The organism is Streptomyces sp. NPDC090106 (assembly GCF_044747265.1).
Lineage (GTDB): Bacteria > Actinomycetota > Actinomycetes > Streptomycetales > Streptomycetaceae > Streptomyces.
Window position 1 is genome coordinate 1 of record NZ_JBIVDS010000014.1, and the last position, 54622, is coordinate 54622.

General features: G+C 71.3%; 56 protein-coding genes, 1 rRNA gene and 1 pseudogene (1 of these 58 cut by a window edge). 28 read left to right on the forward strand and 30 right to left on the reverse strand.

All coding sequences use genetic code 11. The features are described 5' to 3' along the window. Together rrf and ACIPSE_RS36060 are read left to right on the forward strand one after the other, a co-directional pair. Positions 1-82 (forward strand): 5S ribosomal RNA (rrf, locus tag ACIPSE_RS36055); the annotation flags it as partial. A gap of 70 nt (positions 83-152) precedes the next feature. Beyond that, positions 153-707, forward strand: coding sequence for a GNAT family N-acetyltransferase (locus tag ACIPSE_RS36060; protein WP_401671323.1), 555 nt, complete (start codon positions 153-155; stop codon positions 705-707). On the opposite strand, the gene ACIPSE_RS36065 is transcribed toward ACIPSE_RS36060, so the two are convergent. The 7 genes from ACIPSE_RS36065 to ACIPSE_RS36095 form a co-directional block, all read right to left on the reverse strand. Then, positions 696-2165, reverse strand: a complete 1470-nt coding sequence (locus ACIPSE_RS36065) for a TraM recognition domain-containing protein (RefSeq protein ID WP_401671960.1) — start codon at positions 2163-2165, stop codon at positions 696-698. The two genes, ACIPSE_RS36060 and ACIPSE_RS36065, sit on opposite strands and share 12 nt — an antisense overlap. A 20-nt stretch (positions 2166-2185) precedes the next feature. After that, a complete protein-coding gene (locus ACIPSE_RS36070; protein ID WP_401671326.1) occupies positions 2186-3613 on the reverse strand; it encodes an ATP-binding protein in 1428 nt (475 codons plus the stop codon). A gap of 14 nt (positions 3614-3627) precedes the next feature. Next, positions 3628-5187: an SCO6880 family protein gene (locus tag ACIPSE_RS36075; RefSeq protein ID WP_401671328.1), complete on the reverse strand. Its 1560-nt coding sequence runs from the start codon at positions 5185-5187 to the stop codon at positions 3628-3630. Continuing rightward, entirely contained in the window at positions 5184-6509 is a 1326-nt protein-coding gene (locus tag ACIPSE_RS36080; protein WP_401671331.1) for a hypothetical protein, read from the reverse strand. The genes ACIPSE_RS36075 and ACIPSE_RS36080 overlap by 4 nt, the downstream gene beginning before the upstream one ends. Next, positions 6499-7311 carry a hypothetical protein gene (locus tag ACIPSE_RS36085; protein WP_401671333.1) on the reverse strand — a complete coding sequence of 271 codons (813 nt, stop codon included), beginning with the start codon at positions 7309-7311 and terminating at the stop codon, positions 6499-6501. The genes ACIPSE_RS36080 and ACIPSE_RS36085 overlap by 11 nt, the downstream gene beginning before the upstream one ends. 182 nt (positions 7312-7493) lie before the next feature. Continuing rightward, complete coding sequence (locus ACIPSE_RS36090) at positions 7494-7802, reverse strand: hypothetical protein (protein ID WP_003991275.1); 309 nt, start codon at positions 7800-7802, stop codon at positions 7494-7496. 441 nt (positions 7803-8243) lie between these two features. Then, positions 8244-8879 carry a TetR/AcrR family transcriptional regulator gene (locus tag ACIPSE_RS36095; RefSeq protein WP_401671335.1) on the reverse strand — a complete coding sequence of 212 codons (636 nt, stop codon included), beginning with the start codon at positions 8877-8879 and terminating at the stop codon, positions 8244-8246. A 97-nt stretch (positions 8880-8976) separates the two neighbouring features. Here ACIPSE_RS36095 and ACIPSE_RS36100 point away from each other — a divergent pair, with 97 nt between their 5' ends. From ACIPSE_RS36100 to ACIPSE_RS36115, 4 genes are all read left to right on the forward strand, one after another. Continuing rightward, positions 8977-9894 carry an oxidoreductase gene (locus ACIPSE_RS36100; protein ID WP_401671338.1) on the forward strand — a complete coding sequence of 306 codons (918 nt, stop codon included), beginning with the start codon at positions 8977-8979 and terminating at the stop codon, positions 9892-9894. Between the two features lie 119 nt (positions 9895-10013). Beyond that, positions 10014-10724: a trypsin-like serine peptidase gene (locus tag ACIPSE_RS36105; protein ID WP_401671340.1), complete on the forward strand. Its 711-nt coding sequence runs from the start codon at positions 10014-10016 to the stop codon at positions 10722-10724. A gap of 166 nt (positions 10725-10890) precedes the next feature. Continuing rightward, positions 10891-11835 (forward strand): NlpC/P60 family protein, encoded by a 945-nt coding sequence (locus ACIPSE_RS36110; protein WP_401671963.1) that lies wholly within the window; start codon positions 10891-10893, stop codon positions 11833-11835. A gap of 165 nt (positions 11836-12000) precedes the next feature. After that, positions 12001-12714, forward strand: coding sequence for a phosphatase PAP2 family protein (locus ACIPSE_RS36115; RefSeq protein ID WP_401671343.1), 714 nt, complete (start codon positions 12001-12003; stop codon positions 12712-12714). Between the two features lie 53 nt (positions 12715-12767). On the opposite strand, the gene ACIPSE_RS36120 is transcribed toward ACIPSE_RS36115, so the two are convergent. Continuing rightward, positions 12768-14336, reverse strand: a complete 1569-nt coding sequence (locus ACIPSE_RS36120; protein ID WP_401671345.1) for an FAD-binding oxidoreductase — start codon at positions 14334-14336, stop codon at positions 12768-12770. An 817-nt stretch (positions 14337-15153) separates the two neighbouring features. On the opposite strand from ACIPSE_RS36120, the gene ACIPSE_RS36125 reads away from it, so the two are divergent. Further along, complete coding sequence (locus tag ACIPSE_RS36125) at positions 15154-15990, forward strand: hypothetical protein (RefSeq protein ID WP_401671347.1); 837 nt, start codon at positions 15154-15156, stop codon at positions 15988-15990. Between the two features lie 151 nt (positions 15991-16141). After that, a complete protein-coding gene (locus ACIPSE_RS36130; protein ID WP_401671995.1) occupies positions 16142-16309 on the forward strand; it encodes a hypothetical protein in 168 nt (55 codons plus the stop codon). Positions 16310-16336: 27 nt separating this feature from the next. On the opposite strand, the gene ACIPSE_RS36135 is transcribed toward ACIPSE_RS36130, so the two are convergent. Continuing rightward, positions 16337-16687 (reverse strand): metal-sensitive transcriptional regulator, encoded by a 351-nt coding sequence (locus ACIPSE_RS36135; RefSeq protein ID WP_401671350.1) that lies wholly within the window; start codon positions 16685-16687, stop codon positions 16337-16339. 200 nt (positions 16688-16887) lie between these two features. Here ACIPSE_RS36135 and ACIPSE_RS36140 point away from each other — a divergent pair, with 200 nt between their 5' ends. Next, a complete protein-coding gene (locus ACIPSE_RS36140) occupies positions 16888-17508 on the forward strand; it encodes a DUF47 domain-containing protein (RefSeq protein WP_062711072.1) in 621 nt (206 codons plus the stop codon). Between the two features lie 5 nt (positions 17509-17513). Next, positions 17514-18512 carry an anion permease gene (locus ACIPSE_RS36145; protein WP_401671352.1) on the forward strand — a complete coding sequence of 333 codons (999 nt, stop codon included), beginning with the start codon at positions 17514-17516 and terminating at the stop codon, positions 18510-18512. A 441-nt stretch (positions 18513-18953) separates the two neighbouring features. On the opposite strand, the gene pstB is transcribed toward ACIPSE_RS36145, so the two are convergent. The 11 genes from pstB to ACIPSE_RS36200 form a co-directional block, all read right to left on the reverse strand. Beyond that, a complete protein-coding gene (gene pstB, locus ACIPSE_RS36150) occupies positions 18954-19730 on the reverse strand; it encodes a phosphate ABC transporter ATP-binding protein PstB (RefSeq protein ID WP_401671355.1) in 777 nt (258 codons plus the stop codon). 46 nt (positions 19731-19776) lie between these two features. Continuing rightward, positions 19777-20823: a phosphate ABC transporter permease PstA gene (gene pstA, locus ACIPSE_RS36155; protein WP_401671358.1), complete on the reverse strand. Its 1047-nt coding sequence runs from the start codon at positions 20821-20823 to the stop codon at positions 19777-19779. Beyond that, entirely contained in the window at positions 20820-21821 is a 1002-nt protein-coding gene (gene pstC / locus ACIPSE_RS36160; RefSeq protein WP_401671361.1) for a phosphate ABC transporter permease subunit PstC, read from the reverse strand. Before pstC ends, pstA begins: the two co-directional genes overlap by 4 nt. A gap of 72 nt (positions 21822-21893) precedes the next feature. Next, complete coding sequence (gene pstS / locus ACIPSE_RS36165; protein ID WP_401671363.1) at positions 21894-23021, reverse strand: phosphate ABC transporter substrate-binding protein PstS; 1128 nt, start codon at positions 23019-23021, stop codon at positions 21894-21896. Positions 23022-23356: 335 nt separating this feature from the next. Then, on the reverse strand, positions 23357-23779 hold the full coding sequence (locus ACIPSE_RS36170; protein WP_401671366.1) for an NUDIX hydrolase: 423 nt from the start codon (positions 23777-23779) through the stop codon (positions 23357-23359). Between the two features lie 50 nt (positions 23780-23829). Next, positions 23830-24867: a CHAD domain-containing protein gene (locus tag ACIPSE_RS36175; RefSeq protein WP_401671368.1), complete on the reverse strand. Its 1038-nt coding sequence runs from the start codon at positions 24865-24867 to the stop codon at positions 23830-23832. Continuing rightward, positions 24848-27220 (reverse strand): RNA degradosome polyphosphate kinase, encoded by a 2373-nt coding sequence (locus tag ACIPSE_RS36180; RefSeq protein ID WP_401671371.1) that lies wholly within the window; start codon positions 27218-27220, stop codon positions 24848-24850. The genes ACIPSE_RS36175 and ACIPSE_RS36180 overlap by 20 nt, the downstream gene beginning before the upstream one ends. Positions 27221-27370: 150 nt before the next feature. Continuing rightward, entirely contained in the window at positions 27371-28324 is a 954-nt protein-coding gene (locus tag ACIPSE_RS36185) for a hypothetical protein (protein WP_401671373.1), read from the reverse strand. Then, positions 28321-29262, reverse strand: coding sequence for a hypothetical protein (locus ACIPSE_RS36190; protein ID WP_401671375.1), 942 nt, complete (start codon positions 29260-29262; stop codon positions 28321-28323). Before ACIPSE_RS36190 ends, ACIPSE_RS36185 begins: the two co-directional genes overlap by 4 nt. Beyond that, positions 29259-30182, reverse strand: a complete 924-nt coding sequence (locus tag ACIPSE_RS36195; RefSeq protein WP_401671378.1) for an ABC transporter ATP-binding protein — start codon at positions 30180-30182, stop codon at positions 29259-29261. The genes ACIPSE_RS36190 and ACIPSE_RS36195 overlap by 4 nt, the downstream gene beginning before the upstream one ends. Further along, positions 30179-30589: a GntR family transcriptional regulator gene (locus tag ACIPSE_RS36200; protein ID WP_401671965.1), complete on the reverse strand. Its 411-nt coding sequence runs from the start codon at positions 30587-30589 to the stop codon at positions 30179-30181. Before ACIPSE_RS36200 ends, ACIPSE_RS36195 begins: the two co-directional genes overlap by 4 nt. Positions 30590-30700: 111 nt before the next feature. Between ACIPSE_RS36200 and ACIPSE_RS36205 the strand changes: the two genes are divergently transcribed. From ACIPSE_RS36205 to ACIPSE_RS36225, 5 genes are read left to right on the forward strand one after another with little or no spacing between them, the layout of a single operon-like run. After that, entirely contained in the window at positions 30701-31240 is a 540-nt protein-coding gene (locus ACIPSE_RS36205; RefSeq protein WP_401671380.1) for an RNA polymerase sigma factor, read from the forward strand. After that, on the forward strand, positions 31237-32058 hold the full coding sequence (locus ACIPSE_RS36210; RefSeq protein ID WP_401671382.1) for a zf-HC2 domain-containing protein: 822 nt from the start codon (positions 31237-31239) through the stop codon (positions 32056-32058). The genes ACIPSE_RS36205 and ACIPSE_RS36210 overlap by 4 nt, the downstream gene beginning before the upstream one ends. Then, positions 32055-32933 (forward strand): ABC transporter ATP-binding protein, encoded by an 879-nt coding sequence (locus ACIPSE_RS36215; RefSeq protein ID WP_401671384.1) that lies wholly within the window; start codon positions 32055-32057, stop codon positions 32931-32933. The genes ACIPSE_RS36210 and ACIPSE_RS36215 overlap by 4 nt, the downstream gene beginning before the upstream one ends. Beyond that, complete coding sequence (locus tag ACIPSE_RS36220; RefSeq protein ID WP_401671387.1) at positions 32930-34453, forward strand: ABC transporter permease; 1524 nt, start codon at positions 32930-32932, stop codon at positions 34451-34453. Before ACIPSE_RS36215 ends, ACIPSE_RS36220 begins: the two co-directional genes overlap by 4 nt. After that, positions 34444-35058 (forward strand): ABC transporter, encoded by a 615-nt coding sequence (locus tag ACIPSE_RS36225; RefSeq protein ID WP_401671389.1) that lies wholly within the window; start codon positions 34444-34446, stop codon positions 35056-35058. The genes ACIPSE_RS36220 and ACIPSE_RS36225 overlap by 10 nt, the downstream gene beginning before the upstream one ends. Positions 35059-35227: 169 nt before the next feature. Here the strand turns inward: ACIPSE_RS36225 and mshD are convergent, their stop codons facing one another. After that, the gene (mshD, locus tag ACIPSE_RS36230) at positions 35228-36157 is read right to left on the reverse strand and encodes a mycothiol synthase (protein WP_401671392.1); all 930 of its coding nucleotides are present in this window, start codon (positions 36155-36157) and stop codon (positions 35228-35230) included. A 261-nt stretch (positions 36158-36418) separates the two neighbouring features. Between mshD and ACIPSE_RS36235 the strand changes: the two genes are divergently transcribed. From ACIPSE_RS36235 to ACIPSE_RS36250, 4 genes are all read left to right on the forward strand, one after another. Continuing rightward, positions 36419-38224 (forward strand): bifunctional metallophosphatase/5'-nucleotidase, encoded by a 1806-nt coding sequence (locus ACIPSE_RS36235; RefSeq protein WP_401671394.1) that lies wholly within the window; start codon positions 36419-36421, stop codon positions 38222-38224. A 230-nt stretch (positions 38225-38454) separates the two neighbouring features. Beyond that, entirely contained in the window at positions 38455-38595 is a 141-nt protein-coding gene (locus ACIPSE_RS36240; RefSeq protein ID WP_401671396.1) for a hypothetical protein, read from the forward strand. Positions 38596-38642: 47 nt separating this feature from the next. Further along, the gene (locus ACIPSE_RS36245; RefSeq protein ID WP_401671398.1) at positions 38643-38780 is read left to right on the forward strand and encodes a hypothetical protein; all 138 of its coding nucleotides are present in this window, start codon (positions 38643-38645) and stop codon (positions 38778-38780) included. Between the two features lie 89 nt (positions 38781-38869). Next, entirely contained in the window at positions 38870-40645 is a 1776-nt protein-coding gene (locus ACIPSE_RS36250) for an ABC transporter ATP-binding protein (protein ID WP_401671400.1), read from the forward strand. Here the strand turns inward: ACIPSE_RS36250 and ACIPSE_RS36255 are convergent. From ACIPSE_RS36255 to ACIPSE_RS36290, 8 genes and pseudogenes are all read right to left on the reverse strand, one after another. Beyond that, positions 40591-41331, reverse strand: coding sequence for a response regulator transcription factor (locus ACIPSE_RS36255; protein ID WP_401671402.1), 741 nt, complete (start codon positions 41329-41331; stop codon positions 40591-40593). The genes ACIPSE_RS36250 and ACIPSE_RS36255 overlap by 55 nt on opposite strands. 99 nt (positions 41332-41430) lie before the next feature. Then, positions 41431-42396 (reverse strand): annotated as a pseudogene (locus ACIPSE_RS36260) (pectinesterase family protein); the annotation flags it as partial. Between the two features lie 237 nt (positions 42397-42633). Next, the gene (locus ACIPSE_RS36265; protein WP_401671405.1) at positions 42634-44082 is read right to left on the reverse strand and encodes a sensor histidine kinase; all 1449 of its coding nucleotides are present in this window, start codon (positions 44080-44082) and stop codon (positions 42634-42636) included. Continuing rightward, positions 44079-44816, reverse strand: coding sequence for a response regulator transcription factor (locus ACIPSE_RS36270; RefSeq protein WP_401671407.1), 738 nt, complete (start codon positions 44814-44816; stop codon positions 44079-44081). Before ACIPSE_RS36270 ends, ACIPSE_RS36265 begins: the two co-directional genes overlap by 4 nt. 94 nt (positions 44817-44910) lie before the next feature. Further along, the gene (locus ACIPSE_RS36275) at positions 44911-45084 is read right to left on the reverse strand and encodes a hypothetical protein (protein WP_401671409.1); all 174 of its coding nucleotides are present in this window, start codon (positions 45082-45084) and stop codon (positions 44911-44913) included. Positions 45085-45117: 33 nt separating this feature from the next. Further along, positions 45118-46233, reverse strand: a complete 1116-nt coding sequence (locus ACIPSE_RS36280; protein ID WP_401671411.1) for a S1C family serine protease — start codon at positions 46231-46233, stop codon at positions 45118-45120. A gap of 175 nt (positions 46234-46408) precedes the next feature. Beyond that, positions 46409-47431, reverse strand: a complete 1023-nt coding sequence (locus tag ACIPSE_RS36285; protein ID WP_401671413.1) for a LacI family DNA-binding transcriptional regulator — start codon at positions 47429-47431, stop codon at positions 46409-46411. Positions 47432-47506: 75 nt separating this feature from the next. Then, positions 47507-48286, reverse strand: coding sequence for a winged-helix domain-containing protein (locus tag ACIPSE_RS36290; RefSeq protein WP_401671416.1), 780 nt, complete (start codon positions 48284-48286; stop codon positions 47507-47509). Between the two features lie 181 nt (positions 48287-48467). On the opposite strand from ACIPSE_RS36290, the gene ACIPSE_RS36295 reads away from it, so the two are divergent. The 8 genes from ACIPSE_RS36295 (at position 48468) to ACIPSE_RS36330 (ending at position 53566) form a co-directional block, all read left to right on the forward strand. Further along, positions 48468-49370 carry an alpha/beta hydrolase gene (locus ACIPSE_RS36295; protein ID WP_401671418.1) on the forward strand — a complete coding sequence of 301 codons (903 nt, stop codon included), beginning with the start codon at positions 48468-48470 and terminating at the stop codon, positions 49368-49370. Between the two features lie 42 nt (positions 49371-49412). Next, positions 49413-49667 (forward strand): MoaD/ThiS family protein, encoded by a 255-nt coding sequence (locus ACIPSE_RS36300; protein WP_401671420.1) that lies wholly within the window; start codon positions 49413-49415, stop codon positions 49665-49667. Between the two features lie 2 nt (positions 49668-49669). After that, the gene (locus ACIPSE_RS36305; RefSeq protein WP_401671423.1) at positions 49670-50752 is read left to right on the forward strand and encodes a hypothetical protein; all 1083 of its coding nucleotides are present in this window, start codon (positions 49670-49672) and stop codon (positions 50750-50752) included. 124 nt (positions 50753-50876) lie between these two features. Beyond that, positions 50877-51572 carry a DUF2993 domain-containing protein gene (locus ACIPSE_RS36310; RefSeq protein WP_401671426.1) on the forward strand — a complete coding sequence of 232 codons (696 nt, stop codon included), beginning with the start codon at positions 50877-50879 and terminating at the stop codon, positions 51570-51572. Between the two features lie 198 nt (positions 51573-51770). Beyond that, the gene (locus ACIPSE_RS36315; protein ID WP_401671428.1) at positions 51771-51878 is read left to right on the forward strand and encodes a putative leader peptide; all 108 of its coding nucleotides are present in this window, start codon (positions 51771-51773) and stop codon (positions 51876-51878) included. 135 nt (positions 51879-52013) lie between these two features. After that, on the forward strand, positions 52014-52853 hold the full coding sequence (locus ACIPSE_RS36320) for a sulfurtransferase (protein WP_401671431.1): 840 nt from the start codon (positions 52014-52016) through the stop codon (positions 52851-52853). Positions 52854-52919: 66 nt separating this feature from the next. Next, the gene (locus ACIPSE_RS36325) at positions 52920-53210 is read left to right on the forward strand and encodes a DUF1416 domain-containing protein (protein ID WP_401671434.1); all 291 of its coding nucleotides are present in this window, start codon (positions 52920-52922) and stop codon (positions 53208-53210) included. Positions 53211-53305: 95 nt separating this feature from the next. Further along, positions 53306-53566, forward strand: coding sequence for a DUF3099 domain-containing protein (locus ACIPSE_RS36330; protein ID WP_401671437.1), 261 nt, complete (start codon positions 53306-53308; stop codon positions 53564-53566). A gap of 21 nt (positions 53567-53587) precedes the next feature. Here the strand turns inward: ACIPSE_RS36330 and ACIPSE_RS36335 are convergent, their stop codons facing one another. Beyond that, positions 53588-53950 carry a DsrE family protein gene (locus tag ACIPSE_RS36335; protein ID WP_401671440.1) on the reverse strand — a complete coding sequence of 121 codons (363 nt, stop codon included), beginning with the start codon at positions 53948-53950 and terminating at the stop codon, positions 53588-53590. Positions 53951-54101: 151 nt separating this feature from the next. Here ACIPSE_RS36335 and ACIPSE_RS36340 point away from each other — a divergent pair, with 151 nt between their 5' ends. Then, a protein-coding gene (locus ACIPSE_RS36340) for a hypothetical protein (RefSeq protein WP_401671442.1) crosses the window boundary here: on the forward strand, positions 54102-54622 show its 5' portion. The gene runs 196 nt beyond the window's last position; only the first 521 of its 717 coding nucleotides appear in the window; the start codon lies at positions 54102-54104; the stop codon falls past the right edge of the window.

Genomic DNA, 54622 nt, shown 5'->3' on the forward strand with positions numbered 1-54622 from the left:
CATTCCGAACCCGGAAGCTAAGCCTCACAGCGCCGATGGTACTGCAGGGGGGACCCTGTGGGAGAGTAGGACACCGCCGAACAAATTTTGAGAAAACCCCCGTACCGTTAATTCGGTACGGGGGTTTTCTGCGTTCGGCTACCGTGGCTCGCATGAATTACAAGGTGCGTCCCGTTCATGCCGACGAGTGGCCCGAGGCGAAGGCGATCAGGCTCCTCTCCCTTCAGGATCCCGTCGCTCATCTCGCCTTTCTGGACACCTACGAGGCAGCCGTGGCCCGCCCGGACTCCTTCTGGCAGGAGCGGGTCGCCGGCGCGGCCGAGGGTGCCGTCGCTGCGCAGCAGATCATCGCCGAGGGTCCTGACGGGGAGTGGGTCGGGACGTTGACCGTGCTGATGGAGGAGGCCGGTACCTCCGACTGGGCCGGCTTCCCCGTCGAGCGGCGTCAGGGGCATGTCGTAGGCGTGTTCGTGCGTGCTGATCATCGGGGGATCGGGCTCACCGAGGTGCTCTTCGACGCCGGGATCGATTGGGCGTGGGCGCAGGGCGCCGAGCGGGTGCGGCTCATCGTGCACGAGGACAACGGGCGGGCTCAGCGGCTGTATCGCAAGGTGGGTTTCGAGCCGACCGGTGTCACGGTGCCGTTGTCGCAGGCCCCCGGGGAGAGTGAGCTGGAGTTCGCGATGGAGCGGCGGTCAGACCGGTAGGTCAGCGTGGGGCCAGCGTGCTCTCGCCTGTTCCCGGGAGCGGAGCAGGGCCAGCGTCGGCAGGCCCCGGTCCGCTCCGGTGGCGAGCAGCTCGGGGAGTTGGGGCAGCGGGGCCACGGCGGCGACGTCGTCGAGGACGAGCGTCAGTGGTGGGTCGAGGCGACCGGAGGATGACCGTTCGGCCATGCGCCGGCCACGCTCGACCACGCTGGAGACGAGGGCCGTCAGGAGTGGCATCGCACCTGGGTTGGTCCTGGGGTCCTCGATGGATTCCCCCACGACGTAAAGCGTGCCCCCCTCGTCCACGAAGGAATCCAAGGCGAGTGCATCAGTTCGGTTGGGGGTGCAGGCCTCGCGGATGTTGATCGTGAAGAGGGCCGCGAGGGCTCGGCCGGTCAACTCCTGGGCGATGTCACGGCGTTCGGGATGCGCGGTGAGCGCTGCCTCCAGCTCGCCCGCGGAGCCCGGGGCCGCCTTCGGATTGGTGCGGAGGATACGGACCGCGTCCTGGATCTGGGTGCCCTGGGACCAGCGGTGGACGTGGCGGATGGTGCGGCCGTCGATGGCGGCTGCGTGGAGGGTGCTTCGCAGGAGCGTTTCCGCTACGTCGGCGACCGCTTGGTCCAGCTTGGCGGTGGGGCGGACGGGGGTGAGGAGCGCTGCCGCTCGCTGGGCCGCGGTCTCCCTGGTCTCGCAGCCTGCGGTGGGTGACCAGTGGAGGCGGGCGGGGGTGTCGCAGAGGTGGGTGGGGTCGTAGAGGTGGACCGGGCCCAGTTTGGCTCTGGCGTCCTTGGTGGCCGACCAGGTGGCGGGGTCGGAGGTGACGATCAGGGTGGCGCCCTCCGCGTCCTGGATCGCCTGGGTCGCGGTGGTGTGGCGGATCGCGGGGGTGCCGTAGCGCACGGCGCCCTCGGAGCGGTCCTTCTCCCAGGTGTTCACCGGCGCCACCGTTATGGTCGGCTGCGGCTCGGCCTCCACCGCCTCGACCGGTGTGGGCGGTTGGGCCTCGACCGGGGGAGCCTGTGGCGCCGGCCGTTGTCCCGGCACCTCGTGCCGGGCGGGTGGTGCGGCTTCCGGTACCGGCTGCTGCTTGCCCCTGGCCCGTACCGCCCGCCACCGGGCCACCGTTCCCATGACGAAGACGGTGAAGACGACCAGGACCATCAGCTGGCTGATGAACAGGCCCCAGAAGAGTCCGTAGCCGGAGAGTTCGGCGGGCGGGGTGTCGGGCCAGGCGCCGGGGATGTCGTGGGGCTGGGCGATCAGCTCGCGCATGGCCAGCGGGGTTCGGGTGAAGGTGACGCCCTGGGGCCAGCTCCCGTGGGAGAACCAGGCCGCCAGGCCCGTCGCCGTCCAGACGAGCAGGGTCATGCCGAGGAGGAAGGCGAGTATGCCGACCAGCAGCCCGTCCGGGATGCCGCCGCCCTGGGACTCGCGCCTGCGGTCGTCCGGTCTCACCACAGCCCGCCTCCTCTGCCCTAAGCCACCGTCGATTCGGAGCCGCCCATGTGCTGTTCCATGTGCTGCTCCATGAAGGCCGCCGCGCGTTCCTCCGCCTCCAGTTCGGCGGCGCGCAGGGCGTCGTCCGTGAGCGCGCGGTCGGCGGAGGACTCGGTCATGGCGCGGTCGGTGAAGACCAGGGGGCGTTCGGTCTCGGTGATCAGGTGTTTGACGACCTGCACGTTGCCGTTGACGTCCCACACCGCGATGCCGGGGGTGAGGGAGGGGATGATCTCCACCGCCCAGCGGGGCAGGCCCAGCACGCGGCCCGTGGCCCGGGCCTCGTCGGCCTTCTGGGCGTAGATCGTCCGGGTCGAGGCCATCTTGAGGATCGCCGCGGCCTCCTTGGCCGCCGCGCCGTCGATGACGTCCGAGAGGTGGTGGACGACCGCCACGAAGGACAGGCCCAGGCGTCGGCCGAACTTCAGCAGGCGCTGGAAGAGCTGGGCGACGAACGGGCTGTTGATGATGTGCCAGGCCTCCTCGACCAGGAAGATGCGCTTCTTCCGGTCGGGGCGGATCCAGGTGTGCTCCAGCCACACGCCGACGATCGCCATGAGGATCGGCATCGCGATGGAGTTGCGGTCGATGTGGGACAGGTCGAAGACGATCAGCGGGGCGTCGAGGTCGATGCCCACCGTCGTCGGGCCGTCGAACATGCCGCGCAGGTCACCGTCGACCAGGCGGTCCAGGACGAGGGCCACGTCCAGGCCCCAGGCGCGGACGTCCTCTATGTCGACGTTCATCGCCTCCGCCGATTCCGGTTCGGGGTGGCGCAGTTGCTCGACGATGTCGGTGAGGATCGGCTGGCGTTCGACGATGGTCTCGTTGACGTAGGCGTGCGCGACCTTGAGGGCGAAGCCGGAGCGTTCGTCCAGGCCGTGGCCGAGGGCGACCTCGATGATGGTCCGGAGCAGCGCGAGCTGGCCGGTCGTCGTGATCGAGGGGTCGAGCGGGTTGAGGCGGATCCCGTGGTCCAGTGCGGCCGTCGGGTCCAGGCGGATGGGGGTTATCCCCAACTCCTGCGCGATGAGGTTCCATTCGCCGACCCCGTCCTCGCCCTGGGCGTCCAGGACGACGACCTGCCGGTCACGGAAGCGCAGCTGACGCAGGACGTACGTCTTCTCCAGCGCCGACTTGCCGTTTCCGGACTCGCCGAGCACCAGCCAGTGCGGGGCGGGGAGTTGCTGGCCGTAGAGCTGGAAGGGGTCGTAGATGTAGCCCTTGCCGGAGTAGACCTCGCGGCCGATGATGACGCCCGAGTCACCCAACCCGGGTGCGGCCGTGGGCAGATAGACCGCCTGGGCCTGGCCCGTGGAGGTGCGGACCGGGAGGCGGGTCGTCTCGACCTTGCCGAAGAGGAAGGACGTGAAGGCGTCGGTGAGGACGGACATCGGGTCCCGCATCAGCGCATCATCCCCTACCTTCGGATTCCGGTGGCGAACGGCAGCGTGTTCACGAACGCCCGGTGGTGCTCGCGGTCGCACCACTCCAGCTTCAGATACGACTTTCCGGCCGACGCCCGGATGGTCCGCTTGTCCCGGGCCAGGGCCTCGGGGTTGCGGGAGGAGACGGTGATGTAGCCGACGAGGTTGACGCCGGCCGCGCCGCTCGCGAGGTCCTCGCCGCGCTGGTCCAGGCGGTTGTGGGAGGCGATGTCGCGGGGGTCGACGGTGCGGTTCATCTTGGCGGCGCGGGACGCCTCCGCCTCGTCGTTGGTCTTCTCCGTCAGCATGCGCTCGATGGCGACCTCGGTGGGTTCGAGGTCCATCGTGACGGCGACCGTGCGGATGACGTCCGGGGTGTGGACCAGGAGCGGGGCCAGGAAGTTGACGCCGACCGGGGTCATCGGCCATTCCTTCACCCAGGCCGTGGCGTGGCACCAGGGGGCGCGGGTCGAGGACTCCCTCGTCTTCGCCTGGAGGTACGTCGGTTCCATGGCGTCGAGTTCGGCCGGCCAGGCATTGCGCCGGGTCATCGCCTGGATGTGGTCGATGGGGTGGTCCGGGTCGTACATGGAGTGCACCAGGGAGGCCAACCGGCCCTGGCCCAGGGGCTGTCGTACCCGGATGTCCGCCTCCTGGAGGCGGGAGCAGATGTCGGTGAGCTCGCGGGCCATGACGACCGCGAGGCCCGCGTCCCGGTCCAGCTTGCGGCCGGCCTGGGGGCGTGCCGCGCGGGCCATCGTGTGGGCCTCGGCGGCGAGTTCGCGGGTGTAGTGCATGCACGCGACGAGGTAGGCGCGGTGCTGCTCGCTGCTCGTGGACACCATCGACTGGAGCTGGTCGTAGGACTGCTGGAGCCAGCCCGGGGACTTCTCGTCGCCGCGGACGGTCACGTCCTTGGCGTGCGCGTCGGGGTCGGCGGGCAGGGTGCGGGCGAGCATCTGGAGGCGGGTGACGAAGCCGTCGCCGTTCGCCACGTGCTTGAGGAGGGTGCCGAAGCGGTCGACGAGGGCTTCCTGGTCCTCGGAGTCGCGCAGGCCGACGCCGGGTCCCTCGATCTCGATCGCCGCGGTCACCATTCTGCGGTCCGCGTGCAGGAGTACGGCGATCTCGTCCGGGCCGAACGGGGCGGCGAGCCAGGTGATGCGGCCGATGCCGGGGGGCGGGCCGATCTCGACCTCGCGCCCGTCGATGCGGGTGCCGGCCTCGATGACGCCCGAGCGGTAGACGGTGCCCTGCTTGAGGGTGCGCTTGTAACTGCGGTTGATCTCGAACCACTTGTAGAACGTGCGGTGCTTGTACGGGACGTACACCGCCGCCAGCGCGAGCAGCGGGAAGCCCATCAGCAGGACGATGCGCATGGAGAGCACCGGGACGAGGAGCCCGCACATCATGCCGAGGAACGCGCCGCCGATGATGAGCGCGATCTCGCCGGTCTCACGATTCCTGCCGACGATCGCGTTCGGCCGGGCGCGGCCGATGAGATATGTACGGCGGGGCGTGATCGCGTGCGACACGTGGGACTCGGTCGTCAACGCCCTTCACCTCCCGTGCGGTTGTTACTGCTGTTGCGGTTGTTGCTGGCGTGGGGTGTGTTCACCGGGCTGCTCGACGAACGGGGGGAGGGTGCGGCGGAGGGGACAGATCCGCCGCCACCGCCGTTCGACCCGCGCGTGCTGTGCGCGGCGACCCCGCCGGAGGCCGGGTTGGAGGGACGCGCACCGCCGCCACCGCCGCCGTTGTTGTCGGCGCGGGAGCTGTGCGTCTTGATGCCCTGGGCGACGAGGGTCGCGGGCGAGCTGATGACGGCCGCGGCCTTGCCTTCCGCGCCCTGCATGATGCGGTTGTTGCGGGAGTTGGCGATCTCGTCGCCGAAGCCCGGCACGAAGCGGTAGATCATCGCCGAGGCGAAGATCGCGAGCAGGATGATGGCGAGGCCGGAGACGACCGCGGAGAACGCGTCGGGACCGTCGTCGGCGGACAGGGCGCCGGCCAGGCCCAGCACGATGACGATGACCGGCTTCACCAGGATCACCGCGATCATGATGCCCGCCCAGCGGCGGACGTGGCCCCACAGGTTCTTGTCGACGAGGCCCGCGTAGACGACGGTGCCGAGGAGGGCGCCGACGTAGAGCAGGGCGGCGCGGACGACCAGTTCGAGCCAGAGGACGCCGGCGGCCAGGATGCTCACCAGCGACACGACGATCAGCATGATCGGGCCGCCGCCGATGTCCTCGCCCTTGCCCAGCGCGCCGGAGAACGTCCCGAAGAACGTGTCGGTCTGGTCGCCCGTCGTCTTCGCGAGGACCTCGGAGATGCCGTCGGTGGCGGAGACGACCGTGTAGAGGATCAGGGGCGTGAACGCCGACGCGAGGACGGTGAGCCAGAGGAACCCGATCGCCTCGCTGATGGCGGTGGTGAGGGGGACACCTCGTACCGCGCGCTTGGCGACCGCGAGCAGCCACAGGAGGAGGGTGAGGACCGTCGACGCCGCGAAGACCACCGCGTACTGCTGGAGGAACTTCGGGTTGGTGAAGTCGACGTTCGCCGTCTCCTTGACGGCCTCGCTGAGCTTGTCGACGGTCCAGGAGGCGGCGTCGGCACAGCCCTTGGCGAGGGAGGAGAGGGGGTCGAGGCTGGAGGTGGGGTCGATGGTGGACGAGCCGCCCGAGCTCTTGTCGCCTTCGCAGTACTGCTTGGAGGGGCCGTCGAGCAGCGAGCAGGCGTCCGTGCTGCCCGAGGGGGACGGCGACGGGGTGGGGGCGGCGAAGGCGCGGCCTGCGAGCAGCACGGCGGTGGCCTGGACGGTGGCCACCATGCCGGTGAGCTGGAGGGCGCGACGCGGGCTACCGGGCATAAGTGAACCCTCCGTACTCCTCGATGGCCTTGCTGATCTCGTCCGAGGCGGCGGCCTTGTCGTCGCCGGGGACCGGGGCGGGCCCGTCCTTCTGCGAGTCCGCGCTGATCTTCCAGGCGCCTTCGGTCCACTGGAGGTCGAAGGTCCACGTCTTCCAGGTGGAGCTCACCGGGTCGGTGGAGGTGGTGCTGGACATGCCGATCAGGCCCATGTACCAGACGGAGACCTTGGCGCTGTCGGCGCTGTACCGCTCGGCCTTGGTGCCCACCGGGACGGTGCGGGAGACGAAGGTGCTGCCCTGGGGGGCGGTGCCGTTCGCGTCGAGGCCCATCCGGTCCAGGAAGGCGGCCGAATAGGCCTGGTCCATGGCGCTCTGGAGCTTCGCGGCCGCGGTGGGCGTGTACAGCGAGTCGATGAGGGTGTGCCGGCTGTTCTTGTTGAACATGCTCGTCGAGCCCAGCGACACCGCGTAGTTGGCCGCCGCGCTCTGGGCCCCCTGCTCGTCGTGGGCGAAGCCCGATCCGACCGGGGTCTTGCCCGTGGGGGCCGTCGCGGAGGTTTCTGGCTTGTTCTCGGCGTCCGCGGTGGAAGAGGAATCGCTTCCTCCACGGTTCGCGAAGGCGATCGCCGCGATGAGGAGGCACACCACGCCGACGACGGTGACGAGGCTGCGTGAGGACGAGCGACCGCCTCGCCGCGCGCCGCCGTACACGTCGCCGCCGGTGCTGTCGGGCAGGCGCGTGCGGGTCTGGCCGGTGCCCCCGTAGCCGCCGGAGGCCTCGCGTTCGTCACCGAGGCTCATGCCGCGTACGTCCCTTCACCGTCGTACGGAAAGACGTAGGAGTACGACGGTAGCCGTGCTGGTTCCCGCGCGGGCGCGGTGTGGTGACTCGACATCAGGGAGACGCAACCTCAGCCGGTGGGCACGACGGGCGGGTGGGGTGGAGGGGGGCGTGGCGAGGGGGCCGGGTGGGTCCGGAGTCGCTAGACGGCCATGCCGTACACGATGGTGAACAAGGTGCCCAGGGAGCCGATGATGAAGACCCCGGTCAGGCCCGCGATGATGAGGCCCTTGCCCTGTTCCGCGCTGAACGTGTCGCGCAGCGCGGTGGCGCCGATGCGCTGCTTGGCGGCACCCCAGATGGCGATGCCCAGGCAGAGCAGGATGGCGACGGCCATCACCACCTCGATCATGACCTTGGCCTCGTTGCCCAGGCTGCCGAAGGGGCCCCAGTCCGGAGCGATCCCGCCGATGATGGTGTTGATGTCTCCCTTGTCGGCCGCAAAGAGCATGTAAGTCACCGCCCCTGGTGGGTAGTTCCGCTTCCCCTGCGGGTGCGCAGAGGTCAGGCCTCATTGTCGCCGACAATTGCGCCGTCGTATGTCGACTTGGCGTCATTGATTGGCGGGTTTCGTACGAATGCTTGTCTGGTACGGGTCTGGTCACTCTGTGTATCACGGCAGGTCACGCCGGGCAATGAGGCCTGAGCGGAACCTGTCGTGTGGTTCCGTCGTTAGCCCTTTTCACGGTCCGGGTGGGGTCCGTGGCACCCGTGTTCTGCGGGTGAAGGCTATCGCCGCCGGACGAGGCGTGACGAACGGGCCGTGGCGGGATGCCACGGCCCGTGCCCCGACCGGGAGGTGATGCCCGGTCAGCCGGTCAGCCGGTCAGCCGGTCGGCCGATGTCGCTGGTCCGTCACACCGGCTCCGCCCGGCCGCGAACGGCGGTTGCCCTACCGGGGGTCGGCCGGGCGGGGTGTGAGGCCGTGCAGCAGGTGCTGGACCACGTCCGCGACGGAGGCCAGGGCCGCGTCGGCGGCGAGCATGCCGTTGGCGGTGAACGAGGCGAGGCCGTGCAGGGCCGCGGCGGCGACCAGGGTGAGGTGCTCGGGGTCGCCGTCGACGATCTCGCCGCGGCTCTGGGCCGCGGCGACGACCCGGGCCAGCGAGCCCACGGTGCGGTCGACCTCGGCGGCCATCTCCTCCTCCGCGCCGGGCTCGTGCTTGCGGGCGTACATCAGGGCCAGCAGCTCGGCGTTGTCGATGGCGAAGCCGAGGTAGGCGCGGCCGAGGGCCGTCAGCCGGGGCTGGAGGGGCAGGCGGGGGTCGTCGGCGGCGTCCAGGGTGTCGCCCAGGCGCTCGTAGCCGGCCAGGGCGAGGGCGTTGAGCAGGGCCTGCTTGTCCTTGAAGTGCCGGCCGGGCGCGGCGTGGCTGACGCCGATGTCACGGGCGAGCTCCCGCAGCGACAGTGCCGCGACGCCCTTCTCCAGGAGGGTGCGCTCGGCGCCGGCGAGCAGGGCGGAGCGCAGGTCGCCGTGGTGATAGGGGCGGTTCTCGGGCTGGGCGGGTGCGGACTTCGCGGGCGGCATGGGCTCATCGTATCGGGATGTAGGCGACGGCAGCATTGTTGGCAGCGGCATCATTGTTGTCGTTGACAGCATTGTTGGCGGCGACTACATTGACGGCATGGCGAATGACAAGAGCACGCGATGGGACGAGACGCGCCTTCCCGACCTCGCCGGCCGCAGGGCCGTGGTCACCGGCGCCAACAGCGGCATCGGGCTGAGGGCCGCGGGCGCGCTGGCCCGGGCGGGCGCGCATGTGGTGTTCGCCGTGCGGGACCCGGAGCGCGGCGAGGCGGCGGCCCGTACGGTCCACGGGAGCACGGAGGTGCGGCGGCTGGACCTGGCCGACCTGTCGTCGGTGCGGGCGTTCGCGGAGGGCTGGGACGGCCCGCTGAGCCTGCTGATCAACAACGCGGGCGTGATGATGCTGCCGCAGCAGGAGACGCGTGACGGCTTCGAGATGCAGTTCGGCACGAACCACCTGGGCCACTTCGCGTTGACGAACCTGCTTCTGCCCCACCTCACCGACCGTGTCGTGACCCTCTCCTCCGGGCTCCACCGCGGCGGCACCGGAGTGATCGACTTCGACGACCCGAACCAGCGGGCGCACTACAACCCGACCCGGGCCTACGCGCAGTCGAAGCTCGCCAACCTGCTCTTCACGCTCGAACTCCAGCGCCGCCTCACCGAGTCCGGCTCCCCGGTCCGCGCGCTCGCCGCCCACCCCGGCTACGCGGCGACCAACCTCCAGAGCCACACCGGCAACCCGCTCCTGCGCACGGCCCTGCGGATCGGCAACCGCCTCTTCGCCCAGGACGACAGAGCGGGCGCCCTGCCGACCCTGTACGCGGCGACCCAGGACCTCCCCGGCGCCGGCTATGTCGGTCCCGACGGCTTCGGTGAGATGCGCGGGGCCCCCACGCTGGTCGGCCGGTCCCGGGCGGCGAGCGATCCGGTGGCCGCGCGGCGCCTGTGGACGCTGTCGGAGGAGCTGACCGGCACCCGGTTCCCGCTCGCCGCGACCGAGGTCCGCGCGTAGCGTCGGGGTACGAGTCCTTCGCCCCGTCCCGGAGGAGGGAGAGCCCCGCTCCCGGAAGTTCCCCCTCCCGTGCCGCTCCCTGACCGGATTCTCACGTTCATGGGCCACAGTGATCCCCGATGAAGCATCTGCCGCTCTGTCTCGCCGTCGTGCTCCTGGCCGTCACCTCCGCCTCCGAGGCGGTCGCGGACGACGGCACCGGCCCGCTCGGTGTCACCGCCGTCGCGGCGGAGAGCGCGGCGACGGCACGGGTGGGGGCGCTGTTCGTGGACGGCGGGCGTCACTTCTGCACGGCGTCCGTGGTGCGCAGCCCCGGCCGGGACCTGATCGTGACGGCCGCGCACTGCCTCGACGACGGCGACGACGAGCTGGTGTTCGTCCCCGGGTACCGCGACGGGCGGGCGCCGTACGGGAGATGGCCGGTGACCCGGCGGTATCTGCCCGGCGGGTGGGACGAGGACAGTGACGTGGCGTTCGCGGTCGTGGCGCGGCGCGGCGGTGAGGGCGTCGAGGACGCCGTCGGCGGGAACCGGTTCACGACCGGGACGGCCACCGGGGCGACCGCGGTGACCGTGACCGGATACCCGAGTGCGCGCGAGGCGCCGGTGAGCTGCACCGACCGGCCGACCGTGCACAGCCGCACCCAACAGCGCGTCGACTGCCCCGACTTCACCGGAGGGACCAGCGGCAGCCCGTGGGTCGACGGCGACGGGGAGGTCGTCGGCGTCCTCGGCGGGCACGAGCAGGGCGGGGCCACGGCCGACATCTCGTACAGCGTCGTGCTCGGCGCGCAGGCCGCCGCGCTGTACCGCGAGGCCGCCGACCGCTGACGCGAAGGCCGCCACCGGCAGACGCGACTGTGCCGGTTGCCGCGGCTTCCACCGGGGAAGCTCCTAGACTGGCGCGGGCAGACTCCCTGGCGGCGAGGGGCGGTTGACGGTGCGTAAGGCGTGGGTCGTGGCGGGGGCAGTCCTGGGGGCGGGCCTCAGCTTCGTGATGCTGCTCGTCGTCGGCGTGTACGTCGTCGCCGGGAACCTCGCCAACGGAGTCGGCGGCACCAGCAAGGCGCTCGCCAAGGGCTCCGTGCCCGCCGCCTACTCGGCGCTCGTGCAGAAGTGGGGCAACCTGTGCCCCGCCATCAACCCGGCGCTCCTGGCCGCCCAGCTCTACCAGGAGAGCGGCTTCAACCCGAAGGCGCAGAGCCCCGCCGCCGCGCAGGGGATAGCGCAGTTCATCCCGGGCACCTGGGCCACCCACGGCATCGACGGCGACGGCGACGGCGACCGCGACGTGTGGGACCCCAACGACGCGATCCCGTCGGCGGCGTCGTACGACTGCGCGCTCGCCTCGTACGTGAAGGACGTGCCCGGCAACCAGACGGAGAACATGCTCGCGTCGTACAACGCGGGCGCGTACGCGGTCATCAAGTACGGGGGCGTGCCGCCGTACAAGGAGACCCAGAACTACGTGAAGACGATCACGACGCTGGAGCAGAGCTTCGCCGCGCCCGTCACGCGGGTGGATCCCTCCAAGCAGGCCGCCGGGGCCATCTACTACGCGCAGAAGAAGCTCGGCACGCCCTATCTGTGGGGCGGGGACGGCACGGCCGCCGACGGCGGACGGTTCGACTGCTCGGGTCTGACCAAGGCCGCCTACGAAAGTGTCGGCGTCCAGCTGCCCCGCGTCGCCAACGACCAGTACAACGCCGGTCCGCATCCGGCCAGGGACGAACTGCTCCCGGGCGACCTGGTGTTCTTCTCCGACGACCTGACCGACTCCCGCGCGATCCGGCATGTGGGGATTTATGTGGGCGGCGGGTACATGATCGATGCCCCGAGAACGGGTGCTGTGATCCGGTTCGACCCGATCGACACCCCCGACTACTTCGGGGCCACCCGGGTCACCGAGGATGGCGCGAAAGCACTCCCCACGACCGTCTGAACCCATCGGAACGGACCGTGAACCTACCCCCTGAGCTGGGGCTATGTATCTCTCTTCGATAACGTCTGAGTGATCATTCAGTGGAGTGTGGAACGTATTGAAGGGGACCGTGCGTTCCTGTTCTCGTAACCGATCCACGGACGCCGACGAAGGGGCCGCAGCACCATGGCTGGACTCGCCGCATCCGGTTCGAACCCCGACGTCGAACTGCTCTACGACATCAACGGCCTGGCCAAGGACGCGCCGCACTGGTTCGACCGGGTCATGGAGTTCGTGGGGGAGTACGGCATCCTGCTCGCCACCGTCCTGGTGGTGCTGTGGTGCTGGATGTCCGTGCGCAGAAAGGGCGGCCCGGACGCCGCCTCCTCCGTCGCCGCCCTGATCTGGGCCCCGCTCGCGGCGGGCGTCGCCGTCCTCGTCAACGTCCCCATACGCGGTTTCGTCGAGCGGCCCCGGCCCTTCCTCCAGCACGAGGGTCTTGAGGTCCTCGTCTCGGGCAAGACCGACTACTCCTTCGTCAGCGACCACGCCACGATCACGATGGCCCTGGCCGTCGGACTCTTCGTGGCCCACCGCAGGTTCGGGCTGCTGGGCATCCTGCTCGCCCTGCTCGAAGGCTTCTGCCGGGTGTACATGGGCGTGCACTACCCGACCGACGTGGTCGGCGGCTTCGCCCTCGGCACCGCCGTCGCCCTGCTGCTCTCCCCGCTCGCCATGGCCCTGCTGACCCCGCTCACCCAGGCCGTCGAACGCTCCCCGCGCGCGGGCCGCCTGATCCGCTCCCGCAGGGCACCGGCCCACGACGGGCAGGGCGCCCGGGTTCCCGGCGCCCGGCAGGAGAGCGCCGGGGCCGCCTCGGAGCGCGACCTGGCCGCCTGAGGGCTTTCCGCGGGCGCGGGCTTGGAGCCCGGGGGTTCACAGGGCCCGGGGGTTCACAGGGCCTGCGGGAAGGTGAAGAAGCCCTTCGGGTCGTACTGCTTCTTCAGGGCCGTCAGCCGGGTCGCCGCGTCCCCGTAGTAGGCCTTGCGCCAGTCCGTCAGGGACGCGTCCGTGTAGTTCTGGTAGGCCGCGCCCGACGCGTACGGCCGCATCGCGTCGTGGAACGACGTCAGCCAGGACCGGGCGGCGGTGCCGCTCGTGCCGGCCTTCCAGGCGGAGATGTACTGGGCCAGCATCCGCGAGCGGCGGTGCACGAACGCCGTCGCCGTCGGATCGACCCGGTTGACCGCGCCGCCGAGGGCCGTCAGCGCGATGTCGCCGGTGCCGCCGCGGACGGACTCGATCTGCCGGATCATCGTCCGGATGCCGTCCGCGGAGATCGAGCGGTCGAAGAAGTCGGACTTCGCGGCGTACGTCTCCCGGCCCAGGTCGCCCTGCGGGGAGCGCCCCGGGGTGGTGCCGGGCAGATGGCACTGGGCGTCCTCGGTGAAGGAGGAGCAGCCCGCGTACAGCTCCATCGAGTCCTCGTACGAGCGCCGCCTGAGGGACACGCTGGTCGCCGGGGCGCCGATCCGGTCGGCGAGACGGTCCACGGCGTTCTGCAGCTCGCCGTAGGTGCCCAGCGAGAACGCGGCGACCGAGACCGTCGCCCGGCCGCCGGTGCTGCCCGACAGATGCAGCGACGACCAGATCTCGTCCGGCTGGGACGGGCCCCACTCCTGCCAGGCCTTCGCCACCGCGGCGGCCTTCGCCCACGGCCACGTCAGGTACCCGGTGACGGCCTGCGGCGCCGGGTGCGTCCGGAAGCGGAGCTCGGTGACCACGCCGAAGTTGCCGTTGCCCGCGCCGCGCAGGGCCCAGAACAGGTCCTTGTTCTGTGTCGCGTCGGCGGTGAGCTGCTTGCCGTCCGCGGTGATCAGGGTCGCCTGGGTGAGGCTGTCGCAGGTCAGGCCGTAGGCGCGGGAGACCACGCCGTGGCCGCCGCCGAGGGTGAGGCCCGAGACGCCCACGGTGGGGCAGGAACCGGCCGGGATCGTCACGCCCTTCGCGGCCAGCGCGCGGTAGACGTCGATCAGCTTCGACCCGGCGCCGACCACGGCCGAGCCGCCGCTCGCGCGGATCGAGCTCAGCTTCGAGACGTCGACGATGAGCCGGCCGTCGCCGGAGGACCAGCCGGCGTAGGAGTGGCCGCCGTTGCGGATCGCCACGCGCACGTCGTGGGCGCGGGCGTAGGACAGGACGGTGCGGATGTCGTCCGCGTGCGCGACGTAGGCGACCGCGGCGGGCTTCAGGGCGTCGAAGCGGGTGTTGTAGAGCTGGTGGGCCGCGGGCCACTTCGCGTCGCCGGGGCGGACCAGGGTGCCGTCCAGGCCGTGGGCGAGGGCGGTCCAGTCGGCGGGGGCGGCCACGGACGCGGGGGTGGAGCCCTTGGTGGAGGCGGGGGTGGCCGGTGCGGGCGTCGTGCCGGCCGCGTCCGCGGGGGCGTTGCCGCCGGTGCAGGCCGCTGTGGTGACGGCCGCGAGGGCGGTGACGCCGGCTCCGATGAATGTGCGCCGTTCCATGGTGCGTGCCTCCGTGGCCTCGGGTCGGCTTCCGTGGAACGAGACGGGGTGCGGGGTGTCGGGGTTCCATGGGGCGGGGCGGGAGCGGTTGCCGGGGCGGGGTGGGGGCTCGGCGGGGGTGGGGGCGCTTGCCGCCGCGGGGAGGGTGCCGCTGCGCCCACCCGTGCCGCCCCAGCGGCACGACTGCCCGCAGCTGCGTATGAGGTGGGGGATGGAGCGGGGCGGGGGTGGGGCGGCTGTCGCGGCTGCGTGCGAGGTGGCGGTGAGGGTGGGGTGGCCGCCTGCGGTTGTGTATGAGGCGGGGGATGGGGTGGGGTCCGCCTTCGCGGCTGCGTGCGCGGCGGGGTGAGGTGGTCGCCTGCGGCTGTGTATGAGGCTGGGGTGTGCGGGGTGGCCGCCTGCGGCTGCATCTGAGGCGGGGGCGGGGCGGCTGTCCGCGGCTGTGTGCGAGCCGGGGGCGGGGGTGAGGTGGCCGCCTGCGGCTGCGTCCGGGGCGGGATGGGGCCGCTGCCCCCTGGTCCGGAGGAGACGGGGGTGAGGGCTAGGGGGAGGTGTGGAGGTCGGCGTCCGTTCTTGCCTGGCTTCTCGCTCTTCTCGCCGGGCCGCGCCAGCCGCAGATGCAGCGGGCTGTGCAGAAGCGGCCCTGGTCGACCGTGGTCGTCCGGTGTTCGGGGGACTCGTGCGGTGGGGGAACCCTGTCCTGCTGTGCCACGACGACAACGTTACAGACCGTCGGTAAAGCGCCGGTATCCGCGTGACGGCCCCACCGACCCGTCGTTAAGCGGAGCGACAGGGGGTCCGTGACGGAGGCAGGGCGATGGCGGTGCGGGAGCAGCAGAGGCGGACGGGCGGGGTCGGCTTCGTGGCGGGGCTCATGGCCTGCGTGTGTGTCGGCGCCGGCGGGTGTTCGGCGAGCGGCGCGGCCGAGGACGCCCGGGGCGGGGACGCGGTCGAGGTGCTGCACGCCGCCGCCGGACGGCTGGTGGAGGGCGGTACCTCCAAGGCCGGCACCTCGATGGAGATGGCCAGCGGCGGCACCCGGGTGACCATCCGGGGCGAGGGCGTCTACGACTACCGCAAGCGCCTCGGGCGGCTGAAGGTGCTGCTGCCGCAGGACCCCGCCGGACAGAGCGAGCACCGGCCCATCACCGAACTCCTCGCCCCCGGCGCCCTGTTCATGAAGAACCGGGGCGCGGGCGTGCCCGCCGACAAATGGGTGCGCGTCGACACCGCCGGCCTCTCCGACGGCAACCTCGTGACGGGCGGCGCCACCGACCCGTACGCCGCCGCCGAGTTGCTGCTCGGGGCGCGCACCGCGACGTACGTCGGCCGGGAGCGGTTCGCCGGGACCGAGGTGCGGCACTACCGGGGGACGGCGGACCTCGCGCTGGCCTCGCGGGACGCCTCGGAGGGGAACCGGCAGGCGCTGGCCGCTGCGGCGAAAGGGTTCGCCACCGCGCGGGTGCCGTTCGACGTGTACCTCGACGACGAGGGGCGCATCCGCAAGGTCAGGCACCGGTTCAGCTTCGTCAACGGCCGGGAGCAGGGCACCGTGGCGGTCGCCTCGACCACCTTGCTCTACGACTTCGGGGTGGCCGTCGACGTACGGCTTCCCGAAGAGGACGACATCTACGCCGGGAAGATCGCTGAGTGACCGCGGTGTGACCGCTGAGTGATCACGGGGTGGGAGAACCGGGGTGCGTGGGCTTGACGGGCGTCAAGAACTAGCCCGTCCGTGCCATGCGCGGTGAGTAGAGCGCTCCCTACTCTAGGAAGTCGGTGACGGCAGAGACGAGGTGACGCACGTGGCTCCGGTCGGCGGTACGGCAGTTCAGGACCACGTGGCCCTCGCCGAGATCGAGCTGTGCGGCGACCTGATTATCGCGGCGTCGGCCGCGGAGGACCGGCTCAGCCTGGAGAGCATCGACGAGGTCCTGAAGGTGGCCGAGGAGCGCGAGGCTTCCGGCGCCTAGCCGGCGGCGGTCACCGTCGGTTTTCGGTCAGGTGCGCAGCAGGCGGCCGATGGCCTTCGTGGCCTCCTCGACCTTCGCGTCGATCTCGGAGCCGCCCTTGAGGGCCGCGTCGGCGACGCAGTGCCGCAGGTGCTCCTCCAGCAGTTGCAGCGCGAAGGACTGCAGGGCCTTGGTGGAGGCGGACACCTGCGTGAGTATGTCGATGCAGTAGACGTCCTCGTCGACCATGCGTTGCAGGCCGCGGATCTGCCCTTCGATCCGGCGCAGCCGCTTGAGGTGCTCGTCCTTCTGTTTGTGGTAGCCGTGCGTCGCGTGCTCGTGACCCTCGGGACTCTCCTGCTCGGAGGGCGATTCCGGGCCGGCCTCGGTGGTCGTCATCGCGTCCTCCATGTCCCACGGCGGTTACATACCCCTACTGGGTATATGGTACCGAACTTTGACGGGTATAGGGCCTGGCGAAGGCCCCCGTGCCGACCACTCTGCCTGATGGGCGACACTGGGGGACGGCCCATTAGCCGTGGCCGGATGATGCACTTAGCATCAGCCTGACCGAAACCGATGCATCCTGAGGACCCCTTGTGCGCTTTCGTCTGACCCCCAGGGAGACGAGCTTCTACGACATGTTCGCCGCGTCCGCGGACAACATCGTCACGGGCTCGAAGCTCCTCATGGAACTGCTCGGGGCGGACACCGCCGGCCGGGCCGAGATCGCAGAGCGTATGCGGGCCGCGGAACACGCAGGTGACGACGCCACTCACGCGATCTTCCACCAGCTGAACTCCTCGTTCATCACGCCGTTCGACCGCGAGGACATCTACGCCCTCGCGTCGTCCCTCGACGACATCATGGACTTCATGGAGGAGGCCGTCGACCTGGTCGTCCTCTACAACGTGGAGGAACTGCCCAAGGGCGTCGAGCAGCAGATCGAGGTGCTGGCGCGCGCCGCCGAGCTCACCGCGGAAGCCATGCCGAACCTCCGGACCATGGACAACCTCACCGAGTACTGGATCGAGGTCAACCGGCTGGAGAACCAGGCCGACCAGATCCACCGCAAGCTGCTCGCCCACCTCTTCAACGGCAAGTACGACGCCATCGAGGTGCTGAAGCTCAAGCAGATCGTGGACGTGCTGGAGGAGGCGGCCGACGCGTTCGAGCACGTCGCCAACACCGTGGAGACCATCGCGGTCAAGGAGTCCTGAACCACGTGGACACCTTTGCTCTGATCGTGACCATCGGTGTCGCGCTCGGCTTCACGTACACCAACGGTTTCCACGACTCGGCCAACGCGATCGCGACCTCGGTCTCCACGCGCGCGCTGACACCGCGGGCCGCGCTCGCGATGGCCGCGGTGATGAACCTCGCGGGCGCGTTCCTCGGCAGCGGGATCGCCAAGACCGTCAGTGAGGGTCTGATCGAGACGCCGCACGGCAACCGGGGCATGTGGATCCTGTTCGCCGCGTTGGTCGGGGCGATCACCTGGAACCTCGTGACCTGGTACTTCGGGCTGCCCTCCTCCTCGTCGCACGCCCTGTTCGGCGGGCTCGTGGGGGCGGCGCTCGCGGGCGGGATCGGGGTGATCTGGTCCGGGGTGGTCGAGAAGATCGTCATCCCGATGTTCCTGTCCCCGGTCGTCGGGCTCATCGTCGGCTATCTGGTGATGGTCGCGATCATGTGGATGTTCCGGAAGGCCAATCCGCACAAGGCCAAGCGGGGGTTCCGGATCGCGCAGACGGTGTCCGCGGCCGGTATGGCGCTCGGGCACGGTCTCCAGGACGCGCAGAAGACGATGGGCATCGTGGTGATGGCGCTGGTCATCGCCGATGTCGAGGACGCGGGCGACCCGATCCCGGTGTGGGTGAAGATCGCCTGTGCGGTGATGCTGTCGCTCGGGACGTACGCGGGTGGCTGGCGGATCATGCGGACGCTGGGGCGGAAGATCATCGAGCTCGATCCGCCGCAGGGGTTCGCCGCGGAGACGACGGGGGCGGGGATCATGTTCACGACCGCGTTCATGTTCCACGCGCCGATCTCCACGACGCATGTCATCACCTCGGCGATCATGGGTGTGGGGGCCACGAAGCGGGTGAACGCCGTGCGGTGGGGTGTCGCGAAGAACATCATCCTGGGGTGGTTCATCACCATGCCGGCTGCGGCGATCGTCGCCGCGGGGGTGTTCTGGGTCGTGAACCTGGCGCTGCTTTAGGGGGCTGGGCGTAGGGGCGGTGGGGGAGTTGGTTCGCCCCCGCCGCCCCTTCCCGTTCCCGTCCCCAGGGGCTGCCGCCCCTTCGACCCCGCCCGCTCCGCTCCCCGGGGGCTCCGCCCCCTGGACCCCCCGCCGGCCCTGAACGGGCCTTGTCCTCAAACGCCGGACGGGCTGAAGAGACAAGGGCAGGCAGCGCCGGACGGGCTGAAAGGCAAGGGCAGGCAGCGCTGGTCGGGCTGAAAGGGCAAGGGCAGGCAGTGCCGGGCGGGATGAAAAGACAACGGCAGGCAGCGCTGGGCGGGATGAAAGAGGCAGGTGGCGCCGGGTCGGTTGAAAGAGCGGGTGAATGGCGGAGCCCGCCCCCTGGGAGTCAGGGGGCGGGCTCTTTTTCGGCCTCGCGGTGGCACCGCCATGCAGCACCGCGAGGGGCTGGGGGAGGGCTCAGCCGAAGCGGCCCGAGATGTAGTCCTCGGTGGCCTGGACGGAGGGGTTGGAGAAGATCCGCTCCGTGTCGTCTATCTCGATGAGCTTGCCGGGCTGGCCCACCGCGGCGAGGTTGAAGAACGCCGTGCGGTCGGAGACACGGGCGGCCTGCTGCATGTTGTGCGTCACGATGACGATCGTGAAGCGCTCCTTCAGCTCGCCGATGAGGTCCTCGATCGCGAGGGTGGAGATCGGGTCCAGGGCCGAGCAGGGCTCGTCCATGAGAAGGACCTTCGGCTCCACCGCGATCGCCCGCGCGATGCACAGACGCTGCTGCTGGCCGCCGGACAGGCCCGAGCCGGGCTTGTTGAGGCGGTCCTTGACCTCGTTCCAGAGGTTCGCGCCCTTGAGGGACTTCTCGACGACGTCCGTCAGTTCCGACTTCTTGTAGCTGCCGTTCAGGCGCAGGCCCGCCGCCACGTTGTCGAAGATGGACATCGTGGGGAACGGGTTCGGCCGCTGGAAGACCATGCCGACCTCGCGGCGCACCGACACCGGGTCGATGCCCTGGCCGTACAGGTCCTCGTTGTCCAGCATCACCTTGCCCTCGACGCGACCGCCGGGGGTGACCTCGTGCATCCGGTTCAGGGTGCGCAGGAAGGTCGACTTGCCGCAGCCGGAGGGCCCGATGAAGGCCGTCACGGAACGGGGCTCGACCGTCATCGAGATGTCTTCGATCGCCTTGTGGGCGCTGTAGTAGGCGGTCAGTCCGCTGACGTCGATTCGCTTGGCCATGTCTTCTCTACTTCACTTCCGGAGGGTTCGGTCGCCTATGGCCGCGTCAGCGACCGGTCTTCGGGGCTTTCCAGCGGGCGATGCCGCGGGCCACCAGGTTCAGGATCATCACGAAGGCGATGAGGGTGAGGGACGCCGCCCAGGCCCTGTCGTACGCCGCTCCGGAACCCGCGCTGTTCGCGTACTGCTGATAGATGTACAGCGGCAGCGACGCCTGCGCACCCTCGAAGGGGTTGTTGTTGATGAACGGGTTGCCGAAGACGAGCAGCAGGACCGGGGCCGTCTCGCCCGCGATACGCGCCACCGCCAGCATCACGCCGGTGGTGATGCCGCCGATGGAGGTCGGCAGGACCACCTTCAGGATCGTGCGCCACTTCGGGATGCCGAGCGCGAGGGAGGCCTCGCGCAGCTCGTTCGGGACGAGCTTGAGCATCTCCTCGGTGGAGCGGACCACGACCGGCATCATCAGGATGGCCAGGGCCAGCGAGCCGGCGAAGCCGAAGGGCTGCATGTCCCACATCAGCATGAGGCTGAGGATGAACAGGCCCGCGACGATCGACGGGATGCCGGTCATGACGTCCACGAAGAACGTGATGGACCGGGCGAGGCCGCCGCGGCCGTACTCGACCAGGTAGATCGCGGTGAGCACGCCGATCGGCGCGGCGATCACGGTGGCGAGGGCGACCTGTTCCAGGGAGCCGATGATGGCGTGGTAGATACCGCCGCCCGGCTCGGTGTCGGCGACGACACCCATGGAGTGGGTCAGGAAGTAGACGTCGAGGACCTTCACCCCGCGGGCCACGGTCACCCAGATCAGGGAGATCAGCGGGACCAGGGCGAGGATGAACGCCGTCCAGACGAGGGAGGTCGCGATGCGGTCCCTGGCCTGGCGGCGGCCCTCGACGCGGGCGGCGAGGACGAAGGTGCTCAGCAGGAAGAGGAGCCCGGCGATCAGGCCCCACTGCACCCGGCTGTCGAGACCGGCGCCCAGGCCGATGCCGATCGCGACGGCGATCGAGCCGACGGCGATGGCGTACGGGGACCACTTGGGCAGGCTCGCACCCTTGAGGGTGCTGACAGTGGCGGTGCTCATGCGTTGGCCCCCGAGTACTCCTTGCGGCGGGCGATGATCGCGCGAGCCGCGCCGTTGACCAGCAGGGTGATGACGAAGAGGACCAGGCCGGAGGCGATCAGCGCGTCGCGGCCGAACTCGGTGGCCTCGCCGAACTTGCTGGCGATGTTCTGGGCGAAGGTGCCGCCGCCCGGGTCGAGCAGGCTGGCCTGGATGTCGAAGGTCGGGGAGAGCACGGTGGCCACGGCCATCGTCTCGCCGAGCGCGCGGCCGAGGCCGAGCATCGAGGCGGAGATCACGCCGGAGCGGCCGAAGGGGATCACCGCCATGCGGATGACCTCCCAGCGGGTGGCGCCCAGCGCCAGCGCCGCTTCCTCGTGCATCTGCGGGACCTGGCGGAAGACCTCGCGGCTCACGTTGGTGATGATCGGCAGGATCATGATCGCGAGCAGGATGCCGACCGTGAGCATCGAGCGGGGCGCGCCGCCCTGCCAGGAGAAGATGCCGGTCCAGCCGAGGTAGTCGTCGAGCCAGCCGAAGAGGCCGTTCATGTTCGGGACGAGGACCAGGGCGCCCCACAGGCCGTACACGATGGACGGGACGGCGGCGAGCAGGTCGATCACGTAGGCGATGGGACCGCTCAGCTTGCGCGGGGCGTAGTGCGTCAGGAAGAGGGCGATCGCGACGGCGATCGGGACGGCGATGGCCATCGCGACGATCGAGGAGACGACCGTGCCGAAGGCGAGGACGGCGATGCCGAACTTCGGCTCGGCGAGGCCGGTGTTCCACTCGAAGGTGGTCAGGAAGTTGCCGTGGTCCTTGCTGATCGCGAGGACCGCGCGGTAGGTGAGGAAGGCCGCGATGGCGGCCATGATCACCAGCAGGAAGATGCCGGAACCGCGGGAGAGACCGAGGAAGACCCGGTCTCCGGGGCGGGTGGCGCCTCGGGCCGCGCGCTTCTGCTCGGTCAGCGTGGGCTGTGGGGTGGGGGGAGTGTCAGCTATCTGTGTGGTGTCCATCGGGTTCTCCGGTCTGCGGAGCCGTGCGGTCTGCGCGGCTCCTGGCGGCGGTGCACCGGACCGCACACTGGCTTAGCTCAGGCCCTCGATGGTGGTGCGGACCTTGGCGATGATGTCGTCGGGGATGGGGGCGTAGCCGTTGTCGGCGAGCACCGCCTGGCCGTCCTCGGAGGCGATGTAGCGCAGGAACGCCTTCGTCGCGGGCAGGGTGTCGGCCTTGTTGCCCTTGTCGCAGACGATCTCGTACGTGACCAGGGTGATCGGGTAGGCGCCGTCGGCCTTGGTCGCGTAGTCCAGCTTCAGCGAGAGGTCGCTGCCGGTGCCGACGACCTGGGCCGCGGCGATCGCCTTGGTGGCGTTCTCGACGGTGGCCTCGACCGGGGCGGAGGCGCCGGTGTCGATGGTGACCGGGGTGATGCCGTCCTTGGCGTACGACAGCTCCATGTAGGAGATGGCGCCGGAGGTCTGCTTGACCTGCTGGGCGACACCGGAGGAGCCGGCCGCGGACTGGCCGCCCTTGGCCTGCCAGGCCTTGCCGCCCTCGTACTTCCAGTTCGCCGGGGAGGCGGCGATCAGGTACTTGGTGAAGTTGTCGGTGGTGCCGGACTCGTCCGAGCGGTGGAACGCCTGGATCTTGAGGTCGGGCAGCTTGACGTCGGGGTTGAGGGCCGCGATCGCCTTGTCGTTCCAGTTGCTGATCTTGCTGTCGAAGATCTTGGCGAGCGTCTCGGCGTCCAGGACGAGCTTGTCCACGCCCGGGACGTTGAAGCCGACCGCGATCGGGCCGCCGACCATCGGCAGGTCGATGCCCTGACCGCTGGAGCAGACCTCCTTGGAGGCCGTGACCTCTTCGGGCTTCAGGGCCGAGTCGGAGCCCGCGAAGGCGACCTGGCCCTGGGTGAACGCGGTGACGCCGGCGCCGGAACCGCCACCCTTGTAGTTGATCTGCACGCCGGAGCAGGCGGCGGTGAACTGCTTCACCCACGCGTCGATGGCGTTCTTCTGCGCGGAGGAGCCGTCGGCGAGGAGCTGGCCCTTGGCGTCGTCACACTTGATGCTGTTCGCCGCGCCGGTGGCGGACGCGCTGGAGTCGCCTCCGGCGCTGGTGTCGTCCGAGCCGCACGCCGTGAGGGCCAGGGCGCCGGAGACGGCGAGAGCGCCGAGAGCGAGTGCCCGCCGGTTCTTGCGCTGAAGCTTCACTGAGGGAGTTCCTTCCGAGAGCCGCCGTCCTGAATCCGGCGGCGTGCGAAGACTGGGTGGCGCGGAAGCGTCCTTTCGGGGCGCGGTCCGCACCGCGTAAGGCCGAAATTAGGCAGATCAGGTGAAGGCGCCGACTGGCGTAAGTGAACGGGGGGTGAACCCCTGCCGACGGTGTGGTTAGGTCACGGAAGGCTTACGTCGAGGACACGAGCCGGTTCCGGTCCGGGGCCTCTCCCGCGGATCATGCCAAGGGCCGCGGGCCCTGGCACGCACATCCACGGCGTTGTCACCGCGCTATCCGGCGGCGGGGCTCAGGAGAGGCCCGCGGACGCGTCCTAGGCCAGGCGCAGCGCGCTGAGCAGGGAGTCCACCAGGGTGCGGTCCCTGTGCTGGGTCAGGCGGTCGCGGGCCGCCGCCGGGGAGAGCCACAGGATGCGGTCCACCTCGGTGTTGGGGGTGAAGCCGCCGTCCGTCGCCTCGGCCGCCCAGTAGCGCACCCGCTTGGGGCGGCCGTGCGCGTAGTAGTGGACGGCCGGCAGCTCGGAGCCCGGCTCCGCGCCGTAACCGGTCTCCTCCGCCACCTCGCGCAGCGCGCCGGCGAGGGCGTCCTCCGCGCGTTTGAGCTTGCCCTTGGGGTGCGACCAGTCGTCGTACTTGGGCCGGTGGACGAGACACACCTCCAGTGCGCCGTCCGTCGGGGAACGGCGCCACAGGACGCAGCCGGCTGCCTGGACGGTGGTGCTGTCGGGGGTACTCACCGGGGAGTCACCGCCTCCTGGTCTCGATCGCCGAGGGCTCGATCGCTCGATTACGACGTGCTGACCGGTTCCTTCTGCCACGCCTGCTGGAAGGCGAACCTCGCCGCCTCGACCTCGTGACGCTGATCGGCGTGCAGCACCCCGAGGGCGTACGCCGTGGCCGGGGCGATGCGCGGGGTGCGCGCCGCCTGGGCCGCCGCCGACGCCGCCTCCGAGGCGTCCCGGTGCCGGTCCAGCGCCTCGCTCGCCGCGAGCAGCAGGACGTCACCGCCGGCGCCGAGCAGGATCTCGGTGGCGTACCGGTGCAGCCGCAGCAGCAGCCGCACCTGGTGCCAGGGGGCGTCCTGGGCGTGCGGGGACGGGTCGGGGGAGAGGCCGTGGACGAGGGCCTCGGCGTTGTAGGGGTGGCCCGCGGTGAGCAGGGGGAGCGCGGCGACCGCGTCGGTCAGCCGCTCCTCGGCGGCCCGGGCCAGGGGGCGCAGGTCGGCGGTGGGCGCGGTGGCGACCAGCGGGACCTCGCTGGCCAGCACCGCGATGTGGTCGGCGACCGCGTGGAAGCGGGAGGAGCCGAGGGCTTGCAGGGCGGTGCTGTGGGCGCGGGTGCGGGCGAGGGTGAGCTGCCGGTCGAGCAGGGCGCCCGCCTTCGCCGCCCCGACCGTGAGGTTGCCGCGGTCGGGGGCGGGCGCGGGGGCGGGCGGGCCGCCGGTGTCGGACTGGGCCGGCACGATCGCCCCCGACAGCCGTTGCAGCGCGGTCAGCAGCCGCTCCAGCCGTGCCTCGCAGGCGTGTTCGAGTGCCAGCGTGCCGGACAGCCAGGCCAGTTCGGGGCGGATCCGCTCCGACCAGTCGGCCTCCAGCAGTGGACGGAACGTGTGCAGGCTGCCGCTGATCCGGCGGGCCGAGCGGCGCAGCGCCCGGGCCGCGTCGACGGGGTCCGCCGAACCGCCCGCCGCCGCGCCGCCGGTCTCGCGGTGCAGCCGCAGGGCGCGGAGGAACTCCGTCGCCTGGGCCCGCAGATAGCCCGCGAGCGCGTCCCCGGTGGCCGGCGCGGCCGATGGGTCCGTCGGGTCAAGGTGTTGCTGTGCCACGCCGGCGCCTCCGGGCGTCTATGAGCATCTCCTGGATGTTGCGCAGGGGCCCGCCGTCCGCGTCGGTCGCGTGCCGGGTCCAGTCGCCGTCCGGACCCAGGTGCCAGGACGAGGTGGAGTCGGACATGCCGGTCTCCAGCAGACGGTTGAGGGCTGCGCGGTGGGCGGGGTCCGTGACCCGGACCAGTGCTTCGATACGGCGGTCGAGGTTGCGGTGCATCATGTCGGCGCTGCCGATCCACACCTCGGGCTCGCCGCCGTTGCCGAAGGCGAAGACCCGGGAGTGCTCCAGGAAGCGGCCGAGGATGGAGCGGACCTTGATGTTCTCCGACAGGCCCTCGACGCCCGGCCGGATCGCGCAGATCCCGCGCACCCAGACGTCGACCGGCACGCCCGCCTGGGACGCGCGGTACAGCGAGTCGATGAGGGCCTCGTCCACCATCGAGTTGACCTTGATGCGGATGAACGCCGGCCGGCCCGCGCGGTGGTGCTGGACCTCCTTGTTGACCCGCGAGATCAGACCGTCGCGCAGGGACTTGGGGGCCACCAGCAGCCGCCGGTAGGTCTCGCGGCGCGAGTAGCCGGACAGCCGGTTGAAGAGGTCCGAGAGGTCCGCGCCGACCTGCGGGTCGGCCGTGAGCAGGCCCAGGTCCTCGTACAGCCGGGCCGTCTTCGGGTGGTAGTTGCCGGTGCCGACATGGCTGTAACGGCGGAGCGTCTCGCCCTCCTGGCGGACCACCAGGGACAGCTTGCAGTGCGTCTTGAGGCCGACGAGGCCGTAGACGACGTGGCAGCCGGCCTCCTCCAGCTTGCGCGCCCACTTGATGTTGGCGTGCTCGTCGAAGCGGGCCTTGATCTCGACCAGGACGAGGACCTGCTTGCCCGCCTCGGCGGCGTCGATGAGCGCGTCGACTATGGGGGAGTCGCCCGAGGTCCGGTACAGGGTCTGCTTGATGGCGAGGACGTCCGGGTCGTCGGCGGCCTGCTGGAGGAAGGCCTGCACGGACGTGGAGAAGCTGTCGTAGGGGTGGTGCAGCAGGACGTCCCGGGAGCGCAGGGCCGCGAAGATGTCCGGCGCGGAGGCCGACTCGACCTCGGCGAGGTCACGGTGGACACCGGCGATGAACTTCTTGTACTTGAGCTCGGGCCGGTCCAGGGAGGCGATCCGGAAGAGTCCGGTCAGGTCGAGGGGGCCGGGCAGCGGGTACACCTCCGCCTCGGAGATCTTCAGCTCGCGCACCAGCAGGTCGAGGACCTCGCGGTCGATGGACTCCTCGACCTCCAGGCGGACCGGCGGGCCGAAGCGGCGCCGCATGAGCTCCTTCTCCAGGGCCTTGAGGAGGTTCTCGGCGTCGTCCTCCTCGACCTCCAGGTCCTCGTTGCGGGTGAGGCGGAAGGCGTGGTGCTCCAGCACCTCCATGCCCGGGAACAGCTCCTCCAGGTGCGCGGCGATGACGTCCTCGATGGGCACGTACCGGCCGGGGGAGCTCTCCAGGAAGCGGGACAGCAGCGGCGGCACCTTGACCCGGGCGAAGTGCCGGTGGCCGGTGACCGGGTTGCGGACGACGACGGCCAGGTTCAGGGAGAGGCCCGAGATGTACGGGAAGGGGTGCGCCGGGTCGACCGCGAGGGGGGTCAGGACCGGGAAGATCTGGTGCCGGAAGAGCGTGAAGAGCCGGGCCTGTTCCTTCTCCGTCAGCTCGCTCCAGCGGACGAGGTGGATGCCCTCCTCCGCGAGGGTGGGGGCGACGTCCTCGTGGTAGCAGGCGGCGTGCCGGGCCATCAGCTCGCGGGAGCGGGCCCAGATCATCTCCAGCACCTCGCGCGGCTGGAGGCCGGAGGCGGAGCGGGTGGCGACGCCGGTGGCGATACGGCGCTTGAGGCCCGCCACCCGGACCATGAAGAACTCGTCGAGGTTGCTGGCGAAGATGGCCAGGAAGTTCGCCCGTTCGAGGAGCGGGGTGTTCGGGTCCTCGGCGAGTTCGAGGACCCGCTCGTTGAACGCGAGCCAGCTCCGTTCCCGGTCCAGGAAGCGGCCCTGGGGCAGCAGGGCCCCGTCCTCCTGGGACTCCTCGTACGCGTCGAGATCGGCGTCGATGTCCGGTTCCAGATCCGACACCGCGGCCGCCACGGTGTGCGGGCGGTGCGCGGCTATGGAGCCCACGGAGGGCTGCGCGTGCTGGACGACTTCTGCTGCCTGGGCGTTGGACTGGCTCATGGACCCATTCTTCCGCGTCACGGGCGTTGCAGGCGCGTCGGAAAGAGCGAGCGGGAGCACGGCGGCGACCCGGATCTCTCCGTTCCCCGCGGACCCCTCGGGTGGAGGCGAAGGCTCTGGCACGGCGGGCTTCATTCGCCGAGCGTCGCAAGTCCGTCTGAACCAATGGTTACGGCGACATGGCGTACGGGATATCTGGGGGCGGATCCCGGGCGTCCGCACGTCTGAGCCGTACGTCCCTCCCCCCGTGGGAGGGGCGTACGGCTCCGGGGCGCGCGGCGGGGGTCAGCGGGTGCGGCGGCGCAGCAGCCGGAAGGACACGGCCACCGCGAGGGCGGCGACGGCGAGGAGGATGCCGGTCTCCACGAGCTGGATGGGCCAGAAGTGGGACGGCGGGTGGTAGTCGGACCAGAAGCCGGTGACGCCGAGGTCGTCGAGGCAGCCGCGCTGCTCGGCGGCGGTGCCGCCGCACGTCCGGTAGTCGACGCCGCTCGCGCGCCGGCCGTCGACGAGGACGCCGGAGTCGACCTGCCACACCTTCTCGGAGGGGAAGAACATCGTCTCGGAGGTGCGGGTGAGGGAGGGCCACAGGCTGGTGCGGAACGTCGCGAGGACCACGTTGACCACCATCATCACGGCGACCGACACCCCGAGCGCGGGCAGCGCGCGGCGGATCAGGAGACCGACGAGGGCGCCCACGGCGAGCGCGCACAGTCCGTACGCCACGACGGTCGGGCCGTGGCCGACGAACACCTCGCTCCAGGTCCAGTCGTCGCCGTGCAGGTCCCGGTCGGCGGACCAGACCCAGCGGTAGACGGGCACGAACAGGGCGCCGCCGACGACGATCACGGCCGCGGGCACGGTGAGCTTGGCGGCCAGCCAGCGGGTGGGGGTCACCCCCTGGGTCCAGGCCAGGCGGGCGGTGCCGGACTCCAGCTCGCGGCCGATGAGCGAGCCGCCCGCCCACGCGGCCACGGCCCAGAAGCTGTAGCAGAAGAGGTTGGCGAGCCAGCTCAGCGTCTCGGAGTAGCCGGTGTCGTACAGCTGGCCGTCGAGGGTGGCCCGGGTCGCCGGGGCGGTGACCGCGGTCAGCCAGATCAGGGCGCCGACCGTGCCGAGGACGTACACGGTCCAGACGATCAGGGCGGTGCGGTGCAGGCGCAGGACGGTCCGGACGAGGCCGGTGCCGGCCCTGCGGTCCGCCGCCGGTGCGGCGGCCGGGGGCGCGATGACGGTCATACGGTGGTGGCCCTTCCGCGCAGGACCCGGAAGGCCACGGCGACGACGACGGCGGTGAGCGCCAGCAGGACGCCGGTCTCCAGCAGCTGGCGGGGCCAGTAGTCCGGGGACGGCAGGTAGGCGCGGGTGAAGCGGACGATGTCGTGCCGGGCCAGGCAGCCCTGGTCGAAGTAGCAGCCGGGGTCGCGGACCTCTGCGCCGGTGGAGGTGATCGCCGTGGAGCGGGAGACCAGGTCGGGCTGCTGGTAGGAGCCCTGGAAGGGCCAGTGGTTGCCGCGGAAGGCGTACACGAGGAAGTAGGCGCCGCCGCTGAGCACGAGCGCGGGCAGGGTGCGGCGCACCAGGAGGCCGATGAGCGCGCCGAGCGCGAGTCCGAGCAGCGGCGCCGCGACGGTGGCCGGGCCGATCGAGAAGTACACGGCGCGCGGGCCGATGCCGGCCAGCAGGAGTTCGCCGTGCGCGGACCACAGGTACCGGTACAGCAGGGTCAGCAGGGTGGTGCCGGTGACCAGGAGTGCGGCGGGCACGGCCAGTTGGAGGGCGAGCCAGCGCGCGGGCGAGGCGGACTGGGTCCAGGCGAGCCGGGCGGTGCCGGTCTCCAGCTCGCGGGCGATGAGCGGGCCGCCGGCGAACAGGGCGACGGCGAAGCCGCTCAGGGTGAGCAGGGTGTCCGGGTAGGTGAAGAGGTCGTTGTACGAGCCCAGTCCGTAGGTGCCGTTCACGCCGCCGGTCCACGCGGCCTCGGAGACGCCGGCGTAGCCGTAGCGGTCGAGCATCCGCTGGGTGGAGTCGGCGCCGGGGCCGATCAGCCACAGCAGCAGGCCCGCGGTGACGGTGAGATGGGCGAGCCAGATCCACAGGGCCGGGCGGTGCAGCCGTATCGCGGAGCGGACCCGGTGGGCCCGGACCGGGTGGGGGGCTTCCAGGGTGGCGGTCATGCGGTCACCGTCTCGGGGTGTGCGGTCGTGCCCGGTGTGATCAGGGCGGGGGCGCCGGGGGAGCGGAGGTGGGCGAGGAGGAGTTCCTCCAGGGAGGGCTGCTCGGTCGCCCAGGTGCCGGCGACGGGGCCCTCGCGGCGGATCAGCGCGGTCAGGCCGCGGCCCGTGGCGCGGGACTCGACGACGGTGTGCCCGGCGCCGGTGAGGTCGTCGGCGGTGCCCCGGCCGGTGACCAGGCTGTGCGCACCGAGCAGGTCGTCGATGCCGCCGCCGAGCCGGATGCGGCCGTCGCCGAGCAGGAGCAGGTGGTCGCAGGCGTCGGCGAGTTCGGCGACGATGTGCGAGGACATCAGCACGGTCGTGCCGCGTTCGGCGGCGTCCGCCATCAGTGTGCCCATCAGCTCGTGCCGGGCCAGCGGGTCGAGGTCGGCCATCGGCTCGTCCAGCAGCATCAGGTCGGGCCGCTTGCCGAGCGCGAGGGCGAGCGCCACGCGGGTGCGCTGGCCGCCGGAGAGGCTGCGGACGCGCGCCTTGGGGTCCAGGGAGCCCTGGTCGACGATCTGCCGCGCGTGGGCGCCGTCCCAGTGGCCCGGGTTGAGCTCGGCGCCCATCCGCAGGGTCTCGGCGACGGTCAGCTGCGGGTACAGCGGCTTGTTCTGCGCGAGGTAGGCGATCCGGTCCCGGGCCTCGCCGGGCGCCGTGCCGAGCACGGTCAGCGTGCCGGCGGTGGGCCGCAGCAGCCCCGCCGCGATCGCCAGCAGCGTGGACTTGCCGGCGCCGTTGGGGCCGACCAGCGCGCTGATCCGGCCGGCCGGGAGCCGGAAGGAGCAGTCGTCGAGCGCGGCGCCGCGCCGGCCGTAGCGCAGGCCGAGCCCTGCGGCGGCCAGTGCGGCGGTCGGGGTGGTGCTGGTGGAACTCACTGGTCCCCCTTGGAGAGGTGTTCGTCGGCGAGCGGGAAGCGCGCGTCGAGCACGGCGGTGAAGAGCGCCTCGACGTCCTCGCGTCCGAGCCCCGCGGACCGGGCGCCGGTGGCCCACGCGTCGAGTTCGGCGCGCAGCGGGCTCTCGGCGGGCGGGTGGGTGCCCAGGGTGCGGCGCACGAAGGTGCCGAGCCCCCGCCGGGCCTCCACCAGTCCCTCGCGCTCCAGCTCGCGGTAGGCCTTCAGGACGGTGTTCGGGTTGATGGCGGTGGCCTCCACGACCTCGCGGGCGGTGGGCAGCTTGTCGCCGGGTTCGAGCAGGCCCAGACGCAGGGCCTGCTTGGTCTGCTGGACGATCTGGACGTAGGTGGCGACGCCGGAGCGCCGGTCGATGCGGTACTCGACCACCCCTTCCACCACCCTTTCACTAATTGAGTAGTGAAAGGGTGGTGCAGGAGGGGCGGAAAAGTCAACCGTGGTTCCGTGAACCGGCCGGCCCTGCTCGTGCGATGAGGGGATGTGAGCGAGACGAGAAGCGACGGAGAGCTGCTGCGCCATGCGGCGGACGGGGACCGGCGCGCCTTCGAGGAGCTGTACCGGCGGTACGCGCCCTGGCTGACCGCCCGGCTGCGCGGACGCTGCGCCGACACCGGCGTCGTCGACGACGTCGTGCAGGAGACGTTCCTCGCGATCTGGCGGGGCAAGGCCCGCTACCGCGAGGACGGCGACGTGGCCGGCTGGCTGTGGCGCATCGGCTCCCGGCGGCTGATCGACGCCCTGCGCGGCGACGGCGCCCGCGGACGGCTGCGGCAGGCACTGGCCAGGCTGCGCCACCGCGACGAGGCCTCCGCGGAGGAACGCGTGCTCGCCGGCGTCGAGCACGGCGACCTAGCCGGCGCCCTGGTCCGGCTCTCACCCGAACTGCGCGCGGTGCTCCAGGCGACGGTCATCGACGGACTGACCACCCGCGAGGCGGCCGTCCTGCTCGGGATCCCGCCCGGGACGGTCAAGACACGGGCCCTGCGGGCCCGCAAGCAACTGAGGGAGGCGCTGGCATGACGTGGCATGTGGATGCCGAGGACCTACGGGCCTACGCCCAGGGCGAGTTGGCGCCACCACGCTTGTGGTCGGCCGACACCCACCTGCTGGCCTGCGCGGACTGCCGCGCCCGGCTCGCCGCCGTGAGCGACCCGGTCGCGCTCGACGCGGGCTGGGAACGCCTGGACGCCGAACTCGACGTACCGCGGCGCGGGCTCACCGAGGCGCTGCTCGTGCGGCTCGGCGTCGCCGACCATGTCGCGCGGCTCCTCACCGCGACACCGGTGCTGCGCGGTTCCTGGCTCACGGCCGTCGTCCTCGTGCTGGTCACGACGGTCGGCGTCGTGCACACCGCCGACTCGCCCACCTTCTTCCTCGCCCTCGCCCCGCTCCTCCCGCTCGCCGGGGTCGCCCTGTCGTACGGGCCCGCGCTGGACCCGACCTACGAGATGGCCGTCGTCAGCCCCGTCCACGGATTCAAGCTGCTCATGATCCGCACCGTCGCCGTCCTCACCACGGCCCTCGGCCTCAACGGCCTGGCCACGCTGGCCCTGCCGGCCTACGGGCTGCGCGCGCTGGCCTGGCTGCTGCCCGCGCTCGCCCTCACCACCACCGGCCTCGCCCTCGCGTCGCGCCTCGGCCCCGTCCTCGCCCCCTCCCTGGTGGCCGGGGCCTGGGTGGCGCTGCTGGCCACCGCCCGCGCGAGCGGCGACGGCGCGACCCTCGCCCCCTTCACCGCGGCCGGACAGGGCGCCGCCGCGGGAGTCGCCGTCCTCGCGGCGCTCCTGCTGTTCGCCGCCCGCGACCGCTTCGACCTCTCCCACAGGAGTGCCGTATGACCTCCGCACCCACCGACCCCGCCACCGTCACCGCCGAGGGGCTCGGCCTCTCCTACGGCGGCACCCGCGCCCTCGACGACGTGTCGCTGCGGCTCGCCCGGGGCGTGACCGGGCTGCTCGGGCCCAACGGGGCCGGGAAGACGACCCTGCTCAGGGTGCTGGCCACGGCCGTGCCCGCCGACCGGGGCACCTTCCAGGTCCTCGGCCACGACCCCGGCACCGCCCGGGGCAGACAGGGGGTCCGGCGCGCGCTCGGCTACCTCCCCCAGACGCCCGGCTTCCACCCGGACTTCACGGCCTTCGAGTTCGTCGACTACGTGGCGATCCTCAAGGAGCACACCGACCGCGCCGAACGCCACCGCGAGGTGCGGCGGGTGCTGGCCGGGGTCGACCTCGCGGACGTGCGCGGCCGGCGCATCAGGAAACTGTCGGGCGGCATGCGGCAACGGGTCGCGCTGGCCGCCGCGCTCGTGGGCGACCCCGGGTTCCTCGTCCTGGACGAACCGACCGTCGGCCTCGACCCCGAACAGCGCATGCGCTTCCGGGAGCTGATCGCGACCGCGGGCGAGGGCCGCACGGTCCTGCTGTCCACCCACCAGACCGAGGACGTGGCGATGCTCTGCCACCGGGTCGTGGTCATGGCGGGCGGCCGGATCCGCTTCGAGGGCACCCCGGCCGAACTGACCGCCGCAGCCGCCGGACGGGTCTGGAACAGCGACGGACGCGACCCCGGCGCCAAGGCCGGCTGGCGCACCGGAGCGGGCGTCTTCCGCAACGTGGGCGACCCGCCCGCCGGCGCCGAACTGACCGAACCGACCCTGGAGGACGGCTACTTGCTCACCCTGGACGGCGCGGGCGCGGAGGTGGCGGCATGAGCGCCGTCCTGCACGAGACCGCGCGCCCGGCCGCGCGGACCGAGACCCCGGACTCCTGGAGAGCGGTCCCGGTCCTGGCCGTGTTCGAGACCCGGCAGCTCTTCCGCAGCCTCCCGCTGCTCCTGGGCTTCGCCGTCTACCTCGCCTGGATCGTCTGGAAGGGCCGCGACTACGCCGACGGCAACCCCGCCCTCCAGGACGCCGACCGCGCCACCCAGAGCGTCCCCCTGCTCATCGGGCTCGCCGTGCTGCTCGCGGTCAACCAGGCGGTGCTGCGCTCCCGGCGCCGGGACACCGAACGGCACTTCGCGGTCCTCGTCATGACGCCGCTGCGCCGCACCCTCGCCCATCTGCTCTCGGTCGTCCCCGTCGCCCTGCTCACCGCGGTGTGCGTGGCCGCCCAGTACGGCTGGCAGGCACTCAAGCCCGGTGCGCTCGGCCACGGTTCACCCGGTGAGCTGCTCGTCGGACCGCTGACCGTGCTGCTCTTCGGGGCGGGCGGGGTGCTGGCCGCCCGGCTGCTGCCGTCGGTGTTCGCGGCGCCCCTGGTGATCGTCCTGTTCATGTTCCTGCTGCTCCTCGGCTCCAGCGTCGCCGGGGACGCGGGCTGGGTCCGCTGGCTCACCCCGGTCGTCACCGAGAACAGCAGCCAGGTCCTCCCCTCCGGCCTGATCGGCCGACCCGCCGCCTGGCACGCGCTCTACCTCGCCGCCCTGGCCCTGAGCGTGGCGCTGCTCGCGGTGCTGGCCGGCGGCGGCGCGCGGGCCTGGTCCGCGCGGGTGGGTCTCGCCGGGGCGGTGGCCCTGACGGCCGTCGCCGTGGTCGCCCAGGGCGCGGGCGTCTCACCACAGCTCACGGCGGCCCGGGAGCGGGCGACCTTCCACCCCGAGCAGGTGCAGACCTGCGTCGCACGGGACGGCTCGCGCTACTGCGCCTTCCCCGAGTGGCGGGGCCGGACCGCCGACTGGGCCGCGGTGGTGGCCGAGGTGCGCTCCCTCGCGGGCGGCACCGCACGGACACAGCCCCTCGTCGTACGGCAGCGGATCGATGCCACGTACGGACTCGAATCCGACGCGGGGCTCCTGCCGTCGAAGCAGGCCGGCGTGGTGAGCGTCGGTACGTCCTGGGGCGGCAACCGCGTCCCCGAGTTCTCCGCCGCCGTCGCGGGCGTCCTCGTCGCGGGCGGCGAGAAGGAGGCGGCCGAGCTGTGCGACGGCCGCATGGTCACCGTCATGTGGCTCGCCCTCGCCTGGCAGTCCGACCCTCTCGACGCCCTCAGGCGGGTCCGCCTCGATGACAGCGTCAAGGGCTCCGCGATCGTCCTCGCCCCGACCGAACCGCTGTCCATGACGGCCGGTCAGACCGAGGTCGTCCGTGAACTCCTCGAACGTCCCGCCGCCGAGGTCGCGCCGACGGTGAAGGCCCACTGGGCCGAGCTGGTGTCCCCGAAGGTGACGACGGCACGGGTCGCGGAACTGACCGGGGTCAAGGGCAAGTTCGGGGCCGACACGTGCGACTGACGCCGCTGCTCCTGCCCGTGCTGCGGTCGTCGCCCTGGCGGGTGATCGGTGCCGCCGGGGCGATCGGGCTCCTGATCGCCTCCGTGCCCCGGATGTCCGGCGACGCCGACGCGTTCCTCGCGCTCCAGCTGCTGCGGGTCGCCGCGCTCGCCTTCGCGCTCGGGCTGGCCTTCCTCCTGGACGACCCCGCCCGGCACACCACCGCGACGGTGCCCACACGGCGGCCCCTGCGGCAGGCGCTGCGGCTCGCGCTCGTCGTCCCGCTCGCCGCGGTGTGGTGGACGGGGGCGCTTCTGCTCGTGCCCGCGCCGGTGCGACCGCCCGTGGGGGACCTCACCCTGGAGGCCGCCGCCTGCCTCGCCTTCGCGCTCGCCGCGGCGGCGGTCGCGGTGCGCTTCGGCGGGGCGGCGGAGCCGGGGCAGGCGGTGGCCGGAGCGGTGCTCACCGCGGCCGTGCTCGCTCCGCTGCTGGTGCCCGAGCGGTGGGCGCTGCTCGTCGCTCCGCAGGACGCGCGGTGGGACGGGGCGCACGACCGGTGGGCGGCGGTGCTGGTCGCCGCGGCGGCGGTCTGGGCGGCCTGCGGCCCGGAGCGAACCGGCCGTTGACCGCGTCCCGCTCCTCGAACGCCGGAGGGGCTGGTCGTTCAGCCCGTCCGGCGTCCGAGGACAGAGAGAGGACAAAGGGGGGTCCGGGGGCGAGGACAAAGGGGGGTCCGGGGGCGCGGCCCTCAGGGTCGGGACGGGAAGGGGCGGCGGGGGCGAGGAAAAGGCTTCGTCACGTCTCCGTGCGGTACATCAGGTCCGTCTCGTACGTGGAGAAGCCGAGCCGCTCGTACACCGACACCGCCGCCTTGTTGTCGGCGTCGACGTACAGCATCGCCGCGGGCAGCCCCAGCCCTTCCAGGTGCCGCAGCCCGATCGTGGTGAGGGACTTGCCCAGCCCTCCGCCCTGCGACCCCGGCTTCACCCCGAGCACGTACACCTCGCCCAGCCCCTCGTCCGGGTGGACCTTGGTCCAGTGGAACCCGACGAGTTCGTCCCCGCGGAAGGCGAGGAAGAAGCCGGCCGGGTCGAACCAGGGCTCGGCGATCCGGTCGTCGAGGTCACGCTGGACCAGGGAGCCCTGCTCCGGATGGTGCGCGAACGCGGCGGAGTTGACGGCGAGCCAGTCGGCGTCGTCCCGCCCGGGGACGAAGGCCCGCACACTCACCCCGTCCGGCAGGACGGGGTCGGGCAGTGCGAGGCCGGTCAACGGCCGCCGCATCTGGCGCAGCTCACGGAAGAGGGTCAGCCCCAGCACCTGGGCGAGATGCCGGGCGGCGGCATGGCCGCCGTGGGCCCACACCCGCAGCCGCTTGCCGGAGGCGCCGAGCAGGGCGGAACCGAGGGCGCGGCCGTGCCCCCGGCCCCGGTGGGCGGGGTGCACGACCAGTTCGGCGGCCGGTGCCTCGACGGGATCGGTGTCCTCCAGCTGGGCGTAGCCGACGAGTTCGGCACCGGCGCTCAGCAGCAGATGGGAGACGCCCGCGCGCTCCCCGCCGCGCAGTTGCAGCCGTCCCTGCTCCGACACCGCCTGCTGCCCGTCGCCGCGGGCGGCCTCCGTGAGGAGCGCGAGGACGGCCTCGGTCTGGTCGGGGGAGAGCGCGGAGAGGGACTGGATCGAGCGAGTGCTGCCGGCGGTCCGGTCGGTGTCGTCGCTGGTCATGCGTACGAGGGTACGGGGGCGGGCGGGGAAAGTGACGGCACGGGTACCGGCGTCCCGGGCGGTGCCCCGTTCCGGCAAGCGGGAGTCAAAGGGAAACCAGGATGTAACCAAGAACCCCCTGTCGCGCTACGCGCGTTGACTTTAGGCTGCCGCGCGGGCGGGCTCCACGTGCTCACCACGGGGCCCGTCCGCTCGGAGGATCCGGGACCACCTCCCGGACGACCTTGCTCACCTGCTCGGACTGCCCATAGGGGGGCGCCAATGTCAGCCATGTCCCAGCCCGGCCGCCGGTACAGACGGAGTGTCCGGCTGCTCGCCGCTGCCGCCGGTCTCGCCACCGCCGGTGCCTTCGCCGCCGCCCTGCCCGCGGACGCGCACGAGTCCGAGCGGGGCGGTCACGGTCACGGGCCGAGCCGCTACCAGGACGTGCAGCTGCTGTCGTTCAACGACCTGCACGGCAACCTGGAGCCGCCGTCCGGCTCTTCGGGCCGCGTCACCGAGCTCCAGGCGGACGGCACGACGAAGACCATCGACGCGGGCGGTGTCGAGTACCTCGCCACGCATCTGCGCGAGGCCCGCGAGGGCAACGCCTACTCGATCACCGCGGCCGGCGGCGACATGGTCGGCGCCTCCCCGCTGATCTCGGGCCTCTTCCACGACGAGCCCACCATCGAGGCGCTCAACGACCTCGACCTGGACGTCACGTCCGTCGGCAACCACGAGTTCGACGAGGGCGCCAGGGAACTGGCCCGGCTCCAGAAGGGCGGCTGCCACCCGACGGACGGCTGCTACACGGACAAGAAGTTCAAGGGCGCCGACTTCCCGTACCTGGCGGCGAACGTCCTCGACGAGAAGACCGGCAAGCCGGTCCTCAAGCCGTACTTCGTCTGGAAGAAGAAGGACGTCAGGATCGGCTTCATCGGTGTGACGCTGGAGAACACCCCCGGTGTCGTCTCCGCCGAGGGCGTCAAGGGCCTCCAGTTCAAGGACGAGGTCGAGACGATCAACAAGTACGCCAAGGAACTCCAGCGCCAGGGCGTGAAGTCGATCGTGGCCCTCATCCACGAGGGCGGCTCGCCGGCCTCGTCCTCCTACAACTACGACTGCGACGCGCCGGGCGCGGGCGACGGCATCTCCGGCCCGATCGTCGACATCGCCAAGAACGTCACCCCGCAGGTCGACGCCCTGGTCACCGGTCACACCCACGCCGCCTACGCCTGCACGATCGACGACCCGGCGGGCAACCCGCGCACGGTCACCTCGGCGGCGTCCTTCGGCCGGCTGTACACGGACACCACGCTGACCTACGACCGCCGGACCGGCGACATCGCCCGCACCTCCGTCGCGTCGGCGAACCACGTGGTCACCCGCACCGTCGCCAAGGCGGCGGACATGACCGCGCTGATCAGCAAGTGGAACACCCTCGCGGCGCCGATCGGCAACCGCGCGATCGGCTACATCTCCGCCGACATCCCGAGCACGGGCACCGAGTCCCCGATGGGTGACCTCATCGCGGACGCCCAGCTCGCCTACGGCAAGGAGCTCGACCCGGAGACCGACCTGGCGCTGATGAACCCGGGCGGCGTGCGCGCGGGTCTGACGTACGCGCAGAAGGGCACCGAGGGCGACGGCGTCGTCACCTACGCCGAGGGCTTCACCGTCCAGCCGTTCTCCAACACCGTCAACCTCCAGGACTTCACCGGCGCCCAGCTGATCTCGGTGCTCCAGGAGCAGGTCAGCGGCTCCAACGCGGCGTCCCCGAAGATCCTCCAGCCGTCCTCGGGCCTGACGTACACGCTGGACCTGACGAAGACGGGCGCGGACCGGATCGTCGCCGACTCCGTCCGGCTGAACGGCGCGGCCATCGACCCGGCGGCCACCTACCGCGTCGCCACCAACAGCTTCCTCGCGGGCGGCGGCGACGGCTTCACCACCCTGGGCCTCGGCACCAACGACCTCGTCGGCACCGACGACCTCGCGGCGCTCGCCCAGTACCTGACGGCCAACTCCACGGCCACCACCCCGATCGCTCCTCCGGCGGCGAACCGGATCACGATCGTCAGCTAGTCCCACCCCGCTCGCCGGCCGAGGCGGTCACGTCACCCAGACGTGGCCGCCTCTTCGCGTATTAAAACCTGTGTGAAGCGCGGTTTGGTTCCTGACGGCGACTGAAAATTCATTTCAGGTTGAATTCATCGAGGTCTCAGTGGAATTGGTAATTTGCACTCCGGGGCTCCCGTAATGTTTTCCATGTCGAAAGCGAACGGCGCGGACGACGACAACTCGGAGGGAACACCATGAGCTTCCACAAGATCACCCCGGTCAAGAAGAAGAACACCAAGGCCGCCCCGGCTCCGCAGCAGGCCGCCAAGCGCCAGCCCGCGAAGCAGCAGGCCGCCAAGAAGCAGCAGCGCCGCCCGGTATCCCATAAGGGCTGAAATAAGCCGCAGCTAATCAATACCTGATAACCCGAAAGGAATTCCCCATGAGCTTCCACAAGGTCGCCCCCGTCAAGAAGAACAACAAGCCCGCCCCGGCGCAGAAGCAGGCCGCCCGGCAGCAGCCCGCGAAGAAGGCCGCCGCCACGTCGCAGCGCCGCCCGGTCGGCAACAAGAACTGCTGACGCCCGTCACGAGGCGGGGTCACCGTTGCGAACGGTGACCCCGCCTCGGGCATGTCCATGAACAAAAGAGCCCGGGAGAGGGAGGGACGATGAGAGAGGTCCGGGAGGCCTTCAGCCGCTTCTGGCCGCTGACCCGCGGCGACCGCAGATGGCTGGTGGCGATCGTCGGCTGTGTGGTCGTGGCCGCGCTGGCGGAGACCGCCTCGATCCTGCTGTTCGCGGAACTCACCGACAACGCCCTGGAGGCCGGGTCGCTCGCCGCGTTCTGGGGCCCCGCCGGCGCCTGGCTCGCCGTCGCCGCGCTCGGCGCGTCCGTCGGCTACCTCGGCAACTCCCTAGCCACCTGGACCGCCGAGAGATTCGTCCTGCGGCTGCGCGCCAAGGTGTTCCGGCACGTCCAGGACCTCCCCCCGCACTTCTTCCAGCAGCACCGCCAGGGCGACCTGGTCGAGCGGCTCACCGGTGACGTCGAGGCCATCGAGCAGATGGTCGTCTCCGGAGTCGTCGGCACCGCCTCCGCCGCGTTCTCGGCCGTCTTCTACTCCGCCGCCGCGCTGTGGCTGCGCTGGGACCTCGCGCTCGCCACCTTCGTCCTCGCCCCCCTCTTCCTCCTCGCCGCCCGCCGCTTCGCGGGCCGCATCAAGGAGGCGGCCACCGACGAGCGGGTCGCCGACGGCGCCATCACCTCCGTCGTCGAGGAGTCCCTCGGCAACGTCGTCCTCACCCAGGCCTACAACCGGCGCGGCGACGAGGAGAAGCGCCTGGACCGCGAGGCCCGCGCCTGGATGCGGGCCAGCGTCCGCGGCGCCCGGCTCAGCGAGATGTACGAGCAGTTCGTCGAGGTCGTCGAGACGTTCTGCGTCCTGGCCGTCATCGGGCTCGGCGTGTGGGAGATCTCCGCCGACCGGATGACCCTCGGGCAGCTCCTCGCCTTCGCCGCGTTCATCGGCTACCTCTACCCGCCGGTCCGCAACCTCGGCCAGCTCGGCCTCACCCTCACCGCCGCCACCGCGGGCGCCCACCGCCTCAACGAGATCCTCGACGCGGAACCCGCCGTCACCGACCCCGCCGACCCGGTGCGCGCCTGGCCGGTCCGCGGCTGGGTCAGCGTGCACGGCGCCGGATTCCGCTACCCGGGCGCCGCGCGGGACTCCCTCACCGACGTCAGCCTCACCGCCTCCCCCGGCGAGCTCGTCGTCGTCACCGGCCCGAGCGGCGCCGGCAAGTCCACCCTGGCCAAGCTGCTGCTGCGCTTCTACGACCCCTCGGCCGGCGTGCTCTGCCTCGACGGGGTGCCGCTGACCGACGTACCGCTGCACTTCCTGCGCGAGAACATCGCCCTGCTCCCGCAGGAGACGCTGATCCTGCACGGCACCGTCCGGGAGAACATCGTCTGCGGACGCCCCGGAGCCGGGGACGAGGAGATCGAGGCCGCCGCGGTAGCCGCCGCCGCCCACGACTTCGTCGCCGCACTCCCGCACGGCTACGACACCCTCATCGCCCCCGGCACCGCCGCCCTCTCCGGCGGCCAGCTCAAGCGGATCGCCATCGCCCGCGCGATGCTGCGCGCCGCGCCCGTCCTCATCCTCGACGAACCGACGGCCGGCCTGGACTCGATGGCCGCCCGCCGGGTCGTGCAGCCCCTGCGGCGGCTCATGTCCGGCCGTACGACGATCATGATCACGCACGATCTGAGCCTCGCCCCCGACGCCGACCGCATCCTCGTCGTCGACGGCGGACGCCTCGTCGAGTCGGGCACGCACCAGGAACTCCTGGCCCGCGAGGGCATCTACGCCCGGCTGGCCGGCCCCTACGACCAGGAGGCGCTCCCGGCCGCGAACCCCGCCGGGCTCCTGAGCGTGTAGCCGAGGCCCCGCACGGTCTGGATGAGCCGCGGTTCGCCGCGGCTCTCCAGCTTGCGGCGCAGGTACATGACGTACACGTCGAGGGTGTTGGAGGACGGTTCGAAGTCGAACCCCCACACCTCCTTGAGGATCTGCGGACGGCTGAGCACCTTGGCCGGGTTGCGCATCAGGTACTCCAGCAGCGAGAACTCGGTCCGGGTGAGGTCCAGCGGCCGGCCCGCCCGCGTCACGGTCCGGCTCCGCAGGTCGAGGGCCAGATCCTGGTACGCCAGCCGCTCCGCGGGCCCCGGCTGCGACGGCACCGCGGGGGCCCGCGGGCTGCGCCGCAGCAGCGCCCGCACCCGGGCGAGCAGCTCGTCGGTGTCGAAGGGCTTGGCGAGATAGTCGTCGGCGCCGTTGTCGAGGGCCACGATCCGGTCGCCGACCGCCGCCCGGCCGGTGATCATCAGGATCGGTACGGTGCAGCCGGACGCCCGGATCCGCCGGGTCGCGGCGAGCCCGTCCAGCTCCGGCATCGTCACGTCCATCAGCACCAGGTCGGGCGGGTCGTCCTGGCTCTCGACCAGCCTGAGCACGCTGCGTCCGTCGCCGGCGAGCACGGTCTCGTACCCCTCGAACCGCAGCAGCAGCCCCAGTGCGTCTCTCACGGCCTCGTCGTCGTCGGCCAGCAGAATCTTCCGCGCCATCTGAACACGGTGTGACCAACGGCTGTGCCGGAGCTGGCAGGGCGCTGGGTCTGGGCTTAAGGCTGAGAGACGATCACCCACCGCCCCGCCGCCGCCGGGTCAGGAAGCCGTCGGCGTCCAGTCGCCCAGCCAGTCCGCGATCTCCTGGTCGGCGGCCTGTGCGTCGGTCAGCTGGGGCCGGTCGGCGCTCGCGGCACCCGATCCGGCACCGGTGTTCCTGTACTCGGCGAACCGGTCGTCCTTCCAGGAGAAGCCGCTCATGTCGGTCCACGGGGCCGACTTGACCGCCGCGCTCAGGCTGGTGTTGCGGACGGTGGTCTGCGGGTCGAGGGTCGTGTCGCCACCGGCGTGCCAGGGGCGGCCCAGCCAGAAGCTCGCGGCCGAGACGTCACCGCCGACCGTGGAGTTGGCGATCAGGAAGCCCTTGCGGTCGGCGGCCGTGCTGGGGGCGGTGACGTAACCGGCGGAGGTGCCGTCGTAGCGCTTCTTCAGCGTGATGACGGACTTGTCGATCACCGCGGTGGCGCGCCCGAAGATGAAGTCGACGTTGCCGATGACGTAGGAGTTGGTCATGTAGACCCGGCCCAGCTTCTCCTTCGCCGCGGTGTCCACCAGCAGTGTGTCCTGGTCGCCGCTGACGATGACCCCGTCCAGGAACACCTTGTCGGCGCTGGTGCGCAGGGCGACGGCCTGCTGGGCGATGTCGGTGTGCGCGGCCTCGTCGAAGTCGTTGGAGACGGTCAGGTTGCGCGCCTGGAAGTCGTCGCCCTCGACGGCCACGGTGGCGCTGCCGCCGGTCCCGTACGTCCCCGACCCGTCCGGCTTCTGCGTCCCCGACGCGTTGTCGTAGACGATGACGGTGTCCTTACGGCTGCTGCCGGACCCCTGGATGGTGACGTGCGGCTTGTTCGACGGAACCTTCACCAGCTCCCGGTACGTCCCCGGCTTCACCGAGATGACGACCCGCGAGGAGTTGTTCGCCGGTACGGCGTTCACGGCTGCCTGGACGGTCGTGTACTGCCCGGTGCCGTCCTGGGCGACGGTGAGGGTGGTGGCGGCGGACGCCACGGGCGCGCGCACCAGCAGGACACCGGCCGCGGTGGCGGCGAGGGGCACGGTGACCAGGAGGGCGCGTCGGCGCCGGAGCAGGTGGGGGCGGCTGATCGTCTCGGTCATGGCGGCGGCTCTTCCGTTCCGTGGTGGGGGTACGGGACGCAAGAGGGTCGCCGCGCGACACGGAAAGGTTGCCGGTCCGACTCCCGGGGCCGGTCCGACTCCCGGGGCCGGGCCGGCGGACACGGCCTAGGCCTCCGCGGTCTCCGGCGGAGCCGTGGGCGCGCCCGGCAGCCGGACCGTCGCGATCGTGCCGCCGCCGTCCGCGTGGCCGAGGGCGACCTGGCCGCCGGCCTCCTCGACCGTGCGGGCCACGATGGACAGGCCGAGACCCGAACCCGGCAGGGCGCGGGCGCTGGGGGAGCGCCAGAAGCGGTCGAAGACGTGCGGGAGTTCCTCGGCGGGGATGCCGGGGCCGTGGTCGCGCACGGTCAGCACGCCGTCCATGAGCCGGACGTCGATCGTGCCGCCCTCGGGGCTGAACTTCACCGCGTTGTCGAGGATGTTGACCACCGCACGCTCCAGGGCGGCCGGTTCGGCCCGGGTGAACCACGGCTCGACCTGCGCGTCGATCGTCAGCTCCGGCCCCCGCAGCCGGGCCCGGCGCAGCGCCGACTCGACGGTGTCCTGGAGCGACACGACCTGCACGCGCTCGCCGCGCTGGCCCTCCGACCGCGACAGCTCCTGCAGGTCACCGATCAGCGCCGCCAGTTCGGTCATCTGCGCCTTCACCGACGCGAGCAGCGCCTTGCGGTCGGCCTCCGGGATCGGCCGGCCCGTCTCCTCGCTGCGGGTGAGCAGCTCGATGTTGGTGCGCAGGGAGGTGAGCGGTGTACGGAGCTCGTGCCCGGCGTCCGCGATCAGCTGCTGCTGGAGCTCACGGGAGTTGGCCAGGGACGACGTCATCGAGTTGAAGGAACGCGACAGCCGCGCCACCTCGTCCTCGGCGTCCTCCTCGACGGGGATGCGCACGCTCAGGTCCTCGGTGCGGGCCACGTGCTCGACGGCCTCGGTGAGCTTGTCGACGGGGCGCAGTCCCGCACGGGCGACCGCGAGGCCCGCGGCTCCCGCGCCGAGCACGCCGATCCCGGAGACGAGGAGCAGGATGAGGGCGAGTTCGTTGAGGGTGGACTGGGTGTTCTTCAGCGGCATCGCGATGAGCAGGGCCGCGTCCGGGGTGCTGGACCCCTGGGCGAACAGCGGGACGGTCGCCACCCGCACGGAGGTCCCGTCGGTCGCGGTGCCGTTGCGGAAGTAGATGTGGTTGGCGACGCCCTCGGCGGCCACGTTCTTGTCGGCCCCGGTGACGTTGATCTTGCCCGTGGACTGGCTGTGCACACAGATCTGGCCGTCGGACTGGAGCACCTCGGCGTACGAGTCGTTGCGCAGGAAGCCGTTGTCGTCGTCCTGCGGGTCCTCGCTGCAGTTGTTGATCGCCTGCTGGATGGCCATCTCCTGGCCCGGACGCTGCACGACCTGCTGGAGGTTTTCGTCGACCTGGTCGTACAACTTGCCCTGCACGATGAACCAGCACGTCACCGACACCGCCGCCACCGCGAACGCGACGGCCGCCGCGACCAGCAGGGAGAGCCGGGCCCGAATGGGGAGGGTCTGGAAGCGGCGCAGGACCTTTCTCACTCCGCGCCGCCCTGGCGCAGGACGTACCCCACGCCCCGGACCGTGTGCACGAGACGCGGCTCGCCGCCGGCCTCGGTCTTGCGGCGGAGGTACATGACGTAGACGTCGAGGGAGTTGGAGGAGGGCTCGAAGTCGAAGCCCCAGACCGCCTTGAGGATCTGCTCACGGGTGAGGACCTGACGCGGGTGGGCCATGAACATCTCCAGGAGCGTGAACTCCGTGCGGGTCAGTTCGACGGGCCGCCCGGCCCGGGTGACCTCCCGGGTGGCGAGGTCCATGCGCAGGTCGGCGAAGGTCAGGGCCTCGTCCTCCTGGACGGCCCCGGCGCTCGCGGCGGCGGCGTAGGAGCTGCGCCGCAGCAGGGCACGGACCCGGGCGAACAGCTCGTCCAGCTCGAAGGGCTTGACCAGGTAGTCGTCGGCGCCCGCGTCGAGCCCGGTGACCCGGTCGCCCACGGTGTCCCGTGCCGTCAGCATGAGGATCGGCGTGGTGGTGCCCGCGCCGCGCATCCGGCGGGCGGCGGTCAGGCCGTCCATGCGGGGCATCTGGATGTCGAGGACGACGAGGTCGGGCTGGTACGCCGTGGCCTTCTCCAGGGCGTCCGCGCCGTCGACCGCCACCTCCGTGTCGTACCCCTCGAACGCGAGGCTGCGCTGGAGGGCTTCACGCACCGCGGGCTCGTCGTCGACGATCAGGATGCGCTGGGGGTCACGGTCACCATCGGCGGGGCTCATCGCTCGCTGTTCCTCGGGGTGCGGTGGGTCGTGGGCGCCTTCAGCGTCGCACGTTTCCGGGTTGTCGGGTCAAACCAGGGGCAGAACCGGCGGATCAGGCACGCACCGGGCGCCGGCGGGCCGTCGAGCGGCGGGAGGCCGCCCGGGTGGAGACCTCGGGGGCGCGGACCGGGGCGGCGGGAGCGTTCAGCTCGTACGCCACGGCGAGGGCCAGGCCGAGGTCGGCCGGGCCGGTGGAGGCCACCTGGTGGGAAACCTGCTGGATCATGACGTGCTCCTTACGGGACGGGCCGGGCGCCGGTCAGTTGCTGGTGCCGCCGGCCCGCAGGGTCGACAGGTCGGACTTGACGGTGTTGATCGGGATCGCGAAGCCGAGGCCCACGCTGCCCGCGTCGGACGAGGAGGAGCTCGAACTGGCGGAGTACATCGCGGAGTTGATGCCGATGATGTTGCCGTTCATGTCGATCAGGGCGCCGCCGGAGTTGCCGGGGTTCAGGGAGGCGTCGGTCTGGAGGGCCTTGTAGGTCGTCGTGGAGGAGCCGGTGTCGCCGTTGAACTCCTGGCCGCCGAACTGGAAGGGCCACTGGCCGTTGCCGCCGCCCTGGCTGTCCTGGCCCTGGCTCTGGCTCTGGCTCTCGTCGGTCGAGACGGTGACGTCACGGTCGAGCGCGGAGACGATGCCGCTGGTGACGGTGCCGGTGAGGCCCTCGGGGGAGCCGATCGCGACGACCTCGTCGCCGACCTGGACGCCGTCGGAGTCGCCGAGGGTCGCGGCGGTGAGGCCGGAGGCGTTCTCCAGCTTGATCAGGGCGAGGTCCTTGGAGGCGTCGGTGCCGACGACCTGGGCGGTGTACTCCTTGCCGTCGCTCAGGGAGACCTTGATCGAAGTGGCGCCGGAGATGACGTGGTTGTTGGTGATGATCTCGCCGTCGCTGGTGATGATCACGCCGGAGCCGGTCGAGGACCCGTTGCTGAGGGTCGCGTTGATCTCGACGATGCTCGGGCTGACCGCCTTGGCGACCCCGGAGACCGTGCCCTTGTCGGCGGAGGCCACCACGTTGGTGCTGGTGCTGCTGGAGGTGACGGTGTCGCTGCCGGTCAGCTCCTGGATGCCGTACGCGGTGCCGCCGCCGATGGCCGCGGCGACGATCGCGACGGCCGCCAGCAGGGCGACGGGACCGCGGGTGCGCTTCTTGGGAGCGGGCGCGGGCTCCGCCGGGAGGGCGGTGAGAAGAGCGGTGCCGCCGCCGTGGCCGCCGTCACCGTCGTACGCGGCGTGCGTCACCGGCTGCGCGGGCGGCTGCGCCGGCGGGGCGGGCCACTGCGGGTCCACGGGGGAGGAGGCGTGCTGCTGGGCGCCCTGGTAGGGGTTGGCGTACTGCTCGTACTCGCCGTCGCGGCGGAAGCTCTCGGTCATGGAAAAGAGCTTGTCCCTCGACCATGAGAGCTCCCTGAGTGCCCGCTGAGAACGCCGCCAGAACCTTGTTTGCCCGATATAAAGCCGGATCAGGGCGAGCGCGGACCGCTCTCAGACAAGCCTCATGGAGCGTCGCGGACGGCGGGCCGGCGACGCGGCAGCGCCTCCGCGGTGCTCACTCGCAGCCGCAGGACCGCCGCACCACCAGCCGCGACGGAAACACCTTCAGCCGTTCCCGCCGCGTCCCCGCGACCCGCAGCCCGTCGTCCAGGACGAGATCCACCGCGGCCCGGGCCATGGCGGGCCGGTCGGAGGCGATCGTGGTCATCGGCGGGTCCGTGAGCGCCGCTTCCTTGATGTCGTCGAAGCCGATCACGGCCAGCTCCCCGGGCACGTCGATGCGCAGTTCGCGCGCCGCGCGCAGCAGACCGACCGCCTGGTCGTCGGTGGAGCAGAAGAACGCGGTCGGCCGGTCGGGACCGGAGAGGACGTCCAGGGCCACCTTGTAGGCGTCGTAGCGGTTGTACGGTGCCTCGAAGAGGCGGCCCGCGGTCGGGATGCCGGCCTCGTCCATGGCCCGCCGCCAGCCCTCGACGTGGTCGGAGACGGGGTCGCCGACGGACGGGGTCTCGGCGGTGCCGCCCATGCACGCGACGAACGCGTGCCCGTGCTCCAGCAGGTGCTTGACGGCGGCCTCGGCGCCGCCGAGGTCGTCCGTGACGACGGCGACGTCGTCGATGGCCTCGGGGCGTTCGTGCAGCAGCACGACCCGGGCGTCCCAGGCCTCTATCTCGGCGGCGGCGAGATCGTTCAGGGCGTGGCTCACGAGGATCAGTCCGGAGACCCGCATGCCGAGGAAGGCGCGCAGATAGTGGACCTCGCGCTCGGCGACGTAGTCCGTGTTGCCGACGAGCACCATCTTCCCGCGCTCGGAGGCGGCCTGTTCGACCGCGTGCGCCATCTCGCCGAAGAACGGCTGACGGGCGTCGGGGATGATCAGACCTATGAGATCGGTCCGCCGCGAGGCCATCGCCTGCGCGACCCGGTCGGGCCGGTACCCCAGTTCCTTGATCGCGGCGAGAACGCGCTCGCGCGTGGCCGGGGCGACCGGCCGGGGTCCGTTGTTGATGACATAACTGACGACGGCGGTGGATGTTCCCGCCAGCCGCGCCACATCATCTCTAGTCACCTTGGCCACGCGCGGAGTCTACGCGGATGGACCCGCTCTGGGCAGGGCGTGAGGGAGCCTCCCTGCGCCCTGCCCGAGCGTGTGCTAGGCGTCCGCGTCGACCCGTGCGCCGTCGAGCGCGGCCGACTCGTCCGCATCCTCCGTGTTTGCTCGGGCGCTCCTGGCCTTCGCGTCGTCCGTGGCCCGCTCGCCCTTCTCGGGCGTAACGAATCGATAACCGACGTTCCGGACGGTTCCGATGAGCGACTCGTGCTCGGGGCCGAGCTTGGCCCGCAGCCGTCGTACGTGCACGTCGACCGTGCGGGTGCCGCCGAAGTAGTCGTATCCCCAGACCTCCTGGAGCAGCTGGGCGCGGGTGAAGACGCGGCCCGGGTGCTGGGCGAGGTATTTGAGGAGTTCGAACTCCTTGAAGGTCAGGTCCAGGACCCGGCCCTTGAGCTTGGCGCTGTACGTGGCCTCGTCGACGGACAGGTCGCCGTTGCGGATCTCCATGGGGGAGTCGTCGTTGACGATCTGCTGCCGGCCCATGGCGAGCCGGAGGCGGGCCTCGACCTCGGCGGGGCCGGCGGTGTCGAGAAGTACGTCGTCGATGCCCCAGTCGGCGGTGACGGCGGCGAGGCCGCCCTCGGTGACGACGAGGATGAGCGGACAGCCCGGTCCCGTCGAGCGCAGCAGCTGACACAGGCTGCGCACCTGGGGCAGATCGCGGCGGCCGTCGATGAGGATGACATCGGCGCCCGGGGTGTCGACCAGTGCCGGGCCCTCGGCGGGGGCCACACGCACGTTGTGCAGGAGCAGGCCGAGCGCGGGCAGCACCTCCGTCGACGGCTGGAGGGCATTGGTCAGGAGCAGCAGAGAACTCATTTGTCTGGTTCCTCCTCGGTCCCTGCGAGGACGTGTGCGGTGCGGCACTGCGCTGTGCTCTCCGAGGCCCTGTATACCCGCGGTCACCTGAGGTTTCCCGTTTCGTATACAACGCTTCCGAAAGCACAAAAGGACCCGGGGGCTACATCGCCCGAGTCCTCTGCCCAGCAGAATAGCCCACATGAGCAACGGTCCGGCAGGTCATGTGGTGCGATCCACGGACAGTCCGTATGGCGAGACGATCAAAAGCCCCCCTTTGCGGACGCTTCTGACCACGGAGGACGGGATCACGATCGATTCCGTATACGAACCGCCGGCGGTCGTATACGACGGCTCCCGGACACCCGCCCGTGACCTGGTGTTCGTGATCGCCCATGGATTCACCGGCGATCTGGACCGACCGCATGTTCGACGGGTGGCGGAGGCGTTCGCGCAGTACGGGGCCGTGGTCACTTTCTCCTTCCGCGGGCACGGCGCCTCCGGCGGGCGCTCGACGGTCGGCGACCGCGAGGTGCTGGATCTGGCCGCCGCCGTGGCGTGGGCCCGCTCGCTCGGGCACGCGCGCGTGGTGACCGTCGGCTTCTCCATGGGCGGCTCCGTGGTGCTGCGGCACGCGGCGCTCCATCCGCCGGAGCACGAGGGGCGCACGGAAGCGCACACGGCGGCGCGTACGGACGGGGAATCGCACACGGATGCGCACACGGACGCGGTCGTCTCGGTGAGCGCGCCCGCCCGCTGGTACTACCGGGGCACCGCCCCCATGCGGAGGCTCCACTGGCTGGTGACCCGCCCCGCGGGCCGGCTCGTCGGCCGCTACGGTTTCCGCACCCGTATCGACCGCCAGGAGTGGGACCCGGTCCCGCTCTCACCGGTCGAGGCCGTCCCGGGGATCGCCCCCGTCCCGCTGCTCATCGTCCACGGCGACCGCGACGGCTACTTCCCCTTGGACCACCCCCGCATGCTGGCCGCTGCGGCCGGCGGCCACGCCGACCTGTGGCTGGAGCCCATGGGCCACGCCGAGCACGCGGTCTCCGCGGAACTGCTGGCCCGCATCGGGGACTGGGCTGTCACAGCGGGCGGCTAGCCTGGGGCGGCAACTGATACGGACCGACAGAGGAAGCAGCGGATGCCAAAGGTCACGGTGCGCTACTGGGCCGCCGCGAAGGCCGCGGCCGGGATCGCCGAGGAGGCGTTCGACGCCGAGACGCTCGCCGACGCGCTCGACGCGGTGCGCGGGCGACACCCCGGCGAACTCCCGCGCGTGCTGCTGCGATGCTCCTTCCTCGTCGACGGTGATCCCGTGGGCACCCGCGGGCATGAGACGGTACGGCTGGCCGACGGCGGCACGGTCGAGGTGCTCCCGCCGTTCGCAGGAGGGTGACGATGAGCAACCAGCCGTACGAGGGTCAGCAGTACCAGCAGGGGTACGACCCGTACTGGCAGCAGGCGTACGAGGATCCGCACGCCGACGGGCAGCACACCCAGCAGTGGCAGGGCCAGACCTGGGAGACCCAGGTGCACCAGGCGCCCGTGCCCCCGGTGTCCCCCGCCGAGACGGCGTATCTCCCGCCGCAGACCTATGAGCCGGCGCCACCGGCCCCGGCGTACCGGGCGGAGCAGCCCCAGCCGCAGCCCCAGCCGTACGCGCAGGCGCCGCAGCCCGCCGCCCCCGACGGCGGTGACTACGGTCCCGCCACGCTCGGCGGCAACACCCGGGTCACCGACGCCCAGCGCGCCCGCGCCGAGGGCCGCTCCCCGGTCATCGAACCCGGCATGCAGCCCGCCGCGCTCACCGCGCTGCTCGGCCTGCTCCTGTCGGGCGCGGCGGCCGTCGGGTCGTACGCCCTGCTCGTGCCGCTGGTGGCGCTCCAGGCGGTGACCGCGGCGGGCTGGTTCCGGCTGAACGGCATGTGGCCCGCCCGCCAGGGCATCGCGCTGGCGTTCCTCGGGGCGCTCGTCGCGGACGCCGCGCTGCTCGTCGCCGACCGGGCGCCCTCGGCGATCCTCGGCACGCTCGGCGTGTGGGTGCTGCTCTGCCTGGTCCTCCAGCTGCGTTCGCACGCCGACCCGGACGAGCGGATGTACGGCCTGATGGCCACCGTCACCTCCTCGGCGCTGGCGATCGTCGCCGCCGGGTACCTCGCGGCCGACGCGGACGCGGTGACGGTCGGCGCGGCCGGGGTCGCGGTCGCCGTGCTGGCGCGCGCGCTGCCGCTGCCGACGCCGGCCTCCGTCGTCGTCTCCCTGCTCGCCGCCGCGGGCGCGGGCATCGCGGTGGGCGGTATGACCGGGATCGGCTCCGAGGGCGCGCTGCTGGGCGCGGGCGCGGGTGTGTGCGCGCTGATCGGCCACCGGGTCGCGAGCTACGACTACCCGTCCCGGTTCGTGCACTTCACGGCGGGCGTGGCCCTGCCGCTGGCCGCCGCGGCCCCCGCGGTCTACGTGCTGGGCCGGGCGCTGGGCTGAGCGGGCCGGCGGGCCCGACTCCCGGGTCCCTCCTGTCACAGGTGATCTACAAAGCGCCGGGGGCCCTGGTCCCCGGCGCTACGGTGAAACCACGTAGACCGCCTAGGTGGGGGAAGACCGAAGAATGCGCGCACTGCGAATACTTCTGATCGTCGTCGTCGTTCTGGGCGGCCTCTTCGTGATCGCGGACCGGGTCGCGGTGTACTTCGCCGAGGGCGAGGTCGCGGACAAGCTGCAGAGCAGAGAGGGTCTCGCCTCCGCGCCCGACGTCTCCATCAAGGGCTTCCCCTTCCTCACCCAGGTCGCCGCCGGGACGCTGGACGAGACCGAGATAGACATCAAGGACTACGAGGCCGACACCGGGACCGAGGGCGGGAAGATCCGGATCGACGGGATCGACGCCGTGTTCCGGTCGGTCACCTTCTCCGGCGACTACAGCTCCGCGACCGCCGCCACCGCCTCCGGCACCGCGACGATCTCCTACGCCGAGCTGCTGGACGCCATCAAGGACGACCCGGTCGACCTGCCCCTCGGCATCGACGGCAAGGTCACCAGCCTCGCCTACGGCGGCAACGGCAAGTACAAGGCCACCGTCGAGGCCGCCGGTCTCTCGGTCCCCGTGGTCGGCTCCGTCACCGTCACGGACGACACGGTGAAGCTGCACGTCGACGCGGTGGACAAGCTGGGCGGCCAGGCGCTCGACATCTCCCGGGTCAAGATCGGCGCCCTGCCCGGCGGGGTGAAGCTCGACAAGGTCGTGGCGGCGGAGAACGGCGTGGAGATCACCGTGAAGGGTTCGAACGTCCCGCTGGCGGGGTAGGACGGCCTCCGATGGACATCGGGCGTCCGAAGGGCGAGACGGGGACGTCCGCCCAGTAGCCGTGACACGGGCCCCCGAGGCCCGGAACCCGTGCGGGCACGGGGTGAGGGAAGATCCCATCCCATATTCCGGACGATCGCGTCTCAGGATGCGACACACCGGTGACATGCCCCGGTATCCGTCCTTAAGCTCGACGCCATGCAGTGCTACTCGAGTGTCCTCCGGCCACGGGGACAGGCGGATCTCACGAAGCGGCGGGCAGTGGACCTGTGCCGCGTTGCCGCCATGCTCTGTCGCACTTTCTGAGCGACGGCCCTCTGCCGTCGCGTTTCCCGACGCCTGCCTCGCGCAGCAGCCAGGGATCACCCCTGCGCGCCCCCGGCCAAGCCGCCGGAAGGCACCCCGCACACCCCGCCGCAACTGCCCCGGAGGAGAAAGAGCATGAGCCGCAGCGACGTCCTCGTAGACGCCGACTGGGTCGAGGCCAACCTCGACAACGCGAACATCGCGATCGTGGAGGTGGACGAAGACACGTCCGCCTACGAGAAGAACCACATCCGCAACGCCATCCGGATCGACTGGACCAAGGACCTCCAGGACCCGGTACGCCGTGACTTCGTCGACCAGGAGGGCTTCGAGAAGCTTCTGTCCGCGAAGGGCATCGCCAACGACACCCTGGTGATCCTCTACGGCGGCAACAACAACTGGTTCGCCTCCTACGCCTACTGGTACTTCAAGCTGTACGGCCACGACAGCGTCAAGCTGCTCGACGGCGGTCGCAAGAAGTGGGAGCTGGACGCCCGCGAGCTGGTCGAGGAGGTCCCGGAGCGGGCCGCCACCGACTACAAGGCCAAGCCGCAGAACACCGCGATCCGCGCCTTCCGCGACGACGTCGTGGCGGCCATCGGCTCGCAGAACCTGGTCGACGTGCGGTCGCCCGACGAGTTCAGCGGCAAGCTGCTCGCCCCGGCGCACCTTCCGCAGGAGCAGTCGCAGCGTCCGGGCCACGTCCCGTCCGCCCGCAACATCCCGTGGTCGAAGAACGCCAACGACGACGGCACCTTCAAGTCGGACGACGAGCTCAAGGAGCTCTACGTCGACGAGCAGGTCGACCTCGCCAAGGACACCATCGCGTACTGCCGCATCGGCGAGCGCTCGGCCCTGACCTGGTTCGTCCTGCACGAGCTGCTCGGTGTCGAGAACGTCAAGAACTACGACGGCTCCTGGACCGAGTACGGCAGCCTCGTCGGCGTCCCGATCGAGCTCGGCGCCGCCAAGTAAGACCCCGCAGTCCCGACCGACCGGCCTTCCTTCCCGGTCAGACCCCTTCTGAATCTGGAGAAAGACATGTGTGGAGCGAAGGCCGGCGGCCCCGACGCCTCGACGATCAAGCCCGGTGAGACCACGATCCAGGGTCAGGTGACCAAGGACGGCGAGCCGGTGACGGGCTACGTGCGTCTGCTGGACTCGACGGGCGAGTTCACCGCCGAGGTCCCCACCTCCGCCACGGGCCAGTTCCGCTTCTACGCGGCCGAGGGCACCTGGACCGTGCGCGCGCTGGTGCCGGGCGGGACGGCGGACCGTACGGTCGTCGTCGCGGAGAAGGGCGACCTCGCGGAGGTCGCGATCGCCGTCTGACGGCACGCCTGAACGGCGAAGGGCCGTGTCCGGGTTCCTCGGAACCCGGACACGGCCCTTCCGCCTTTCTCCGTCGTCCGTCCTACGCTGGAGACATGCTGGCGCGACGACGGCACGTCTACTTCGCCATGATGGGCACCTGCATCGGCCTGTTCGTCCTGGCCTGGGGCGTCGTACGTCTGTGGTCGGTCCCGGTCGCGGTCGGCATGTGCGTGGTCGCGATGCTGATCCCCCCGGTCGCCGCGATGGTCGCCAACCGGCGGGGCCCCGACGACCGCTGGTGGGACGACCCGTCCGGCGACCCGAAGTCCGACGAGTGGTGGGACGAACTGGACGGCAAGAAGCGCCGCCCGTAGCGCGAGCGGATCCGCCGCGGGTCAGTAGACGAGCGCCTGGGTGCCGTCCGCCATCGCCTCCTGGACGAAGACCTGGGCCCCGGCGATCCGCACCCCCTCGATCACGTCCTTCTCGGTGATGTCCCGCCGGGCGGCGCACTGCGTGCACAGCGTGAGCGTCCCCGCGGCGAGGACGGAGTCGATGAGGTCGGGGAGCGGGGCGGCGTGCGGGAGTTCGAACCCGGCGGCCCGGCCCGGCAGCGCGAACCACGCGGACTCGCCGGTCAGCCACAGCGACACCTCGACGCCGCTCGCGACGGCCACCGCCGCGACCGTGAACGCCTGAGAGCACCGCTCCGGGGCATCGGCCCCAGCAGTCACCTTGATCACGAGCTTCTTCGCCATGGCTGAATCGTAATCAACGGCGCGACAACCTCTTTCCCCACCCGTGAGTCTCCTGTGCGCGCATTCGGAATACGCGATTCACGTTCTGTGGGGGGACGTCTTGGAAGTACCAGAAACAGAGGAAAGACCGGTAGCGGAACCGGAGTTCGACTTGTCCGGTCCGCCGCCGCGCCGCCGGGGCCGTACGACGCTGCTCGTCGCCACCGCCGCCGTGCTGGGGGCCGTCGCGGGCACCTGCACCGGCTTCGTCGTCCAGGCCGGCCACGAGCCCACGGCCCTGCCACCGCTGTCGCAGCCGAGCCTTCGCCAGGCGAAGGGGGAGGTCGTACCGCTGTCCGCCGCCCAGGACCGGCAGGTCAAGGTGGACGGCGATCTGCGCGAGCTGCTGCTGAAGAAGCCGCGCGGGGCGCAGAAGGCCGACTGGCTCGCCGAGGGCGCCGACTGGATGAGCCTTGATGCCTACGCCGACGAGTACAAGAAGCCGGGCGGGGCCTTCGAGAACCTCATCGACGACCAGTTCCGCCGCGCGGCCGTCACCGGCTGGAAGAGCGGCCACCTCGCGGTGGAGATCCGGCTGGTCCAGTACCGGCAGGAGGAGTACCTCGCGGCCGCCGACGCCGCGGGCGACGGCCAGTACTGGGCGTACGAGGAGGACGACACCGACGTCTGGGT

What these genes read in the sequence shown, in the direction of transcription:
- ACIPSE_RS36180 (WP_401671371.1), bottom strand. Translation starts at nt 27,220, where the DNA reads ATGAAGCCCGCCGTGCCAGAGCCTTCGCCTCCACCCGAGGGGTCCGCG.
- ACIPSE_RS36070 (WP_401671326.1), bottom strand. Translation starts at nt 3,613, where the DNA reads ATGCGGGACCCGATGTCCGTCCTCACCGACGCCTTCACGTCCTTCCTC.
- ACIPSE_RS36300 (WP_401671420.1), top strand. Translation starts at nt 49,413, where the DNA reads ATGCCAAAGGTCACGGTGCGCTACTGGGCCGCCGCGAAGGCCGCGGCC.
- ACIPSE_RS36320 (WP_401671431.1), top strand. Translation starts at nt 52,014, where the DNA reads ATGAGCCGCAGCGACGTCCTCGTAGACGCCGACTGGGTCGAGGCCAAC.
- ACIPSE_RS36095 (WP_401671335.1), bottom strand. Translation starts at nt 8,879, where the DNA reads ATGCCGCCCGCGAAGTCCGCACCCGCCCAGCCCGAGAACCGCCCCTAT.
- ACIPSE_RS36185 (WP_401671373.1), bottom strand. Translation starts at nt 28,324, where the DNA reads ATGACCGTCATCGCGCCCCCGGCCGCCGCACCGGCGGCGGACCGCAGG.
- ACIPSE_RS36190 (WP_401671375.1), bottom strand. Translation starts at nt 29,262, where the DNA reads ATGACCGCCACCCTGGAAGCCCCCCACCCGGTCCGGGCCCACCGGGTC.
- ACIPSE_RS36290 (WP_401671416.1), bottom strand. Translation starts at nt 48,286, where the DNA reads ATGAGTTCTCTGCTGCTCCTGACCAATGCCCTCCAGCCGTCGACGGAG.
- ACIPSE_RS36210 (WP_401671382.1), top strand. Translation starts at nt 31,237, where the DNA reads ATGACGTGGCATGTGGATGCCGAGGACCTACGGGCCTACGCCCAGGGC.
- ACIPSE_RS36245 (WP_401671398.1), top strand. Translation starts at nt 38,643, where the DNA reads ATGAGCTTCCACAAGGTCGCCCCCGTCAAGAAGAACAACAAGCCCGCC.
- ACIPSE_RS36100 (WP_401671338.1), top strand. Translation starts at nt 8,977, where the DNA reads ATGGCGAATGACAAGAGCACGCGATGGGACGAGACGCGCCTTCCCGAC.
- ACIPSE_RS36220 (WP_401671387.1), top strand. Translation starts at nt 32,930, where the DNA reads ATGAGCGCCGTCCTGCACGAGACCGCGCGCCCGGCCGCGCGGACCGAG.
- ACIPSE_RS36080 (WP_401671331.1), bottom strand. Translation starts at nt 6,509, where the DNA reads ATGCCCGGTAGCCCGCGTCGCGCCCTCCAGCTCACCGGCATGGTGGCC.
- ACIPSE_RS36270 (WP_401671407.1), bottom strand. Translation starts at nt 44,816, where the DNA reads ATGAGCCCCGCCGATGGTGACCGTGACCCCCAGCGCATCCTGATCGTC.
- ACIPSE_RS36085 (WP_401671333.1), bottom strand. Translation starts at nt 7,311, where the DNA reads ATGAGCCTCGGTGACGAACGCGAGGCCTCCGGCGGCTACGGGGGCACC.
- ACIPSE_RS36090 (WP_003991275.1), bottom strand. Translation starts at nt 7,802, where the DNA reads ATGCTCTTTGCGGCCGACAAGGGAGACATCAACACCATCATCGGCGGG.
- ACIPSE_RS36315 (WP_401671428.1), top strand. Translation starts at nt 51,771, where the DNA reads ATGCAGTGCTACTCGAGTGTCCTCCGGCCACGGGGACAGGCGGATCTC.
- ACIPSE_RS36305 (WP_401671423.1), top strand. Translation starts at nt 49,670, where the DNA reads ATGAGCAACCAGCCGTACGAGGGTCAGCAGTACCAGCAGGGGTACGAC.
- ACIPSE_RS36110 (WP_401671963.1), top strand. Translation starts at nt 10,891, where the DNA reads ATGCTGCTCGTCGTCGGCGTGTACGTCGTCGCCGGGAACCTCGCCAAC.
- ACIPSE_RS36295 (WP_401671418.1), top strand. Translation starts at nt 48,468, where the DNA reads ATGAGCAACGGTCCGGCAGGTCATGTGGTGCGATCCACGGACAGTCCG.
- ACIPSE_RS36280 (WP_401671411.1), bottom strand. Translation starts at nt 46,233, where the DNA reads ATGACCGAGAGCTTCCGCCGCGACGGCGAGTACGAGCAGTACGCCAAC.
- ACIPSE_RS36120 (WP_401671345.1), bottom strand. Translation starts at nt 14,336, where the DNA reads ATGGAACGGCGCACATTCATCGGAGCCGGCGTCACCGCCCTCGCGGCC.
- pstB (WP_401671355.1), bottom strand. Translation starts at nt 19,730, where the DNA reads ATGGCCAAGCGAATCGACGTCAGCGGACTGACCGCCTACTACAGCGCC.
- ACIPSE_RS36275 (WP_401671409.1), bottom strand. Translation starts at nt 45,084, where the DNA reads ATGATCCAGCAGGTTTCCCACCAGGTGGCCTCCACCGGCCCGGCCGAC.
- ACIPSE_RS36250 (WP_401671400.1), top strand. Translation starts at nt 38,870, where the DNA reads ATGAGAGAGGTCCGGGAGGCCTTCAGCCGCTTCTGGCCGCTGACCCGC.
- ACIPSE_RS36235 (WP_401671394.1), top strand. Translation starts at nt 36,419, where the DNA reads ATGTCAGCCATGTCCCAGCCCGGCCGCCGGTACAGACGGAGTGTCCGG.
- ACIPSE_RS36255 (WP_401671402.1), bottom strand. Translation starts at nt 41,331, where the DNA reads ATGGCGCGGAAGATTCTGCTGGCCGACGACGACGAGGCCGTGAGAGAC.
- ACIPSE_RS36135 (WP_401671350.1), bottom strand. Translation starts at nt 16,687, where the DNA reads ATGACGACCACCGAGGCCGGCCCGGAATCGCCCTCCGAGCAGGAGAGT.
- ACIPSE_RS36335 (WP_401671440.1), bottom strand. Translation starts at nt 53,950, where the DNA reads ATGGCGAAGAAGCTCGTGATCAAGGTGACTGCTGGGGCCGATGCCCCG.
- pstA (WP_401671358.1), bottom strand. Translation starts at nt 20,823, where the DNA reads ATGAGCACCGCCACTGTCAGCACCCTCAAGGGTGCGAGCCTGCCCAAG.
- pstC (WP_401671361.1), bottom strand. Translation starts at nt 21,821, where the DNA reads ATGGACACCACACAGATAGCTGACACTCCCCCCACCCCACAGCCCACG.
- ACIPSE_RS36060 (WP_401671323.1), top strand. Translation starts at nt 153, where the DNA reads ATGAATTACAAGGTGCGTCCCGTTCATGCCGACGAGTGGCCCGAGGCG.
- ACIPSE_RS36125 (WP_401671347.1), top strand. Translation starts at nt 15,154, where the DNA reads ATGGCGGTGCGGGAGCAGCAGAGGCGGACGGGCGGGGTCGGCTTCGTG.
- ACIPSE_RS36105 (WP_401671340.1), top strand. Translation starts at nt 10,014, where the DNA reads ATGAAGCATCTGCCGCTCTGTCTCGCCGTCGTGCTCCTGGCCGTCACC.
- ACIPSE_RS36330 (WP_401671437.1), top strand. Translation starts at nt 53,306, where the DNA reads ATGCTGGCGCGACGACGGCACGTCTACTTCGCCATGATGGGCACCTGC.
- ACIPSE_RS36115 (WP_401671343.1), top strand. Translation starts at nt 12,001, where the DNA reads ATGGCTGGACTCGCCGCATCCGGTTCGAACCCCGACGTCGAACTGCTC.
- ACIPSE_RS36240 (WP_401671396.1), top strand. Translation starts at nt 38,455, where the DNA reads ATGAGCTTCCACAAGATCACCCCGGTCAAGAAGAAGAACACCAAGGCC.
- ACIPSE_RS36215 (WP_401671384.1), top strand. Translation starts at nt 32,055, where the DNA reads ATGACCTCCGCACCCACCGACCCCGCCACCGTCACCGCCGAGGGGCTC.
- mshD (WP_401671392.1), bottom strand. Translation starts at nt 36,157, where the DNA reads ATGACCAGCGACGACACCGACCGGACCGCCGGCAGCACTCGCTCGATC.
- ACIPSE_RS36325 (WP_401671434.1), top strand. Translation starts at nt 52,920, where the DNA reads ATGTGTGGAGCGAAGGCCGGCGGCCCCGACGCCTCGACGATCAAGCCC.
- ACIPSE_RS36310 (WP_401671426.1), top strand. Translation starts at nt 50,877, where the DNA reads ATGCGCGCACTGCGAATACTTCTGATCGTCGTCGTCGTTCTGGGCGGC.